45 protein-coding genes (1 of these 45 cut by a window edge) are annotated in these 57,325 nt (G+C 63.8%); 9 read left to right on the plus strand and 36 right to left on the minus strand.

Going from position 1 to position 57,325, the window contains the following annotated elements:
* Window positions 1-1,376: elongation factor G (gene fusA, locus ACHWUQ_RS15530; protein WP_394681662.1), on the minus strand; the 1,376-nt coding region annotated here is incomplete at its 3' end.
* A 283-nt stretch (window positions 1,377-1,659) separates the two neighbouring features.
* On the opposite strand from fusA, the gene ACHWUQ_RS15535 reads away from it, so the two are divergent.
* Together ACHWUQ_RS15535 and queC are read left to right on the plus strand one after the other, a co-directional pair.
* Window positions 1,660-2,004, plus strand: a complete 345-nt coding sequence (locus tag ACHWUQ_RS15535; protein ID WP_239811750.1) for a helix-turn-helix transcriptional regulator — start codon at window positions 1,660-1,662, stop codon at window positions 2,002-2,004.
* A 55-nt stretch (window positions 2,005-2,059) separates the two neighbouring features.
* Window positions 2,060-2,761: a 7-cyano-7-deazaguanine synthase QueC gene (gene queC / locus ACHWUQ_RS15540; RefSeq protein WP_394681663.1), complete on the plus strand. Its 702-nt coding sequence runs from the start codon at window positions 2,060-2,062 to the stop codon at window positions 2,759-2,761.
* Between the two features lie 15 nt (window positions 2,762-2,776).
* Here queC and ACHWUQ_RS15545 read toward each other — a convergent pair whose 3' ends face one another.
* The 21 genes from ACHWUQ_RS15545 to ACHWUQ_RS15645 all read right to left on the minus strand — a co-directional run bounded on the left by ACHWUQ_RS15545 (window position 2,777) and on the right by ACHWUQ_RS15645 (window position 31,015).
* Complete coding sequence (locus ACHWUQ_RS15545) at window positions 2,777-4,054, minus strand: glycosyltransferase (protein WP_239811752.1); 1,278 nt, start codon at window positions 4,052-4,054, stop codon at window positions 2,777-2,779.
* A gap of 26 nt (window positions 4,055-4,080) precedes the next feature.
* Entirely contained in the window at window positions 4,081-5,511 is a 1,431-nt protein-coding gene (locus ACHWUQ_RS15550; protein WP_394681664.1) for a sigma 54-interacting transcriptional regulator, read from the minus strand.
* Between the two features lie 45 nt (window positions 5,512-5,556).
* Entirely contained in the window at window positions 5,557-7,395 is a 1,839-nt protein-coding gene (locus ACHWUQ_RS15555) for a TadE/TadG family type IV pilus assembly protein (protein WP_394681665.1), read from the minus strand.
* A 14-nt stretch (window positions 7,396-7,409) separates the two neighbouring features.
* Window positions 7,410-7,916, minus strand: a complete 507-nt coding sequence (locus ACHWUQ_RS15560; RefSeq protein WP_394681666.1) for a TadE/TadG family type IV pilus assembly protein — start codon at window positions 7,914-7,916, stop codon at window positions 7,410-7,412.
* The gene (locus ACHWUQ_RS15565; protein WP_394681667.1) at window positions 7,913-8,464 is read right to left on the minus strand and encodes a TadE/TadG family type IV pilus assembly protein; all 552 of its coding nucleotides are present in this window, start codon (window positions 8,462-8,464) and stop codon (window positions 7,913-7,915) included. Before ACHWUQ_RS15565 ends, ACHWUQ_RS15560 begins: the two co-directional genes overlap by 4 nt.
* Window positions 8,465-8,485: 21 nt before the next feature.
* Window positions 8,486-8,938, minus strand: a complete 453-nt coding sequence (locus ACHWUQ_RS15570; protein WP_394681668.1) for a DUF3613 domain-containing protein — start codon at window positions 8,936-8,938, stop codon at window positions 8,486-8,488.
* Between the two features lie 24 nt (window positions 8,939-8,962).
* Window positions 8,963-9,922, minus strand: coding sequence for a tetratricopeptide repeat protein (locus ACHWUQ_RS15575; RefSeq protein WP_394681669.1), 960 nt, complete (start codon window positions 9,920-9,922; stop codon window positions 8,963-8,965).
* A 2-nt stretch (window positions 9,923-9,924) separates the two neighbouring features.
* A complete protein-coding gene (locus ACHWUQ_RS15580; RefSeq protein ID WP_394681670.1) occupies window positions 9,925-10,917 on the minus strand; it encodes a type II secretion system F family protein in 993 nt (330 codons plus the stop codon).
* 89 nt (window positions 10,918-11,006) lie between these two features.
* The gene (locus ACHWUQ_RS15585; RefSeq protein ID WP_394681671.1) at window positions 11,007-11,987 is read right to left on the minus strand and encodes a type II secretion system F family protein; all 981 of its coding nucleotides are present in this window, start codon (window positions 11,985-11,987) and stop codon (window positions 11,007-11,009) included.
* On the minus strand, window positions 11,984-13,309 hold the full coding sequence (locus tag ACHWUQ_RS15590; protein ID WP_394681672.1) for a CpaF family protein: 1,326 nt from the start codon (window positions 13,307-13,309) through the stop codon (window positions 11,984-11,986). Before ACHWUQ_RS15590 ends, ACHWUQ_RS15585 begins: the two co-directional genes overlap by 4 nt.
* Window positions 13,310-13,317: 8 nt before the next feature.
* Window positions 13,318-14,769 carry a CpaE family protein gene (locus ACHWUQ_RS15595; protein WP_394681673.1) on the minus strand — a complete coding sequence of 484 codons (1,452 nt, stop codon included), beginning with the start codon at window positions 14,767-14,769 and terminating at the stop codon, window positions 13,318-13,320.
* 4 nt (window positions 14,770-14,773) lie between these two features.
* The gene (locus tag ACHWUQ_RS15600; protein WP_394681674.1) at window positions 14,774-16,171 is read right to left on the minus strand and encodes a type II and III secretion system protein family protein; all 1,398 of its coding nucleotides are present in this window, start codon (window positions 16,169-16,171) and stop codon (window positions 14,774-14,776) included.
* 98 nt (window positions 16,172-16,269) lie between these two features.
* Window positions 16,270-17,310, minus strand: a complete 1,041-nt coding sequence (gene cpaB, locus ACHWUQ_RS15605; RefSeq protein WP_394681675.1) for a Flp pilus assembly protein CpaB — start codon at window positions 17,308-17,310, stop codon at window positions 16,270-16,272.
* Between the two features lie 125 nt (window positions 17,311-17,435).
* The gene (locus ACHWUQ_RS15610) at window positions 17,436-18,005 is read right to left on the minus strand and encodes a prepilin peptidase (protein ID WP_394681676.1); all 570 of its coding nucleotides are present in this window, start codon (window positions 18,003-18,005) and stop codon (window positions 17,436-17,438) included.
* 10 nt (window positions 18,006-18,015) lie between these two features.
* Complete coding sequence (locus ACHWUQ_RS15615; RefSeq protein ID WP_394681677.1) at window positions 18,016-18,192, minus strand: Flp family type IVb pilin; 177 nt, start codon at window positions 18,190-18,192, stop codon at window positions 18,016-18,018.
* A gap of 81 nt (window positions 18,193-18,273) precedes the next feature.
* Window positions 18,274-20,163 carry a TolC family protein gene (locus ACHWUQ_RS15620; RefSeq protein WP_394681678.1) on the minus strand — a complete coding sequence of 630 codons (1,890 nt, stop codon included), beginning with the start codon at window positions 20,161-20,163 and terminating at the stop codon, window positions 18,274-18,276.
* Between the two features lie 3 nt (window positions 20,164-20,166).
* Window positions 20,167-21,495 (minus strand): HlyD family type I secretion periplasmic adaptor subunit, encoded by a 1,329-nt coding sequence (locus tag ACHWUQ_RS15625; RefSeq protein WP_239811767.1) that lies wholly within the window; start codon window positions 21,493-21,495, stop codon window positions 20,167-20,169.
* Entirely contained in the window at window positions 21,492-23,369 is a 1,878-nt protein-coding gene (locus ACHWUQ_RS15630; RefSeq protein WP_394681679.1) for a peptidase domain-containing ABC transporter, read from the minus strand. The genes ACHWUQ_RS15625 and ACHWUQ_RS15630 overlap by 4 nt, the downstream gene beginning before the upstream one ends.
* Window positions 23,370-23,669: 300 nt before the next feature.
* Window positions 23,670-25,217 (minus strand): hypothetical protein, encoded by a 1,548-nt coding sequence (locus tag ACHWUQ_RS15635; RefSeq protein ID WP_394681680.1) that lies wholly within the window; start codon window positions 25,215-25,217, stop codon window positions 23,670-23,672.
* Between the two features lie 66 nt (window positions 25,218-25,283).
* Complete coding sequence (locus tag ACHWUQ_RS15640) at window positions 25,284-25,802, minus strand: OmpA family protein (protein ID WP_394681681.1); 519 nt, start codon at window positions 25,800-25,802, stop codon at window positions 25,284-25,286.
* Window positions 25,803-25,903: 101 nt separating this feature from the next.
* Window positions 25,904-31,015, minus strand: a complete 5,112-nt coding sequence (locus tag ACHWUQ_RS15645; protein WP_394681682.1) for a hypothetical protein — start codon at window positions 31,013-31,015, stop codon at window positions 25,904-25,906.
* A gap of 488 nt (window positions 31,016-31,503) precedes the next feature.
* On the opposite strand from ACHWUQ_RS15645, the gene ACHWUQ_RS15650 reads away from it, so the two are divergent.
* Window positions 31,504-32,688, plus strand: a complete 1,185-nt coding sequence (locus ACHWUQ_RS15650; protein WP_394681683.1) for a tetratricopeptide repeat protein — start codon at window positions 31,504-31,506, stop codon at window positions 32,686-32,688.
* 128 nt (window positions 32,689-32,816) lie between these two features.
* Here ACHWUQ_RS15650 and ACHWUQ_RS15655 read toward each other — a convergent pair whose 3' ends face one another.
* Window positions 32,817-34,274: a hypothetical protein gene (locus tag ACHWUQ_RS15655; protein ID WP_394681684.1), complete on the minus strand. Its 1,458-nt coding sequence runs from the start codon at window positions 34,272-34,274 to the stop codon at window positions 32,817-32,819.
* Window positions 34,275-34,724: 450 nt separating this feature from the next.
* Here ACHWUQ_RS15655 and ACHWUQ_RS15660 point away from each other — a divergent pair, with 450 nt between their 5' ends.
* Entirely contained in the window at window positions 34,725-35,981 is a 1,257-nt protein-coding gene (locus tag ACHWUQ_RS15660; RefSeq protein ID WP_394681685.1) for a tetratricopeptide repeat protein, read from the plus strand.
* 58 nt (window positions 35,982-36,039) lie between these two features.
* The gene (locus ACHWUQ_RS15665) at window positions 36,040-37,371 is read left to right on the plus strand and encodes a murein L,D-transpeptidase family protein (protein WP_394681686.1); all 1,332 of its coding nucleotides are present in this window, start codon (window positions 36,040-36,042) and stop codon (window positions 37,369-37,371) included.
* A 64-nt stretch (window positions 37,372-37,435) separates the two neighbouring features.
* Here ACHWUQ_RS15665 and cydX read toward each other — a convergent pair whose 3' ends face one another.
* The 6 genes from cydX to ACHWUQ_RS15695 form a co-directional block, all read right to left on the minus strand.
* Window positions 37,436-37,570, minus strand: coding sequence for a cytochrome bd-I oxidase subunit CydX (gene cydX, locus ACHWUQ_RS15670; RefSeq protein WP_021025677.1), 135 nt, complete (start codon window positions 37,568-37,570; stop codon window positions 37,436-37,438).
* 29 nt (window positions 37,571-37,599) lie between these two features.
* The gene (gene cydB, locus ACHWUQ_RS15675; RefSeq protein WP_312462754.1) at window positions 37,600-38,754 is read right to left on the minus strand and encodes a cytochrome d ubiquinol oxidase subunit II; all 1,155 of its coding nucleotides are present in this window, start codon (window positions 38,752-38,754) and stop codon (window positions 37,600-37,602) included.
* Between the two features lie 4 nt (window positions 38,755-38,758).
* Window positions 38,759-40,360, minus strand: coding sequence for a cytochrome ubiquinol oxidase subunit I (locus ACHWUQ_RS15680; RefSeq protein WP_230776577.1), 1,602 nt, complete (start codon window positions 40,358-40,360; stop codon window positions 38,759-38,761).
* Between the two features lie 94 nt (window positions 40,361-40,454).
* Window positions 40,455-42,176, minus strand: a complete 1,722-nt coding sequence (locus ACHWUQ_RS15685) for an amino acid ABC transporter ATP-binding/permease protein (protein ID WP_394681687.1) — start codon at window positions 42,174-42,176, stop codon at window positions 40,455-40,457.
* On the minus strand, window positions 42,173-43,903 hold the full coding sequence (gene cydD, locus ACHWUQ_RS15690; RefSeq protein WP_394681688.1) for a thiol reductant ABC exporter subunit CydD: 1,731 nt from the start codon (window positions 43,901-43,903) through the stop codon (window positions 42,173-42,175). Before cydD ends, ACHWUQ_RS15685 begins: the two co-directional genes overlap by 4 nt.
* A gap of 1,215 nt (window positions 43,904-45,118) precedes the next feature.
* Window positions 45,119-45,610: a hypothetical protein gene (locus ACHWUQ_RS15695; RefSeq protein ID WP_394681689.1), complete on the minus strand. Its 492-nt coding sequence runs from the start codon at window positions 45,608-45,610 to the stop codon at window positions 45,119-45,121.
* A gap of 190 nt (window positions 45,611-45,800) precedes the next feature.
* Here ACHWUQ_RS15695 and ACHWUQ_RS15700 point away from each other — a divergent pair, with 190 nt between their 5' ends.
* Window positions 45,801-47,039 carry a S1 family peptidase gene (locus tag ACHWUQ_RS15700; RefSeq protein WP_394681690.1) on the plus strand — a complete coding sequence of 413 codons (1,239 nt, stop codon included), beginning with the start codon at window positions 45,801-45,803 and terminating at the stop codon, window positions 47,037-47,039.
* Window positions 47,040-47,276: 237 nt separating this feature from the next.
* On the opposite strand, the gene ACHWUQ_RS15705 is transcribed toward ACHWUQ_RS15700, so the two are convergent.
* The 6 genes from ACHWUQ_RS15705 to kdgT form a co-directional block, all read right to left on the minus strand.
* Window positions 47,277-48,668, minus strand: a complete 1,392-nt coding sequence (locus ACHWUQ_RS15705; RefSeq protein WP_394681691.1) for a TAXI family TRAP transporter solute-binding subunit — start codon at window positions 48,666-48,668, stop codon at window positions 47,277-47,279.
* 63 nt (window positions 48,669-48,731) lie between these two features.
* A complete protein-coding gene (locus ACHWUQ_RS15710; protein ID WP_394681692.1) occupies window positions 48,732-49,754 on the minus strand; it encodes a P1 family peptidase in 1,023 nt (340 codons plus the stop codon).
* A 112-nt stretch (window positions 49,755-49,866) separates the two neighbouring features.
* Window positions 49,867-50,172 (minus strand): hypothetical protein, encoded by a 306-nt coding sequence (locus ACHWUQ_RS15715; RefSeq protein WP_239811781.1) that lies wholly within the window; start codon window positions 50,170-50,172, stop codon window positions 49,867-49,869.
* Window positions 50,173-50,360: 188 nt separating this feature from the next.
* The gene (locus ACHWUQ_RS15720; protein ID WP_394681693.1) at window positions 50,361-51,206 is read right to left on the minus strand and encodes an ureidoglycolate lyase; all 846 of its coding nucleotides are present in this window, start codon (window positions 51,204-51,206) and stop codon (window positions 50,361-50,363) included.
* Between the two features lie 98 nt (window positions 51,207-51,304).
* Window positions 51,305-52,066 (minus strand): SDR family oxidoreductase, encoded by a 762-nt coding sequence (locus tag ACHWUQ_RS15725; protein WP_239811783.1) that lies wholly within the window; start codon window positions 52,064-52,066, stop codon window positions 51,305-51,307.
* A gap of 84 nt (window positions 52,067-52,150) precedes the next feature.
* Entirely contained in the window at window positions 52,151-53,182 is a 1,032-nt protein-coding gene (gene kdgT / locus ACHWUQ_RS15730; protein ID WP_239811784.1) for a 2-keto-3-deoxygluconate transporter, read from the minus strand.
* A 256-nt stretch (window positions 53,183-53,438) separates the two neighbouring features.
* On the opposite strand from kdgT, the gene kduD reads away from it, so the two are divergent.
* Window positions 53,439-54,266 carry a 2-dehydro-3-deoxy-D-gluconate 5-dehydrogenase KduD gene (gene kduD, locus ACHWUQ_RS15735; RefSeq protein WP_394681694.1) on the plus strand — a complete coding sequence of 276 codons (828 nt, stop codon included), beginning with the start codon at window positions 53,439-53,441 and terminating at the stop codon, window positions 54,264-54,266.
* Between the two features lie 41 nt (window positions 54,267-54,307).
* Window positions 54,308-55,159, plus strand: coding sequence for a DNA-binding transcriptional regulator KdgR (gene kdgR, locus ACHWUQ_RS15740; RefSeq protein ID WP_312836031.1), 852 nt, complete (start codon window positions 54,308-54,310; stop codon window positions 55,157-55,159).
* 54 nt (window positions 55,160-55,213) lie between these two features.
* On the opposite strand, the gene ACHWUQ_RS15745 is transcribed toward kdgR, so the two are convergent.
* On the minus strand, window positions 55,214-55,888 hold the full coding sequence (locus ACHWUQ_RS15745; RefSeq protein ID WP_394681695.1) for a phytanoyl-CoA dioxygenase family protein: 675 nt from the start codon (window positions 55,886-55,888) through the stop codon (window positions 55,214-55,216).
* Between the two features lie 260 nt (window positions 55,889-56,148).
* On the opposite strand from ACHWUQ_RS15745, the gene ACHWUQ_RS15750 reads away from it, so the two are divergent.
* On the plus strand, window positions 56,149-57,325 hold the 5' portion of the coding sequence (locus ACHWUQ_RS15750; RefSeq protein ID WP_394681696.1) for an MFS transporter. It continues 47 nt past the right edge of the window; 1,177 of the gene's 1,224 nt are visible here — the first part of the coding sequence; the start codon lies at window positions 56,149-56,151; its stop codon lies beyond the right edge, outside the window.

Raw genomic sequence — 57,325 nt, forward strand, 5'->3', positions numbered from 1 at the left:
ATGATGGTCTGGCCCGATTCCTCATCGGTGCGCACGCGGAAAGAGGGGTCCTCGGCGGCCAGGCGCGACAGCGCAATGCCCATCTTTTCCTGGTCGGCCTTGGTCTTGGGCTCGATCGCTTGCGCAATGACGGGCTCAGGGAAGGACATGCGCTCCAGGATGATCGGCGCGCTCGGGTCGCTCAAGGTCTCTCCGGTCGTCACCTCTTTGAGGCCCACACAGGCGGCAATGTCGCCGGCGCGGATCTCATCGATTTCCTGGCGCTCATTGGCATGCATCTGCACGATGCGGCCAATGCGCTCCTTGCGGCCACGGATCGGGTTGTAGACCAGGTCGCCCTTGCTGAGCACGCCCGAGTAGACGCGCACAAAGGTCAGCTGGCCCACAAACGGGTCGGTCATCAGCTTGAAGGCGAGGGCAGAGAACTTCTCGCCATCGTCGGCGCGGCGCGTTAACACCGTGCTGTCGTTCTCGTCTTCGCTGTGGCCAGTCACCGCAGGCACATCCAGCGGCGACGGCATGAGCTCGACCACCGCGTCCAGCAAGCGCTGCACACCCTTGTTCTTGAAGGCCGAGCCACACAGCATGGGCTGGATCTCGGTCGCAATCGTGCGCAGGCGCAAGCCGGCAATGATGTCGGCCTCGGGCAGGTCACCGTCGTTCAGGTACTTGTCGGTCAGCGCTTCGCTGGCTTCGGCCGCGGCTTCCACCATCTTGGTACGCCATTCCTGCGCAGAGGCCTGCAGCTCGGCGGGGATGTCCCGGTATTCGAACTTCATGCCCTGCGAGGCCTCGTCCCAGATGATGGCCTTCATCTTGATCAGGTCGATCACGCCGGAGAACTCGGCCTCGGCGCCAATCGGAATCACGATGGGCACGGGGTTGGCCTTCAAGCGGTCCACCATCATCTGGCGCACGCGGAAGAAGTCCGCACCAATGCGGTCCATCTTGTTGACAAAGGCCAGGCGTGGCACCTTGTACTTGTTGGCCTGGCGCCAGACGGTTTCGGACTGCGGCTGTACGCCGCCCACCGAGTCATAGACCATCACGGCGCCGTCGAGCACGCGCATGGAGCGCTCGACCTCGATCGTGAAGTCCACGTGACCGGGGGTGTCGATGATGTTGATGCGGTGCGCCGGGAAGTTGCGTTCCATGCCCGACCAGAAGGCCGTTGTCGCTGCCGAGGTGATCGTGATGCCGCGCTCTTGCTCCTGGGCCATCCAGTCCATCGTGGCGGCGCCATCATGCACCTCGCCCAGCTTGTGGCTCACCCCGGTATAGAACAGGATGCGCTCGGTCGTCGTGGTTTTTCCGGCATCGATGTGCGCAGAGATGCCGATGTTGCGATAGCGTTCTATGGGGGTATGGCGGGCCATGTTGACCTCCTTGGGTCGGTATATCAGCTGGATTCAGCTGCGTGTTACAGCCCTGTGCGCTCCCACTTTGCGACATCCGGTGCCTTCAGGACAGCACCGGCACAGGGCAAGAAAAGAGCGATATTAATAGTACGAAGACAATCGTACTGTCGTCATGGGTATTGGCGGTTTGGGGACAATAGCGCCCATCGGGCTGTCAGCCCTGCTGACCCAGGCAGAATGACGGCCTTTTATCCGGCCCGACGGGTCGATCGATGCGCGCCTCCGTGGCGCATGGACTCCGATGATTCCTCACCACCCTGAATCTGCGCAGATTCATCTGGAAAATGTGCTCACCGCGCTGGGCAACCCCACCCGGCTGGCGGTGGTGCGCGTGCTGGCCGATGGCCAGGAGCGCAGCTGCACGGCGCTGCTGCGCGACCAGACCAAGTCCACGATGACGCACCACTGGCGCGTGCTGCGCAGCAGCGGCGTGATCTGGCAGCGCCCTGCGGGGCGCGAGAATCTGTTGTCGCTGCGGCGCGAAGACCTCGATGCACGCTTTCCCGGCCTGCTCGACGCGATACTGTCGGCCACGCGCAGCGATGCGCTGACCGATGCCAGCACGGCCTGGGGTGAGCGCAGCTGAGCCATTGCCCATACAAGCCCGGTTTTTAGATTTTTGATGGATGGAGAAGCGCAGCATGCAAGACGCCAAGGCGCTGGTACTTTTTTCGGGTGGACAGGATTCCACCGTCTGCCTGGCTTGGGCTTTAAGCCGTTATGCCCATGTGGAAACGATTGGCTTCGACTACGGCCAGAACCACCGGGTGGAGCTGGAATGCCGCAGCACGGTGCTGGCTCACTTGCGCACGCAGTTTCCGCACTGGGCGGCAAAGCTGGGGGATGACCACCTGCTGAACATCGATGTGCTCGGCCAGATCAGCGATACGGCGCTGACCAGTGATGCCGCACTGGCCTACCAGGCCGATGGCCTGCCCAATACCTTTGTGCCGGCGCGCAACCTGGTCTTTTTGACCCTGGCCTCTGCCGTGGCCTACCGCCGCCAGTGCACGGTCCTGGTGGGCGGCATGTGCGAGACCGATTTCTCCGGTTACCCCGACTGCCGCGACAACACGATGAAGGCCATGCAGGTGGCGCTGAGCCTGGGCCTGGGCCGGCAACTGGTGGTGGAGACGCCGCTGATGTGGATCGACAAGGCCGCGACCTGGCAGCTGGCGCAGGACCTGGGCGGCGACGCCTTGACCGCGCTGGTGCAGGAAGACACCCACACCTGCTACAAGGGCGACCGCAGCGAGCGCCATGACTGGGGCTATGGCTGCGGCGAATGCCCGGCCTGTGCGTTGCGCGCCCAGGGTTTCGCCCGGTGGACACAGGGCGCCTAGGTCCTCCATGCCGCCCTAGCGCGGCGCCACCAGCGGCGCCTTGCGGTTGGCCATCGCCCGCTGAAACAGCGCCATAAAGCGGGGCGCTACCTTGGCGATGTGGTAGGCCTTGCCGGTCTCCAGCGCCGCCTGGGCATAGCGCTGGCGCCGGGCCGGGTCGTTGCGCAGCTGCCGTATCGCGTCGATCCAGTCGTCGTCGTTGTCGGGCAGCAAGAGGCCGTTGACGTTGTGGGCAATCAGCTCGGGTGCAAAGCCCCAGTTGGAGCCGATCACGCAGCCGCCGCGCGCCAGGATCTCCATCAGGCCCCAGTTGGCCACGCCGTAGCGCAACGGGTAGAGGAAGAGGTCGACCTCGGCCAGCAGCGCCGAGAACTGGCCATAGGGCAGGTGGCCGGGGAACTCGATCACATCAGCCGCAGGGTAGACCTTGAGCAGATGGTCGCGAAAACTCTCCACCTTGCCGCCGTAGCGCCGCTCCACCCATTGCTGCTCATAGCCGTAGGTGGAGGCCTTGGCATCGCCGATGGCGATGAAGCGGGTGTTCTGGCCATCGCCTTCGCGCACCATGCGGTCCACCAGCCGGATATAGGTCTCCAAGCCCTTGGCACTGGACAGATCCCGCGCCGAGAAGGCGATCGTGAAAGGCTTGTCGGCACGGCCTGCCCCATCTGCTGCTTCGCTGGCCGCGCCCCAATTGCGCAGCGGCGGCTGGATGTCAAAGCCTTCGAACTGCACCGCAATGCGGTCCTGCAGCAGCGCGGGGAACATCGAGCGCGCATAGGCGCTGGGCACGATGGTCAGGTCGCTGCACAGCACCTGGTGAAAGCTCAGCATCTCGGTGTTGCGGTCGCCCAGGCGCTGCGCCTGGTCGGGCGGGTAGGCGGCATCCCAGCCATGGGCCAGGTAGCTGGGAAACTCGATGTAGCTGATGATGGCGGCGTCCAGCTCGCCATACAGCCAGTTGGGCGCGCCCCACAGCGAATGGGCCACCACCACATCGATCTTGCGGCCTTGCGCGGCCTCGAAGTCTTCCAGCGCCTTGAGCACGCCCCGGCAGATGCGCGCCGAGCGCTCGACCTTGTCCGAGTAGTAGTAGCTCTGGGGGCCGACGATCAGTCCATCGGGCTGGAAGGACAGCAGGTGGTCGCAGTGCTTCTCATGGTTGGCCTTGTGACCGGGTGTGGTCATGAACCACGCATCGGCCAGGCCCTGGGCCCGCAGGTAGCTGCACAGCAGGCTGTACTGGCTCGGGTACACCGCGCCTACAAAAACGATCAGGGGTTTGTCTGTCATGGTCGGCCAAGGCTGGGTTTGCAGGGTCACAGGGGCAGGTTGTCGTTGGCTTGCGCGGCGGCTGGTGCCAGCGGCACCAGCGGTTCACCGTCCGAGATCTGGTACTTGCGCATCTTCTCCCACAGCACCTTGCGGCTGATGCCCAGTTGCTGCGCGGTGTGCTGGCGCCGCCAGTCGTTGGCATGCAAGGCCTCGATGATGCGGTTGCGCTCCTCCAGGTCCCAGTTGCTGCGGTCGGCCAGCAGCGGTTCGGCGGCATGGGGCTCCAGCGGAAAGGTGGTGGCCGACAGGCTCTGGGCCTGCAGCAGCAGCCGCTCGGTGGCGCCACCGGCATGCCAGTCCTGGGTCTGGCGGGCGGCCACGCCAACGCGCTCGGCCAGGTTGCGCAGTTCGCGCACATTGCCGGGGAAATACATTTGCGCAATCGCGTCGAGGATGAACATCGGCGGCCCACCCAGGCGTTCCATCATCTCCTCGCCCACCACCTTGCGCAGGATGCTGTTGAAGATGGCCAGCTTGTCGGCCTCGCCACGCTCTTCCAGACTGGGCATCTGCAGCTCGATCACCGCCAGGCGAAAGAACAGATCCGCCCGGAAGCGCCCGGCATGCACCAGCTCGCGCAGCGATTTGTTGGTGGCCGCCACCAGGCGAAAATCCAGCGCCACCGGCGACGTGGCGCCCAGCCGGGTCACCGTGCGCTCTTCGAGCACGCGCAGCAGCTTGACCTGCTGGTACAGCGGCAGATCGGCGATTTCGTCGAGAAACAGGGTGCCGCCATTGGCCTGCTCGAAAAAGCCCTTGTGCGCCGTCACTGCACCGGTGAACGAGCCCTTCGCATGTCCAAAGAACAGCGACTCGAACAGGCCATCGGGGATGGCGCCGCAGTTGACGACGACAAAGGGCCCCTGGCCGTAGTGCGTATTGCGCTCATGCAGGCGCTCGGCAATGCGTTCCTTGCCGGTACCCGTCTCGCCAAAGATCAGCACGCTGTGCTCGCAGTCGGCAAAGGTGTCCACATCGCGCAGCAGCGCCAGCATGCATTCGGCCTCGGCAATGATGTCGTCGCCACGGGGCTGCTTGTGCTTGGTGCTTTGCAGCCGCCGCACAATGCGCACCAGCATCGCCCGCAGTTCCGCGCCGGTAAAGTCAAAGGGCAGCACATGGGAGTACTCGGTGGCATAGGTGCCCGGTCCTTCGCCACGCGGTTTGGCGCTGACCCACAGCACCGGCATGCCGCCAAAGTTGCCCTCGATCCCCTGGCGCGTAAATCGCGCTCCTTCCAGCACCGACACACTGACCACGGCAATGGCGTTGCCGCCCTGTGCCACCACGGGCGACAGGGTCAGGCCATCGGCGCGCACCACGTCCACATCCAAGTTGACCATGCAGCGCTCCACCCGTTCTGCAATGTCCGCTTGGCCTTCCCAGACGTAGATGACCAAATCGTTCTGATTCACGTTCTATTCCCTCGGTTCTTCATGTCGCTGCGCTCACTCCTGTCCTCATTGCACGATCTGGGCGGTGTCGCATTGGATGTTGAGAACTTCCACACTGGCGCGACCAATTTCAATGCCCAGGCCCTGTAGCACCAGATCCAGCGCACTTCCAATAATGTTCAGCAGCGGTGCCAACAAGGCGCTCACCACCGTGACGATCACATTGAGAAGTGCATTTAGACCCCCTAGCAACCCGCCCAGCAGACCACCAAGCAGACTCCCCAGTACGCCGTAGTACTCGGCGTTCTTTACATCGCCAACCAGTGCTGGCACTTGCCGCAAAAGACTGCTGACCATATCGCCTAGCAGCAGTCCATTAGGGCCACTCAGTACACCGTCCTGGTGCACATGGACGCCTACCATGCACTCGTCCAACCGAGTCGTGTTGTAGGGACATGCCTGAGGATTGGGTCCTGAAGTCAGGGTGGCGCCTTCTAGCAGCGAGGTAGACAGCTTGCTCTGCACGCGCAGGCCACCCAAGAGGTTAAGCAGGTTCAGATCCACCAATTTCGTCTTCTGGCAAATGCCGTTGGCATTCAGCTCGCCAATACAGACGTCGCCAATCGCAGAGCGCACGGATATGTTGGCAGTGCGGTCATTTCTGCTTGGGGTGCATTGGATGGCTTCGAGCGTGCCGGTACTGCGTACCAAGTCAACCTGTATGGGGATGTGCACCCGGATACCCAACAAACCGCCTAGCACTGCACTCAGCAAACTGGGGGTAGTGACATTCTTTTCTTCACCAATATCGATGGACAGCCGCACCTGTGCACTGCGTGCCTTGGTCTGCCCATTGGCGGGGCCTATGGCATAGCGGGGAGGCTCCACCACAGTGAGCTTGGCATCCAGAATTCCGGGTAACTTCAGGCCCAGTGCAATGCTATTGTCACCATTGGCCAGGACCAACTGTGTGCGTACCAGATCAGCTACCTCTACGGCCACATCCAGGCTGGCACCAATAGGTGAGGCGTTACCGCCCGCGGAGATCAAGGCAAGCAATCCCTTGTCGCCGCCCAGCGGAATCTTTACATTTGCCAGCTGGAATGCCGCCAGGTAGGCGCGCAGATCGACCAGCGCGGCGATGTCGACACCGGCATTCAGCAGGCTGTCACCACCGGCCTGTATGGCTGCATCGATGAGGTCGATCACCGAAGCGTTCACATTGGCCAGGTCGTTGGGGGTCAGCAAGGACAGGTCATTGACGCCCACGGGCAGACCTATCAGTTTCAACAGACCTGCGGGCGTGATCTTGGCATTGGCAATGCCGTCCTTGTCGAGAATGGTCAGCCGCTCGATATCCAGCCCCACCAGCGCCGTAATCTGACCTAGCAAGCCAATGTTGTTGAAGCGCAGCAGCTGCGAGCCGATCGAAAAGGAGGCGAGTGGTTCGCTGTCCTTGGCGGATATCGCAGAGGCAGTTATCACGCGAGAACCCACAAAGGGCAGCAACTGCAGTACCTCACCTCGTAGCTGCACGCGAACCGCATTCACCGGATTGCCTAATGGAACAAAACGCATCGCGTCAGCCTTGCTACTGTTCCAATTTCCACAGCGAGGTTCGGGTTCTTCAAGGTCGATGGACACGCGCAACTGGCTAGATACGCTTCGCCTGGCAGCTGTCTCGCCAAGCGAACATGTGCTGGAGTCGTTATAGGTAATCGCATTGACTGCTTCAATTGCAGCAATATCGGCCACGCGTTGCAGATCGCGCTTGGCATAGTACATATAGCCAATCTGAACGACGCCAAGCAAGGTGACCAGCACAGCGGCCACCAGTGCAAATTGAACCAGCACCGAGCCGCGTTGAGTTGCGGGGAGGCGAGTTCGAGGGGAATGGGGAGACATGATGGCAATCCTCCTCATAGCATGGATGCAAAGTGCACCACGGTCTTTTCATAGAGCTGGCTGGGCTCGGTAATCCACTGGCCGGTGCTTCCAAACAAGGGGGCCAACTGGTAGCGCAGCTCGAAGCTGGCACTACCTATGCCGCTGCTGGGGCAGGCCCCTTGCCACTGTATGGCGGTGACCGTGAGCTGGGTGGCCACTGTTCCGGGGATGTCGCTGCGTTCCAGGCTGGCGCGTACCGATTGCTCCACACGTGACTGGATGGATGCCCGGTTGGCTATGGCCTGTTGCGGGTGGCAGGGGTCACCGACGCCAGCGGCCAGCACACTGAGAATCGCCCGTCCGCCGTCACCCGCAGCCCGGGTCAGTGACTGCTGTGCCTGGAAAGCGCGCCAGTACACCGCCAGGCCAAGCAGCATGATGATCATGAATACGGCAATCAACGCGAACTCGATGGCCGCTACCCCGCGCTGCCGTGGCACAGGCACGCCGATGTGGAGACGCAGGCCAAGATGCTTCATAGCATCCTCCTGTCGGCCAGTACACTGGCCTGTGCCTGCAGGCTAGCGGGTAGTACCAGGCCTAGCCCAGGGATAGCGGGGGCAATAGCGCCCTGGCCATAGTTCGCCATTCGGTAACTGACGAGCACCAGACACGGCGTGTCGACATTGCAATCCAGACCCGGGTTGAATGCGGTGTTCTGGTTGCAGCTGCTGTCATTCAGGCGGCAGAGGGTAAAGCTGATATCACCCTCGGCAGGCCGCAGCGCTGGCGGTAGCCAGTTCAGGGCATCGGCAGTGGTGCGGCGTGCCTGCAGGCTGCGGTGGAGCCAGGTGGGTGGGCTGGAGCCGACGATGGACGAGCTGGGGTAGCGCAGCGCTGCTCTGGCGCCTTCCTCGACTGCATACTGCATTGACTGGCGCACCAGGAAGGTCAGCCCGTAGCAGACGATGCCGTAGAGCAGCACAAAAAACACCGGAAAGATGATTGCCCACTCCAGTGCATACACCCCGCGCTGCTGGCGCGTGCGCTGGCAGCGAGCTGTGGAACGGAGTTGGTGCGTACGCATGGGGGGCTCTCAGTGCGCTTGTTATTGCTTCACATCCACGCCTGCCTCAAAGCGTTCGGGGATCTTGGTCTCAAAGCTCTTGAGGTAGCGCTGGTAGCTGCGGCGGGCCTGTTCGCCATCGATGGGACGTGGATGCACGCCGGGGGATGCCACCTGCATGGCCAGCAGGCGCTCGGTAGCACGGCCCACTACCAAGACCCGTTTGCGCCTGGCCTCTGGATCTTGCAACACGGGCTTGCCATTACTGGTCTGCAGCTGCATGTAGGGCTGGGGCATAGCCGGGGCACTGACAGCAGGAGGGGCAATGGCAGGCTGCTCGCGCACCGCATCGGTTGGGGCAGGTGGTTGGACCTCGACCGCAGCCACTGTACGGCTGGCATCGGACTGGGCCTGGGCCAAAGCCGTCAGGCCAACAGAGGCGGCCAGGCCGAGCAGTACAAGGCGCCAGTGGGGAAGGGAGCGAGAGGGGGACATGGTGGACTCCTGGTTCTGGGGCGACTAGGGTGCGATCGGGCGGGCAGGGGCGGCCCCGGGGACGTCGCTGCGCAAGGTCGTGGGTACGGCGGGGGAGGGGGTGGCGGGCGCGGCTGTCGGTGCAGTCAGTGGGCTGGCGGCAAGCGCTGCGCTGTCCATCGCCGGCGCCGCAGCAGCCGGTGCGGGCGTTGGCAACTCGCCACCGTTGCGCCGGCGCATGGCGGTCTGCACCGTCTGCAACTGGGCTTGCAAAGTCTGCATCGAGTTCGCATCAATCAGCGCGGGCACATTCTTGGCGGCCGGCTGGCTCAGCCGCTGCAGCAACTGCGAGGCCTGCGCCTTCTGGTCGCTGGCCATCAGGTAGAGGGCCAAATTGAGCTGCACCCGCGCATTGCCGGGGGCGAGCTGCGCCGCTTGCAGCACCGGCAGGTGGGCGGCCTCCGTCTGGCCATCCAGCATATGGGCGTAGGCCAGGTCACTCAGCACATCGGCATCAATGGGGTTGATCTGGCGCGCCATCTCGAGCTGCGCAATGGCGTTGGGGTACTGGCCCTGGCCGGCGTACAGCAGGCCCAGGCCACGCCGTGCACGCGCCACGGTGCTGCTGTCGGGGTCGGCCAGCAAGGCCTGGTAACCCTGTTCGGCCAATTTGCCTTGGCCGGTGTTGCGCAGCGCATCGGCGCGCATCAAGCGGATCTGCGGCTGGCTGCCGTACTGGCGCTCAAAGGCCTGCGTGTGCGCGAGAGATGCATACCACTGGTTGGCCTGCTGCATCTGGCGGATCAGGTTCAGATAGGTTTGCTGCGGGTCGATCTGGGTCAGCTGCGCGGCCTTCTCCATTTGCTGCTGCGCCTGGGCGGCCGTGCTTTGCTCGGCAGCGCCATAGCCCTGCGGGCCCTTCGAGGCGCAGCCGCCCAGCAGCGCGGCCGCCAGGGCCAGCAGCGGTAGGGACCGTGTTCGGGTGTTGCGGTAGGTCTGGCGCATGCTTATCGCCCTCCAATGGATGACAGGGAGCGGATCACCGCGGTAAAGCCGGGCCCTGCGGTGATCACGATCAATGCGGGGAGCAAGGTCAGCACCATCACGCCAGTCATCTTGACCGTGATCGCGCCTATCTTTTCCTTGAAGTTGGCCTGGCGTTTTTCACGCAGGCGCAGGCTGAAGTCGCGCAGCGGCTCCTGCACGGCGCCGCCGTGCCGGTCCACCTGTACCAGCAGGTTGACCACGGCACTCATGTCGTCATCCGCCCCCAGCATGGCCAGGCGCTGCAGCGACTGCTCACGCGTGCGGCCCGAGCTATAGAGCCGGTTGGCCAGGCCCAGCTCGGCGCTCAGCACCCGCAGCACACTGCCAAACTCGGTCGCCAGAATATGCAGGCTCTGGTCAATGCTCAGGCCCACACCTTGCAGCAGGCGCAACAGATCGACAAACAGCGGCAGCTCTTCGACCACGTGCTTGCGGCGGCCATTGGCCTTGGAACGCAGAATCCACTTGGGCAGCATCAGGCCCAGGCTAAAAGCTGCAAAGGCATAGAAAATGGCCTTCATGCCCTGCGGCTGTAGCACCAGCAATACCAGTGCTGGCAACAACAGGCACAGTGCCGTACGGCTGGCCACAAAAATGAGTCCGCCTCGGCCTACCTCGATGCCAGCTTGCTCCATCAGTTTGCGGTCCTCCTGGGCAAACAAGGCCTTGGCCAGTCCCGTCTCCAGCCAGGCGGGTGGCTTGAGGCGTTCGAGCACCTGCTGGGCGGCATCCTGGTCGCTCTGAGGCGTGGTCGCGCTCAGCGGCTGCAGGCCCGGCATCGGAAAAGGCTGTATTACCGCCGCCGCCATTGCCTCGCGCTGCTGTAGCAACTGCTGCACCCGTTGCTCGGTGCGCTCGGCACGGCGCTGGCGCAGCATCAGCCTGCTGGCGAGCATCAGCAGTCCCAGCGCCGCCAGTGCCAGGCTCGCAATCCACAGTTGGTCAGCAGTCATGCGCAGCCCTCCGCTCCACCAGCCAGCGCTTGGCTGCTACCCGGCCGGCATTCGTCGTGGCGATTGGATATAGACATCTGTCGACCTCCTTACTTCAGACGTGCCAGCCGGTACAGCAGAAAGGAGCCAAACACCTCTAACCCCGCTGCGGCAAAAATCATCTTCTGACCGGTGCCGTCGTTCCACATGCGCATGAAGTAGCCCTGGTTGAGCAGCATGATCAAGGTGCCGACAACGATCGGCAGCAAGGCCAGCACCCAGGCGGAAAGGCGCACCTCGGCCGACAGCGCATGCAGCTCGCGCTCGGCCGATTGGCGGTCGCGGATATAGGCCGATACCCGCTCCAGCACCTGGTCCACCCGGCCGCCATAGCGTGTGCTCATGCGGAATACGGCAGCGAGCAGGCCAAATTCGGGCAGTTTCCAGGTGCGCTCCAGCTGCGTCATCGCCTGGCCCAGGTCGGGCGAGACGCTGAGCGAGGCATTGACATGCTGCAAGGCGCTGCCCAGCGGCTCGGGCACATTGCCGCTGGCAAACTGGAAGGCGGCATGGGGCGAGTTGCCGATGGAGATCAGGCGCACCATATTGTCCAGAAAGCCGGGCAGCAGCGAGAGCATCTTGGCGCGGCGCTTGCTCACCCGGTGCCAGATGCCAAACCAGGTCAGCAAAGCATAGACCCCCAGCACCATCATTCCCAGCAAGGCGCCTGCTTGCAGTGCAACCACAAATGCGAGTACCAGGCCCAGCCCGGCGATCATCACCAGGCCACGCGGGCTGATGCCCCAGGCGCCATAGCCCAGATGGTCATACAGCCATTGCCGTGCCGAAGCCGAAGTGCTGGCTGCGGCGGGCAAGTCCGTCGAGGCGCGCGGATCAGACACCATGCCAGGCATCGGTGCTGCCGCAACGCTGGCCATCAGGTCGCGCTGGATATCGCGGCTGCGCTGCATATGGCCGGCAATCGATTGCCGCGCCTGCTGCTGGCGCGCACGGGAGAACAGCCACAGCGCCAGGGCCAGCAGAGCGCAGGCAAGGGCGGCGATGACCAGGACGGCGGGGTGGATGTTCATCGTGGCCCTCCGCTGCTGCCAGCCTGCTGTTGACCCCGCCACCAGGCCAGCAATTTGGGGGAGTGGGGGGAGATGCCCATGGAGACCCATTGGTCCTGCTCCTGACCATCCGGACCGATCTGGGCCTCGTAGCGGTACAGCTCCTGGGTGGAGATCATGTTGTCCGTCATGCCCGTCACCTCAGTCAGCGACAACAGGCGCCGGCGGCCGTTGGAGAGGCGGCCGATCTGCACGATAAAGTCCACCGCATTGGCAATCTGGCGGCGCAGGCTCACTTCGCTGCCCTGAAAGCCGGCAAAGCCGGCCAGCATCTCTGCGCGGTAGAGGCATTCGCGGGGCGAGCTGGCATGGATGGTACCCATGGATCCATCGTGGCCGGTGTTCATCGCCTGGAGCAACTCCAGCACTTCGCCACTCCGCACTTCGCCGACGATGATGCGGTCGGGCCGCATGCGCAGGCTGTTGACCAGCAGGTCGCGGATGCTCACATGGCCCGAGCCATCAAAGCTGCCCGGCCGGCTCTCCAGCCGCACCACATGGCTGTGGTTGAGGGCCAGCTCGGCGGTGTCCTCAATGGTCACGATGCGCTCGTTGCTGGGGATAAAGCTGGCCAACGCATTGAGCAAGGAGGTCTTGCCCGAGCTGGTGCCGCCGCTCACCAGAATGTTGCAGCGGGCCTTCACCGCCATCTCCAGAATGCGGCAGATGTCTTCGCTAAAGCTCCCCAGCTGCACCAGGTCCTTGGGCGTCAGCGGATCCTTGCGGAACTTGCGGATCGAGACCGTGGGGCCGTCGATGGCCAGCGGGCCGATGATCACATTGATACGGCCACCATCGGGCAGGCGGGCATCGACCATGGGGCTGGATTCATCGAGCCGCCGGCCCAGCGGCGCCAGAATGCGCCGCACGATGCGCAGCACATGCTCGTCGTCCTTGAAATGCGAGGCCTCGCGCTCGAGCATGCCGCCGCGCGAGACATAGATGTCCCGGTAGCCATTGATGAGGATGTCCTCGACCCTCGGGTCTTCCAGCAGTGGCTGCAGCGGGCCCAGGCCGGTCAACTCGCGGCTGAGCGCCTCGGCCACCTGCCGCGCTTCCTGCTCATTGACGGGCACCGCATGCAGGCGGATAAAGCTGTCGAGTTCGAGCTTCACAAACTGCGCAATTGCCGCCTGTGACCAGCGGCCAAACTCCGCCCCCAGTTCCTCGATGCGGCTGAGCAAATGCTCGTAGGCATGGTTCTTCAGATCGGCGAGCAGCTGGGCATGCTGCAAGCTGTCGCTGGTAGCGGTGGCGGCGTTGGTGTAGTCCGGGGTGGTCATGGTCGTGTTCAGTGGCCGCGCAGGCGCTGGAGAAGGGTTTGCAAGGGGCCTGCCGCACTGCTGCGGTGGCCCGGGCGCTGTGGGTGGTGCTCGGCCAGCAGCTGATCAGCCAGCTGGGCGACGGCCTTCACATAGGGCTCGCTGCGGCGCTGCGCCTGCAGCAGCTGGCCACGGTTGACCTCCTGCATCAGCGGTCGGCGGCGCTCCGGAATGCGGCCCAGCAGTGGCAATTGCAACTGCGCCGCCATATGGGTAGCCGCCAGCTCCAGGCGGCTGTCATGGCGGTTCACAAGCAGTTCGATGCGATCGGCTGCAACGCCCATGGCCTGCAGCTGCTGCAGCAGCTCGGCCGTCCAGACCACACTGGCCACGCTCTGGTCGCAAACCAGCCACACCTCGCTGGCCTGCGGCAGCACCTCGGCCATTACCGGCACCGGAGTGTCGGCGCCCAAATCCAGCACCAGGTGCTCAAAGTACTGGCCCAGGCGCTGGACCAGCGCGTCAATCTCGCCGGCCACTGGCGGCGTGGCATGCCGGGGCATCGTCAGCAGACGCAGGCCGCTGGGGTGGCGCGCCAGCGCACTGGCCGCCATGCGCTTGTCCAGGCGGCGCTGCTGGCTGAGCGCATCGGCCAGGCTGAACTCGCCCGGGGTGTTCAGGTAGATGGCGCAGTCCCCGCCCGAGCTCCCCATGTCCAGCAACAAGGTGTGCAAGCTTTGCGCATCGGCCGCATGGCTGGCGGGCGCTGTGGCTTTGGCGCCATGGGCCGGGCTCAGGCCTTCTTGCAGTTGCCAGGCCAGGTGCGATGCGAGCAGGCTGCAGCCCAGGCCGGCGCGGGCCGAGAGCAGCGCGGTGATCGGGGCGGTGTCCGCGCGGCGGAGGTCAACGGCAGCGGGGCGTGCCAGCAACTGGCTGACCACGCGCTGGGCCGGCTCCAGCGGTGCATCCAGATCCAGAAAATCCTGTACGCCCGCGCGCAGCGCGGCCAGCAGGCATGGGGCTTCCTGCGCATGCCCGATTGCCAGGCGAGGGATATGCGGGAATGCCTGCTGCAGTTGCGCCACCAGCGCCGTAGCGGCATCGACATTGGCGCCATCAAACTGCACCAGCACGGCATGGGGCTGCAGCTGCCGCACTTGCTCGGCTACCGTGTACAGGCTTGGGGCAACATGGGGCTGGGCGCCGCCCAGCAGTCGCTGCATCCAGACCAGCGCCAGTGCGCCTTGCGGCGCGGGCGCTTGCACCAGCAGCAGTGGCACCGTGGCGGCGCTGTCGGCCGTGTGGTCGGCATGCGGGGGTACCTGTGTCAGCGAGGGAGGCACGGCGCGCAAGGCGGGGCGCTCGCTGGCATCTGCCGGCGCAGGCCGTGCCTGGCCGGGCCGGGGCGTCAGCAGGTCGGCCAGCGAGGGGCTCTCGGGCGCGGGGCCTGCGCTGTGGGGGGCGAGAGAATCCTTGTTCATGGCATCAGTACGAAAAGCCGGGCAGGGGCGAGTCGGCATAGGGCGCACCCACGGCATAGGGCGCCCATACGCGGCCAGCATTGGGCAGTTCCTGCTGCGCACCAGGCAGCAGGGCCTCCAGGTTGGTGCCCGCGGGCAAGGGCTGCACCAGGCGTGGCGTGACGATGATCACCAGCTCGGTCTCTTCCTGGGAGTAATCCAGATTCTTGAAGAAGGTGCCCAGGATGGGCAGGTCACCGAGCAGCGGCACCTTTTTGACGTTGGACAGGGTCGAGCGGCTGACCAGCCCGCCAATGACAAAGCTCTCGCCGTCGGCCAGCTCGACAAAGGTGTCGGCCCGGCGCGTGCGCAGCGCGGGAACCGAGATATCGTTGATGGTCACGCCCTGGGTGTAGTCCAGGTCGCTGGCCTCGGGCGCCACCTTCAGGGCGATGCGCTCATTCGACAGAATGGTCGGTGTCAGCTGCAGCTTGACGCCAAACTCCTTGTACTGGATGGAAATGCTGTTGCTGCCGCCGCTGGGCACCGGAATGGGGATTTCGCCACCCGCCAGAAAGCTCGCGGTCTGGCCGCTATGGGCCACCAAGGTGGGCTTGGCCAGCACGCGCGCCAGGCCATTGCCTTCCAGAAAGCCCAGCTGCGCGGTAATGCCCCGGCCGCTGAAGGCGCGGCCAAAGCCGAGCACCAGGTTCATCGCACTGGCAATGGCCGAGGTGCCGTTGTCGCCGCCGTTACCATTACCACTGCCGCCGTTGGACGAGCCACTGCTGCTGCCATTGCTGCCAGGGGTGTAGACCCCGAACTGGAAGCCATGGTCATTGGCGCCACCGCTGTTGAGCTGCACGCCCGCACGCCGCATGGCCGATTTCTTGAATTCCACCACCTGTACATCCACCTGCACGGTATTGCTGCGCACGTCCACCTTGGACAGGTCGGCCAATGGCGTGCCTTTGGGGGCCAGGGCGGCCAGTTCTGACGCGGCACGCGCGTGCTCGGGGAGGGACTGCAGGCGGCGCTCCAGCAAAAGGCGCGGGCCGCTGACCACGATGCTCCAGGTCTGCGGTTCGCCTTGCGTAGGCCAGACCATCAAGGTCGTGCTGCCAGCAGCCTTGGGGGTCAGCAGCAGTTCGGCTTGGCGGGTGGGGCGCTGGCCTGCTGCCTTGCCGGCTGCGGGCTTGCCGGTCTGGGGCAGTTCGCCCAGCACCTGCACATCCAGCACCGCAGGGTCGCCAATGGCGATGCGTGCAATGGCGATACCGGGTTTGAACAGCTGCTGCTGGCCTTGCACCAGTGCTAGGGGCTGCACGTTCATGACAGCGGGCGCCACCGGCTGGGCCTGCACGGCCAAGGTGCCGGCCAGCAGGGGCAGCCAGGCGGCGGATGCGAGTGCAGTGGTTCTCATAGTCGTTTCCCTCGTCTCTCTCGTTCTGGTTCCGGGCCTTGCGGGCCCGTGTGCGCTGTGGTGGCGCGGCCGGCCGGGGCTGACAACCCCGGTCGCCCTCAATAACGTACGGTCTGCGCGCTGGCGCCCTGGTAGACCTCTACCGTGCGCAGCGGTACGGACGGGGCAGCAGGTGCCGCAGGCGCCTTGGCCTGCGTGACGGCGGGCGGGCGGCGCACCGGTTTGCTGTCGGCGCCCGTTGCCAGGTCCTTGAAGCGCAGGCCGGCAAAGGAGCGGTCCATGTCCTGCAATTGCTCGCCCTTGGCCAGCTTGCCCGCTACCGGCTGCAGCACGGTAGGCAGCGCGGCAAACAGTGCCGGGTCGGGCACGCGGCTGTCATCGGGGTGGCGCAGCGCCAGGCTCAGCTGGCCGTATTTCTCGGCCAGGGTCAGGCGCTCCACATCCTGCAAAGGAACGGCCAGCACGGCGGTGGCTGCGTTGCGCGCCGCCTGCGCATCTTGCGTATTGCGCCGGGCGGCATTGGCACTGCTGCCGGTCTTGGCGGCCTCTTGCTCGTCCTGCTGGCGCTGGGCCGGGGTAAGCGGTGGGTTTTCCACACTGGCTGCACCATAGGCCAGCACACGGGTGCGTGCCAGCAGCAGCCGGGTCTGGCTGTCCACCTCGGCGGCATCGGTCTTGCCATCCAAGGTGAAGAACACATCGACAAAATCGCCGGGCCGCACATGGTGGCCGGCGGCCATGGCCTCACGGATACCGACGGACACCGCGCGTTGACCGGGTTCGACCTGCAATGCCAAACCGCTGATCAGCTGCTGTTCAAACAGCGGTGCATCGGGCACCAGGGCCATCGTGGTGGTGCGGCCCAGCAGTGCATCGGTCGTCGAGAAACTGGACGCTACCGCCACCGGCAACTGCGCGATCTTGATATCGTCGGCTACCAGGCGCTGGCCTGCGGCAATGGGTTTGGCTGCTACCACGACTGCGTGGGTAGGGGCAGGTGGGCTGGCGGAGGTGCCGCTGGCCTCGGTTACGGGTGCCACGGGACGGTTGGCCGTCTGGCGGCCCAGCAGCAAGGCGCCCAGGCCCAGGGCCAAGGCCAGTACCAGCAGCAGGCCGGCAAGTATCTTGGTGAGGTTCATGGTCGGAGGCTCCTGGAGGTTGAACACGGCATATGCTTTGCTGTCGCGGCAGCGCATGCGGCCCAGCGGGCGACAGCAAAGCACATGGAAAATGGATAAGGTGTGATGGCCATATCTGCTTGCCTTTATCCGGTGATGGGACCTGCATTACGCATCAGCAGCACGATGGCCACCAGGGCCATATAGCCTGCATAGGGGATGCTGCGTGCGGGGCCTGATGGGCGGTTGGATGCAGCGGCGTCGGTACCAGTTGTCGTAGCGGGTTGCAGCAGCGGTGCCCAACGCACAGGCAGCTTGGCCTGCAGCATGGCCCCTTGGGGACTGCGTACCAGGCTGCGCCATGCGAGTACCGCCATGCCGTGCAGGCCGGCCAGCAAGCTGGCTCCGAGCCAGATCGCCAGCAGGTGCGCAGACAGACCAAACCACAGACCGGCGACCGCCGCAAACTTGACATCGCCTGCACCCATCCAGCGGATGGCGTAAAGCGGCAGCAAGGCGGCAAAGGCCACCGCCATCCCTGCCAGGCCTTGCCAGGGCAACAGATCGAACGGTTGCGCACCTCCGAACAGTGCTGCCAGGCCTGTGGCCAGGCCCAGCAGCACCATCCAGTTGCGCACCTTGCGGCTGCGCAAGTCCATGACTGCTATGGCGATGAGCCATAGCAGCAGGATCCAGGTAGAGGCAGTGGTTGCCATGTCAATCAACTTATGGGGTGATTCCGTCCAGGGCCGCTCCAATACGATCAAACAGATCATTCAGATTTCCACCCAGTGCGGTGAGTGCGGTAATCAGCGCCACAGCAATCAGCCCCGCAATCAACCCATACTCAATGGCGGTCGCGCCTTCTTCATCGTTCCAGAAGTTCTTGATGATGTTGGTCATGATGCTCTCCATTTACATAGCCCAGCTGAAAAACAGTGGCAGGCGTGGGCAAGCGCCTGTCGCTGTGGAAACCCGTACCTCTTACCAGCGCAGAGCGCGTGCTGCACCGGGGCCTTGCGGCTGGCTGAGCAACTGCGCGTCCCATCGGTGGTCCAGGCGCAGCGGCAGGTGCTGTGCCGTCAAAACAGGGGGGGAGGTAGAGGGTGTGCCGGGCCGGGCAGGGGCTGCGCGGCTGCTGGCCAGCGGCGCGGGGCCAGGGCCGGCAAAGGGGCGCTGCGCAGCGGCAGGCGCGGGGGCATTCGCAGAGCGCTGGGCAAAGAGCTGGTCCAGCCAGTGCTCGGGCAAGTCGCGGGGCAGCAACTGGCCGGTGGTGCGGGTCAGGCGCAGTTCATTGATGCGCTGGTCATACATGGCGTCGGCGGCGTCCAGCATCAGGCGCTGCACATCGAGCTGGGCATCGAGCACCTGCGACAGGTTGCCCCGGCCCACTTCCAAGAGGCGCCGGTAGCCGTCAAAGGCGGCGCTGGCTTCGCGCACGGCATCGCGCAGCTGGGTTTCGCGCGCGCGGCCCGCTTGCCAGCGGCCCCAGGCCGATGAGGCAGCCTCATGCACCTGGCGGCGCACGGCTTCTTGCTGGGCCTGCTGCGCCTGCAGCTCGCTGATGGCCTTGAGGATGCGGTCGCGCAGCTCAAAGCCATTGCCAAAGTTCCAGTTCAGCTCGACGCCATAGCGCGTGCCTTCGGTATAGAGCACGCTCTTGGGATCGCGGGTGTGCGAGACGACGGCCGCGACCGTGGGCCAGCGCTGGGCCTTGCTGCGGTCCACCTCGGCCTGGGCGCGCGCGATCAGATGAGCGATCTCGCGCAGCTCGGCGCTTTGGTTTTCGGCGGCCAGCAGCGCGGCTTGCTCATTGGTCGGCACCCAGAAGCTGGGCACCTGGGGCTCGGGCAGCCAGGACAGACTGGGGATGTAGTTGAAGTAACGGGTAAAGCGGGCCTGCGCATCGATGCGCTGGGCTTCGAGGGCATTTTGCTGGGCCAGGGCGCTGGCGCGGCGCGATGCGGCCTGGCGCAGGTCATTACGGCCGACGGCACCCAACTCGGCGCGGCGCTCCTCCACCCGCGCCAGCTGGCCGATGATCTCGGCCGATTCGGCGGCAATGCGGGCCTTGGTCTGGAAGCGGTGCAGCTCCAGCAACGCGGACAATGCGTCGAGCAGCACATTCTGGCGCGTGGTGTAGAGGGCGCTGCTTTGGGCCGCTTCCATCGCCTGCGCCGATTCGATGCCGGCGCTGATGGCGCCGCCGTCGAGCAGGTTCATGCGCACTTCGGCATTCACTGCCGTGTAGGAGCTGCGGCGCCCACCCTGGGGCAGTGCCGCATTGCCGGCCGAGGTGCCGAGCTTGAACGTGGGCCAGCGTGCGCCTTCTGCGGTATGGGTGTCGTAGCCCGCCGATTCCACCGCGGCGCGCGCCTTGCGCACATCGGGGTGGTCGCTCAGCATGGCGTAGAGCGCGGCCAGCAGTTGTTGTTGGGATGCGTTGCCCGCCAGCGTGCCGGGCATCAGTTTGGGCGCCATCTGCAATGCGGCAGCCGGGCTGGAGCTGGCGGGGGAAACGGGGGCGTTTGCCGTTGGAGCAGGCCGTGCTGCAGGGGTGGTTGGCGCAGCATGGCTGGCCACCTCAGGCGCGGAAACTGGGCTTTCAAGCGCAGGCTCAGCCCTTTGCACGCGCAGCGGCATCTCCAGCACCGGCGGGGCATCGTGCAGGCTGTTGTCCTGCGCGGGCACGGTGCCATCGGAGAAGCCCTGGGCCTGCAGATCACTGCCCGCCAAGGCCATCGTGAGCGCACAGACGATTCCCCACACAGCAGAGCCCTGCGGCTCGGCACCTGCCGGGCAAGCCAGCCGGGGCTGCGCCGCCAGGTAGTGGGCCGGCTGACAGCTGGGGAGAAGGGGGGCAAAGAGGCGCATGGCTCAAGGCTCCCGGAAAGCTTCGCTCTGGATATGCAGCACGGGGCGCAGCAGGTACCAGATAAAGGGCTCGCGGCCCAGCAGCAGATCCAGCTCGGCCTGCATGCCGGTGGTGATGCGGTTGTCCTTGCGGCCGACCCAGGGCTGGGCCAGGCTGGCCTGGATCCGGAAATACGAAGGCGCATCGGGCACGTTCGGGTCGTGGTCGGCATCGGCCGATACCAGCGTGACCTTGCCAGGCACAAAGCCATAGCGCAGGTAGTCATAGGCACTGACCTTGGCCTTGGTGGCCTGGCCGGCACGCACATAGCCCCGGTCGGCCGGGTTCAGGCGCGCTTCGACGATGACCTCGTCCTTGTCGGGCACGACTTCGAGGATTGCCTCGCCAGGCTTGACCACCCAGCCCGCGCCCGAGCTGCGCAGCCCTTTGACGACGCCGTCGGTCGGGGCCAGCACCACGGTGCGGCTGCGCTGGTTGCGCGCCCGGGACAGGTCCTCGCTCAGGCTGAGCAGTTCGCGCTCGGTCTGCGCCAGCTCTTCGGAGGCACGGCGCCGGAACGCGCCCTGGGTTTCGAGAATCTTGGCCTGCGCCTGCTCGACCTTGGCACGGTTGCTGACCAGGCTTTGCGTGGCGGCCGCCAGATCGGTGCGCACCAAGGTCAGCGCGCGTTGCTTGTCCAGCACTTCAAGCTGGCCGATCAGTTGCTCGGCCGCCAGCTGCTGGGCGATGGCGGCCTCTTGCTCATGCAGCGCCAGGCTGCTGCGCAGACCGTCAATACGGGCCTGGCTTTGGGCCACATCACCTCTGGCCTGCAACAGCATGGCCTGGCTGGACGCGAGGCTGCCCTGGTATTCCAGCGCGCGCGACGAGAACGCGCCCAGCTCGGCACGCACGATCTTGTTCTCCAGCTCCTTGGGGAAGTCCGAGGCTTTGAGCGCCAGGCCCTGGCTCTCGGCCGTCAAGCGCGTGCGGCTGGCCTGCGCAGTGGCGCTGCGGGCCGTCAGCTGCTCCAGGTTCAGGCTGCTGCCGCCCAGGTCAATCTCCAGCAGCGGCTCGCCCTTGTGCACTTCCTGGCCTTCTTTCACATGCACGGTGGTGACAATGCCGCCCTCCAGGTGCTGCACGGTCTGCACGCGGTCCGACGGAATCACCTGGCCGGTGGCGACCACGACGTTCTCCACGGGGTAGAACAGGCCCACCATCACCAGCACGGCCAAGGCCGCCAATGCGATACGGCGTTGGTTGCGGCCGGGTGCGGGTGTACCGGGATCGGGTGCGCGCTCCAGGTTTTGCAGCACCTGGGGCAGGTCATGGAGGGAGCGGGCCGTCATGATGCCAACTCCTGGGCCTGGGCCGGGCCGGATGCCGGTGATGGCTTGGCGGCGGCAGCAGCGCTGCGCGATGCGGTGGCCTCATTGGCAGCAGCCGCTGGCTTGTGGCTGACGCCAAAGAGCAGCGGCAGCATCTGCTCGGGCTGGCCCTGGTCGACCTGGCCATCGCCGCGCACATGGTAGATATGCTGGGCAAGCGATGCCACACGCAGCGAATGGGTGACGATGATGACGGTGTGTTTGGTCGCAATCTGGCGCAGCGTCTGCAGCAGCGCGGTTTCGCTCTCGAAATCGAGGTCATTGCTCGGCTCGTCGAGGATCAGTACCGAAGGGTTGCGCAGAAAGAGCTGGGCGAGGCCGAGCTTGCGCAGCTCGCCGGCGGACAGGCCCGCGCCGCCTTCGCCAAGCACCGTCTGGTAGCCCTGGGGCAACCGGCTGATGAAACCGTGCGCACCGGACAGCTGGCAGGCCGCCAGAATCTGGCCGTCATCGGCATCGGGGCTGACCATGCGCAGGATATCGACGATGGGACCACTGAACCAGTAGGTCTGCTGCGCGAGGCACCCGACCCAGCGGCCCAGGTCATTGCGCGGGAACTGCGCCATGTCATATTCGTCGATGGAGATGGTGCCCTGCGTGGGCTGGTAAAGACCGGCGAGCAGCTTGGCCAGCGTGGATTTGCCGGCGCCATTGCGGCCCAGGATTGCATGGATGCCGCCGGGGCCGATCTGCAGCGACACGTTGTCCAGCGCCAGATGGCCCGATGGGTACTGGAAGCTGGCCTGTTCCAGGCGGAACACGCCGCGTGGCCGGGGCAGCGCGATGCGTTGGCTATCGGGCTCCAGCGGCTCCTCCAGCGCATCCTGCAGGCGCGCAGTGGCCTCATTGGCGCGGGCCAGCGAACGCCAGTTGCTGGCCAGCTGGGCAATCGGGCCCAAGGCCTTGCCCGACAACAGGTTCACGGCCATCAGGCTGCCGATGCTCATCCACTGCGCATTGATGGCCAAGGCACCCACAGTGATGACGGCGACCGAGAACAAGGTCAGCAGCACATGGCTGGTTTCCTTGGCGTTTTCCATCTCGCCGTTTTTCTCGAAGCTCTCGGCCAGCCAGCGGTCATAGCCGGACTGCCAGGCCTGCTGGGCTGCTGCGTCATAGCCCAGCACCTTGAGCGTGCCGCGTGCATTGCAGATCTCGGCCGTGCCACGGTCCAACTGGCGCGCCTGCTCGACTTCTTCGACCCGGCCGCTGCGCACCTCGTCGGCCCACCACCAGGCCAGCACCGCCAGGATGACCATGGCCACGACGATCACCGGCAGCACCGGCCAGGCGATGATGCCGATCACGATCAGTGCGAGCAGGGCCATCGGCAGATCCAGCACCGAGGAGGCCACGCCGCCCGAGATGCACGAGCGCATCGAGCCGACATCGCGGAACAGCTGCAACCATTGCGTGGCCGAGCGCTGCTCCAAGGTGAGCAGCGGGTGGCCCAGCATGGAGCGCATCAGGCTTTGCGAGACTTCGCGGTCAATCGTGGCGCCGGCTTCGCGCAGCGCACGGGCACGCTTGCGGCGCAGGTAAAGCTCCAGCGCCAGCATGCAGAGCACGCCGGCAACCATGGCGGTGAGGGTGGCCGTGCCGCCGCGTGAGATGACGCGGTTATAGACCTGCAGCAAGAAGATGGAAGGCAGAAGGCCGAGCAGACTGATGGGCAGGGACAGCCAGACGGCCTGGTGCAAATGGCCTTTGGCATGGGCAAACGACGTCGCCATCGCAGAGGCAAACGGGCTGGCGGTCGCCGCTTCGGCCTCCTGGGCCTGCGCCGTGGCTTCGGTGCGTGACACCAAGGCGCGGGGTAGCAGGTACTCGATCATGTAGGTCTCTCCCAATTCCTCTCAGCTATCCACTGCTGCACTGCACAAATACTCTTATCTATTTATTTGTTTTTGTTATTAAGTCGTAGAACCAACCGCTGTTTGGTTCACCCATTGCTCTAATTTACTTTGATTTTTATCAAACATATCCCGGATGGTAGGTGGTAAGAAATTGTATTTTTTTATGGCAAATGTCACCCGCCCAGATACTTAATATAGGGTTTGATTAAATATTGGCGGAACGGAGTGGTTGAAGTTTTTTTCTATGTAAATGTTCAACAAATTAATAGTGCTTGCTAATCAAAAATTGATTAATTGCGGGACAGCGATATGGTGAATCCACTGGTAGCTGCGCCAGCTGCTGGCCTGGGACGGATCGGCATGCGCAAAGGGATCGATAAACGCGGTGTACTCGCGGGTGTCGGGCGGTAGAAACATCGCTGTTTCCGGGTGAATGCGTTGCGGCAGGTTGGCGCGCAACGGCTGGCGCAGCGCTGCGAGCCAACTGCAGCTTTGCAAATGGCGGCGTGCGGCGGCCATCGCCGGTTGCAAGGCCAGCTCGGCCACGGCAATCACGGACCAATCGGGTTGTGGTGCAGAAGCACCGCCATGGGCGAGCAGATGCCACTGCAGCCAGTGCCGGGTCAGTGCTTCCAGCGCCGCCATCTCGGGCGCCACCATGCGGGTGGGGCTGGCGTCACTGTGCAGGCCGGTGTTGCTCGCCGGTACGGCAGTGCCTGCCGCAGCTAGTGGCCCAGCGGCGCCCAGGCAGCCTGCATAGGCGGTCAGTGCCACCAAGCGCCAGGCGGGTGCCAGTGCGGCCGGTTTGGGTGTGGGCAACGGGGGTTGCAAGTCGCTTTCGGGCAGCGGCTGAAGGGCTGCTATGCGCCGGGCCAACTGCGCCATTGCGGGCATCACGCTGTCCAGCGCGTCGGACTCGGCCTGCGCATAGCGGGCCAGTACCAGCAGGCACAGCGCATGGTTCAGGCGCTGCGCGCGCTCCGCCTGTTCGTCCCTGATGTATTCGCACAGCTGCAGCGCTGCGCGACCCAGCAGTTGGGACAGACCACGCTGCGGCATTGCCGGGCCGTCGCCCCCCTGCTGCTGGTAGTGGTGCTGTACCAGCAGCAGCGCATAAAGCCGTGCGCAAAAGGCGTCCAGGCGCTCGCTGCTCCAACTGTCTGAGGCGGGCTCGGGCGCGGCCAGTGCTTGCAGTATCGCCAGACTGGGATCTCCCGGCGGGGGGCCGGCTGTGGCTGCTGCGGCTTCCAGCGGCCCGCTGCTGCGCGACGGACCGGCTCCCGCGCGTGGCAACGGTGTCAGGCTGCCCTCGCTGTTGACCAACAGGCCTTGCAGATGCAGCAACCAGTGCGCGCGGGGCAGGCTGTCTGGCTGCTGGGCGCCCCCCGCCAGCCAGCTGCGGGGCGCTGACGCCGTTGCTGGCCAGTGCTGCGGTGGTAGCAGCTGGACCTGCTCCAGGCTCTCATCGGCCAGCGCCCAGGCCGACACGGCGGGCTGCGGGCCCGGTAGAACGGAGGCGGCGGCTTCCAACGCGCTGATTTGCAGGGGCCAGTCGATGCGCAACTCCAGGCAGTCAAGGCTGCGGCTCCAGGCCCATTGCCGCACCTGGGTCGAGCCTGCGCGCCACGCGGCATCCAGGGTGGCGCGGCGCACATAGAAGGTGGCCACGGGCTCACCCGGCGTGGCCACGCTCAGCAGCAGGATGCAATCACCGAAGGGCTCGGGCAGCGGGCTGGTGCGGGTTTTCAGGTAGTCCAGGCCCAGGCCCAGTTGCTGGACCAGGCTGGGCTGTGTGCTCCAGCGGTGGGATGCTTGGTGCGCCAACACGGGGCCTCCAGGGGGCTGAGACAAGAGAATCGGCATGGTGCGGTTGCGCGCCATGCCGTGCGGCGCTTAGCGGTACTCGAACTCCACCCGGCGGTTGCGCTGGTGGGCCTCTTCGCTGGTGCCGGTGTCGGCCAGCCGCTCCTTGCCGTAGCTGACGGCTTCGACGCGCGCGGGATCGACCCCCAAGGTCTGCAGGCTGCTGCGCACCGACTCGGCCCGTTTTTGGCCCAGCGCCAGGTTGTATTCAATGCCACCGCGTGCATCGGTGTGGCCTTGCAACGTCAGCGATTGGCCAGGGTTGCTGCGCATCCAGCGGGCATGGCTTTCCAGAACCGGGCGATCGGCGGGACGCACCGTGTAGGAGTCAAAGTCGAAATAGACGATATGGGCGGTATCGGCCGGGCCTTTTTTGCCGGGCTGTGCGGTGGCTACGACCGGTGCCACGCCCGATTGGGCGGGTGTTTGCGCCGGTTTGGGCAGCGCGTAAATGTGTTCCTCGCGTTTGGCGGTGGTGGAACTGGTGCCGCAGGCGGTGAGGCTCAAGGCCAGTGCGGCGGCAACGGAGAGAGGTAAATGTTTGAACATGGCAATCCTTGATCGGGCCCGGCGCTTGCCTGTTGCCAGGCAAGCGCTGCGAACCCATGGGGCACAAGCGGGTCACTGCTTAGCGCGGGGAGCGCTGTGCATCAGGCCGCCTGGTGGTGCAGAAGGTCCTGCGGCAGCACGCTGTGTGCATCGCCACTGGACACGCTGCTGATGGCCGTAGCCACCGGCTGCAGCGCACTGCCTGCGCTGCTGGCCACGAAGTGCGGCGCTGCCGTACCCCCCAGCAAGCCGCCCAGCAGGCCTTGTCCGCCGAGCAGACCGCCGACGATGCCTTGTTCACCGGTGATGCCGGACAACAGGCCGGTGTTGCCACCCAGCAGGCCGCCGACGACGCCGTTGTCGCCCAGCAGGCCGCTGACGAGGCTGCCGTCGCCGGTCAGGCCCGCCAGCACGCCGCCCGTGGTGCCATCGGCCGAGCCAAGCACACCGCCGAGCAGACCGTCAACAACACCGCCCAGGTCTGCTGCGCCGCCACCCGAGGTGGCACCGCCCAGCCCTGCCACGACTTCGTGCACGGTCGAGAGCACCGGCTCGAGCGCCTGGCCTGGCACCTGGGTCAGGCCATCGGCGACCGAGGTCACCACACCAAGCGGGCCACCGCTGGTGATGGTCAGGTCCTCGGCGACACTGGTGACCGGTGCCAAGACGCCGCTTTGCGGATCCAGCAAGGTATCAACCACGGCGTTGACCGGTGCTGCCACCGTGCCGCCTACCAGGTCGCCCACCACGTTTTGCGCGGTGGTCACCAGACCGCTGCCATCGGCGCCGCCCGAGCCGGAGCCCAGCACACCGCCCAACAGGCCACCGTCACCGGTCAGGCCGCCGAGCAGACCGCCATTGCCGCCGACAACGCCGCCGACAACGCTGCCCAGCAGGCCGCCGTCGCCACCCAGTACGCCACCAAGCAAACCGCCTTCGCCGGTCAAACCGCCCAGCAAGCCGCCGGCCGCGCCACCCGATGCGCCGCCGCTCAGACCCGCCACCACATCGTGCACCGCAGAGACGACCGGCTCCAGCGCCTGGCCAGGCACTTGCGTGAGGCCGTCGACCGCCGAGGTCACGAGGCCCAGTGGGCCGTTGCCGGTGTTGGTCAAGCCTTCGACGATGCTGGTCACCGGCGCCAGGACGCCGCTTTGCGGATCCAGCAGGGTATCGACCACCGCGTTGATGGGCGCTGCCACCGTTCCGCCGACGAGATCGCCGACCAGGTTTTGTGCCGAGGTGACCACGCCGCTGCCATCGGCACCGCCGGAGCCGTTGCCCAGCAATCCGCCGAGCAGACCGCCTTCACCGGTCAGGCCGCCGAGCAGGCCGCCATTGCCGCCGACGACGCCGCCGAGCAGACCGCCGTCACCGGTCAAGCCACCCAGCAGGCCGCCTTCACCGATCAGACCGCCGAGCAGGCCACCATTGCCGCCGACGACGCCGCCGAGCAGGCCGCCGACTGCGCCGCCTGACGTGCCTCCGCTCAGACCTGCGACAACCTCGTGCACTGCAGAGACCACCGGCTCCAGCGCCTGGCCAGGCACCTGGGTCAGGCCATTGACGGCCGAGGTGACGACGCCAAGCGGGCCGCTGCCGGTGTTGGTCAGGCTTTCCACCACGCTGGTCACAGGGGCCAACACCCCGCTTTGTGGATCCAGCAAGGTATCCACGTTGACAGGGGCTGCGGCCGTGCCGCCGACCAGGTCTCCGATCAGGTTTTGTGCCGTGGTTACGACACCGCTGCCGTCGGCACCGCCCGAGCCCGAACCCAGCAGCCCGCCAAGCAAGCCGCCGTCACCGGTCAGACCGCCCAGCAAGCCACCGTTGCCGCCGACGACGCCACCCAGCAGACCGCCTTCTCCGGTGAGGCCACCCAGCAGACCGCCTTCACCGGTCAGGCCGCCCAGCAGGCCGCCGTCACCGGTCAGGCCGCCGAGCAAGCCGCCATTGCCGCCCGTCAAACCGCCCAGCACGCCGCCAACCACGGTGCCAATCAGGCCGCCGCCACCGCCGTCGCCGATACTACCCAGGCCGGCAATCAGTTCGTTCAGCGTGCCGATCACAGGCTGCAGGCCCTGGCCTTCAACCTGGGTCAGACCGCTGACCAGCTCGGTCAGTACGCCCAGTGGGCCGCCTTCGACCGAGGTCAGGCCTTCGAGCACGTTGGTGACCGTCGCCAGGGTGCCGGTACCAGGGTTGAGCAGGCTGTCGAGCAATTGGCCTACCGGTTCAGCAACGGTGCCGCCCAGCAGGTTGTCGACAACGTCCTGGGCTGTGGTGATCAAGCCACCGTCGGTGGCACCGCCGCCCGGGACCAGACCGCCCAGCACACCGCCGACGATGGTTCCGATCAGACCACCGCCCAGGCCGCCGCCCAAACCGCCTTCGCCAAGGGTGCCCAGACCGGCAATCAGTTCGTTCAAGGTGCCAATGACCGGTTGCAGCGCCTGGCCTTCGACCTGGGTCAGGCCGCTGACCAGCTCGGTCAGCACACCCAGCGGACCGCCTTCGACCGAGGTCAGGCCTTCGAGCACCGAGGTCACCGTGGCAAGCGTGCCGCTGCCAGGGTTGAGCAGGCTGTCGAGCAGTTGGCCTACAGGCTCGGCCACCGTGCCGCCCAGCAGACCATCGACGACATCCTGTACCGTCGTGACCAAGCCGCCGTCGGTGGCGCCGCCACCGGGCACCAGGCCACCGAGCACGCCGCCAACGATGGTGCCGATCACGCCACCTCCCAGGCCACCTTCACCCACGTTGCCCAAGCCGGCAATCAGCTCGTTCAACGTGCCGATGACAGGTTGCAGCGCCTGGCCTTCGACCTGGGTCAGGCCATTGACCAGCTCGGTCAGCACGCCCAGCGGGCCACCATTGACCGAGGTCAGGCCTTCGAGCACCGACGTCACTGTGGCAAGCGTGCCGCTGCCAGGGTTGAGCAGGCTGTCGAGCAATTGACCCACAGGCTCGGCCACGGTGCCGCCCAGCAGGCCATCCACCACGTCTTGCACGCTGGTGACCACGCCGCCGTCAGTGGCGCCACCGCCTGGCACCAGGCCACCCAGGATGCTGCCGACGATCGAGCCAATGAGGCCACCGCTGATACCGCCTTCGCCAATGCTGCCCAAACCGGCAATCAGCTCGTTCAAGGTGCCGATCAGCGGCTGCAGGGCCTGGCCGTCCACTTGGGTGAGGCCATGGACCAACTCGGTCAGCACCCCCAGCGGGCCGCCTTCCACGCTGGTCAGGCCTTCGAGCAAACCGGTGACGGTGGCGAGTGTGCCATCGCTGGGGTTGAGCAGACTGTCGATCAATTGGCCCACAGGCTCGGCCACGGTGCCGCCCAGCAGCCCATCCACCACCTCTTGCACCGTGGTCACGATGCCGGGGCCATCCGTACCACCGGGAGGCGTACCGGAGCCGCCGCCCAGCAAGCCGCCCAGCAGGCCGCCAACGCCTGCCAGCAGCTCACCGAGCGGGCTGTTCTCACCCAGCAATCCGCCCAGCACCTGGTTGACCACGCCGGGAATGCCTTCGGTAGCGGTCGGGTCGCCCAGACCTGCGATCAGCTGGTTGAGCGTCGCCACCAGTGGCTCGAGCCCCTGGTCCTGGATATTGACCAGTCCATCGACCAGCTCGGTCAGCACGCCCAGAGGACCGCCATTGGTATTGGTCAGCTGCTCCAGCACGCCGGTCACCACTGCCAGGGTTCCCGTCGATGGGTTGATCAGCGAATTGACCAGATCCGTGACGGGTGCCACCAAGGTGCCACCGCCCAGCGCGCCCAGTACGTCCTCCACCGAGGTGATCAGACCATGCCCATCCGTCGGATCGGTAGGAGTCGTCGGATCCGTTGGGTTGGTCGGATTGGTCGGATTGGTTGGATCCGTGGGGTTGGTGGGGTTCGTCGGATTGGTGGGGTCCGTGGGGTTAGTTGGATTGGTAGGGTTGGTCGGATTGGTAGGGTCCGTGGGGTTGGTCGGATTGGTGGGGTTCGTAGGGTTGGTTGGATTGGTTGGATCCGTAGGATTGGTCGGGTTCGTCGGATTTGTTGGATCCGTAGGGTTGGTTGGGTTGGTCGGATTCGTAGGATTCGTCGGATTGGTGGGATCCGTAGGGTTGGTCGGGTTCGTGGGATTCGTCGGATTGGTAGGGTCCGTCGGATTCGTAGGGTTGGTGGGGTTGGTCGGATTGGTTGGATCCGTGGGGTTGGTTGGATTGGTCGGGTTTGTAGGATCCGTCGGGTTGGTCGGATTGGTGGGGTTCGTCGGGTTGGTCGGATTCGTGGGATTCGTGGGATCCGTAGGATTGGTTGGGTTAGTCGGGTTCGTAGGGTTGGTTGGATTGGTCGGGTTCGTAGGATCCGTCGGGTTGGTCGGATTCGTGGGGTTAGTCGGGTTCGTTGGATTGGTGGGGTTGGTCGGATTCGTAGGGTTCGTTGGATTGGTCGGGTTCGTCGGATTCGTGGGGTTGGTTGGATTGGTCGGGTTCGTAGGATCCGTCGGGTTGGTCGGGTTCGTTGGGTTGGTTGGGTTGGTTGGACTGGTGGGGTCCGTGGGGTTGGTCGGATCCGTAGGATTGGTGGGGTTCGTCGGATTGGTCGGATCCGTGGGGTTGGTAGGGTTGGTGGGATTCGTTGGATTGGTGGGGTTGACCGGAGGCGTGCGGTCGTCGTCATCGTCCCCACTGTCCAATGCGGCCGCAATCAGCGCGCCACCGCCAATGCCGACGAGACCCGCCAACAGAAAATCGCCCAATGTGGAGCCACCTGCCTCGGCCGTTTCCTGGGTTACCACCAGGCCCAGCGCGTCGGTGTCATCGCCGGCAGGGGCTACATCGACTTTGCCGGAGGCCAGATCCAGCGCCATGGCACCGGCCCCGTCAGACCCTGCCTGGTAGCCCAACGTCGCCTCGGTGCCACCGGCAAAGGTACCGACCAGCTTCTGGCCACCAGCGCCGGTGAACTGGGCCTGCGCACTGCCATCGGCCGGGACGATGATCTTGTCACCCACCTGCAAGGCTGTGCCTGCCGGCGCTGCCATGGTCTGGCCGTCGCGCACGATCTGTACGCCAGCAGTTGCCTGGGACAGCGTGGCAGGCGTGCCTTTGGCCGATGCGGCCATCGCCGCTCCACTGCCGGTTTGGGACGCCATGCCGTGGGTTGCCAGTGCGGCAGCTGCGGTATTGGAAGGGAGGGCGGTAGAGGTGGTCATGTTCTCTGTCCTGTTGGAGATGGAATATCAAACGCAAGGGCTCCGACTCGCCTCGCGAGGCTTATCTGGGTGGAGCCTGTGCAACATGTGTGCCATAGATTTGTTTTTTATCTGGCGTCTTTTGGTTTTTCATAAGTGATTGAAAAATATGGGATAATTTATTAATCAATGGAAAATCCGCTATTTAAAAACTATGATTCGGAAGGGTGGTCAAGCTATGTCCAATGTTGTTCCGTGGGGTGTTACGTAACGTTCCCGAGTTATGGCGGAGCAAATCTGTAAATATTTGATACTTTTGTTGGTTCATAGTATTTGCATCATGGGGCCGGATAAGCCATAAAAATTTACATAATGAATCAGGTGCCGCGCTCGCATACCATTTCCGCTGTCGTCTGCTTCTCGTCTGTTTTTCCAAATCGCTGATCCGGTGCCTGTCGGGCCGGACATTCGGCTGCGTTTTCTGACCCATGACTTTGAAAAAGCCATTTATGCGCATTGCGTCTCGCCCTGTTTCTCGTTCGATCCGGTTATTGCAGACGCGGCTGCCCCGAGTGGCCGCCGCACTATGGACAGGCAGCGCCGCCGCGTTGCTGGCGCTGCCGGTCCATGCGGCGCGAGAGGTGGATGCCGTCGCGCAGCTGCTCGAGCAGGGGCAGACCGAGCAAGCCGCCCAGCAGGCCGACCAGTTTCTGCAACTGAACCCCGCCGATGCAGAGATGCGCTTTTTGCGCGGTGTGATCGCTACGGAGCAAAAGCAGCTGCCGCAGGCCATTCAGATCTTTTCGGCATTGGCCCGCGATTACCCGGCCATGCCCGAGCCCCATAACAATCTGGCGGTGCTCTATGCCGCTCAGGGGCAGGAGCGCAAAGCTGTCGATGCGCTGGACCAGGCCATCCGCGCCCAGCCCGGCTATGCCACTGCCTACGAAAACCTCGGTGATCTGTATGCACGCATGGCCAGCCAGTCCTACGCCAAGGCGCTGGAGCTGGACAGCGGCCGCCAGGGCATTGCTCCGAAGCAGGCGCTGATTGCCCAGATGGCGTCTTTGAAGGCGGGGTCTGCGGCGCCGGCCGCTGCGTTGCCAATGGCTGCGGTGGCCGCGGACGCGCCCGTGTCTGCAGCCAAGGCCGCGCCAGCGCCAGACTTGACGCCTGTGCAGTCCGCAGCTTCACTGGGCACCACCGAGCCTGCGCCGGCGCCGTCTACCGCCGGGCGCACCCCATCGGCGTCGCCCCGGCCCCTGGCCGGCGCGCAGGCGGCCCTATCTTCTGCCCGCCCCGATCCGGCGGGAGATGCGGCGCCTGCGCAAACCGCTACGCCGAAGGCCGATGCTTCCCCTGCCGCCGTCCAGGCGGCTGTACAGGCCTGGGCAAAGGCCTGGGCACAGCAGGACATGGACGCCTACCTGGCTGCCTACAGCCCCAGCTTCACACCCGCCGATGGCAGCAGCCTGGCGGCCTGGAAGCAGTCGCGCCGCCAACGCATTGGGGGCAAGCGCGAGATCAGCGTAGTGCTCAGCGATGTGCAAGTGGTGGTGGAGGGCGAGCGTGCCAGCGCGCGGTTTCTGCAGGCCTACGCCTCCGGGGCACTCAAGAGCAACACGCGCAAGACCTTGGTGCTGCAGCCGGAGCAGGGCCAATGGCGCATTGTGAGCGAGACCGTCGGGCGCTGAGCCAGCGCGACAGGAAAGGCGCCTGCCGGGAACGGACAGGCGCCTGGCTGGGATGGGGCGCTCAACGCGGCGGGCCGGACTGCTGGCGCTGACCGCCGCGCCCCGCGCGCCTTTCGCGCCGTTCGCGTTCAGTTGCGTGCAAGGTTGGAGAAATTCACCGCCGCGCTGATCGTGATCAGCAACTGGCTGGCCACGCGGCAGTCGGTCAACGGCGCGCGGCTGCCACCGCTGGCAGGGCGCTGGCGGCCGGCCAGTGGATGCCCCGCTTTGGGCCAGACCATGCGCTGGTAGCAGGTCTTGAACAGCGACTGCATGCCCGAGAAAAACTGGCTGCGCTGCGCCGGGCTGGAGAACGCGGGTTGGCCGTGCTGCAGCGAGCATTCCATCAACGCCGTCGCCACCCAGGGCTCGGGATGCAGCTTGCTGTGCTCCTGGTCTTGTGCCAGGGCGTGCATCTGTTGCCAGGCTGCATGCAGCCATTGGCAGTCCGTGGCGGATGCGGGCTCGCCGCCGCCGGGTGCATCCCCAGCCTGCTGCCCGCTCAGTTGCAGGCTTTGCAGCGCCAACTGGGCCCAGGGTGCAGAGGCACCGGCGGCGTTGCCGGTCTTGCCATGCAACTGCTGTGACAGCAGGCCAATCAGGTCCCGCAGCGCTGCGGCACTGCCGGCGCCCGGGTAGAGATGGACATACTGCACCAGCACGATCAGCCCCATCGCCTTGAGCAGGTCGCTGCCGCATTCATGCAGGCTCCAGCGCTGCATTTGCGCGACCTGGTAGGCGATGGCGCGGTGCACAGTCATGGAGGACGCCGCTGTGGTTCCGCTTTGGCGCTGCGTCAGCAGCAGTGCGTAGGTGATGCCAAGGTGGTCGATCAAGGTGCTGGCCTCGGGCCAACTGCCGTCTTCGCTCTGGCTCAGGGCCAGCAGCTGCTGGGTAGCCTGGTAAATCGCCGGTGCCGCGTCGCCCCGGTTCTGCCGTGGTGCGGCTGGCGGGTAGTGGGGCAGGGTGCGCATTTCTCCCAGGGGGCAGAGGTGCAGGCCTTCCAGCACCAGATGCCAGCGGGCCTGGGTGTTGGGTGGCACCGCATCGCTCAACTGCTGCAGGCGCGAGAGCGCCCGCGTCGTCTGCTGGCTCAGCGCGGCGAGCATTTCGCCGCGGTACGGCGCATGGTCGGCCAGGCTCCAGGACTGGCGCAGGTCAGCCAGCGCATCCTGCGGCTCATCGCCCGCCAGCGGAAGCACCGCCGTCACCCAGTCGACACGCAGCTCCATGCTGGTGATGTTGAATGCCCAGGCCCACTGCCGGATCCGCGCTGCACCTTCGGCCCAGGCTTCATCAATGCTGGGCTGGTGGGTGCAGAAGCTGGTGATGGGCAGGTGCTGTGCGGTCACCGTGAAGAACATCAGGCAGCCATCGTAGGGCTTGGGCAGCTCGGCCGCCTGCTGGGCGACAAAGCGTGCAGCCAGTTGGAGCTGGTGGCTCAGGCCCGGGGCGCTGTGGATCTCCATGGACAGATGGCGTTCCTGGGCTGCATCGAACAAGGTATCGCAGACCTCCGGGCTGAGCAAGGGAGCGTTTTGGGTCATGTGCAGGTCTCCGGTCCGGGTGAAGGGCTGGCTGGGTGGAAAAATGTCTGGCCTGCAAGGAACTGAGCAACTGCCGTGCCAGCGTGCCCATGCTTTCCGGAAGAATGTCTGCAATCGAAAAGACGTTGTTTTATTTCGATATTTTTATGCCGGGTAGTGCGGACCTGCTTGTGAAGGCCCACGCCGCTCTCGCTGTGTTCCCCGGTTGTTACGTAACGTTTGGCCGGTGTTCCAAGAGCGCCTGGCCCGCGCAGCCCTATGCTTGGCCGCTGCAGCGGTCTGTATAATCAACCCGCTTTGCGCGCGCTCCCGGCGCCGCCTTTGCCGCCTTCAGGGGCGCGTAACCGGCAAGCAAGATTTCTGGCTGTTTTCTGCGGCTTTGGTCCACTGCAACGAGACAAATCCCCCATGCAAAGTGCTTCTCCAGCGCGCCCCTCCCTGCGATCTCTGGTGCCCGTCCTATGTCGCCAGCACTGGGCGGCGGTCTGTGTGGGTGTGCTGCTGGGGGGGACAGCGCTGCACGGGCAGGCCGCGCCGCCATCGCCAGCGGTGGCAGAAGTGAGCCAGCTGCTGCAGCAGGGCAAGGCGGCCCAGGCTGCCAAAGAGGCCGACGCCTACCTGCGCAAGCAACCCGCCGATGTGGAGATGCGCTTTTTGCGTGGCGTGATTGCGGCCGAGCAAAAGCAGAATGCGCAGGCGATCAGGATCTTCCAGGAGCTGACCCGCGATTACCCCGGCATGCCCGAGCCTTACAACAACCTGGCTGTGCTGTATGCAGCCGATGGGCAGGACCGCAAGGCGGCGCAGGCGCTGGAGCAATCGATGCGCACCCATCCGAGCTACACGACGGCGCATCAGAACCTGGGCGACCTCTATGCGCGCATGGCCAGTGATGCCTATGCGAAGGCGCTGCAACTGGAAGGCGGGCCCAAGCAAACGGGGCCCCAACTGGCGTTGATCACGCAGATTGTTCCGGCGTCGCTTGCCAATGGCAAGAATGCCTTGGTGCAAGCGCGCGCCGATGCGCCGCCCCAACCGGTTGCCCCACCGCCTCCGCCGCCGGCGCCGGCGCCCGCGCCGGCCCCAGCACCCGCACCGGTGCCAGCACCGGCCCCCGTGGCCGCGCCCAAGCCGCCTGCGCCGAGCCCTGCGCCGGCTGTAGTGGCCCAAGCGGCTCCTGCGCCTGCTCCCGCTCCCGCCAAGGCGGCAGCGGCGCCCGCTCCAGCGCCGGCCCCTACGCCTGCTCCGGCGCCCGCGCCTAAGGCGGCTCCGGCACCTGCCGAGCCCGCCCACGCCGTGGCCGCCGCGCCAGCCGCCAAACCGGCAGCACCTGTGGCCGAAACCAAGCCCAAGCCAGCGCGCGATACCGCCAAGCTGGATGTGGAGCGTGCCGTCAACACCTGGGCCACAGCCTGGGAGAAGAAGGACATGGGCGGTTATCTGGCCGCCTACAGCGACCAGTTCAGCCCGGCCGGTGGCGGCAGCCTGGCGGCCTGGAAGGAAGAGCGGCGCCAACGCATTGTCGGCAAACAGGCGATTGTGGTGAATGTGCGCAATCTGCAGGTCAGCGTCGACGGCGACCAGGCGACGGCCAAGTTCCGCCAGTACTATGCGGCCGGTTCCCTCAAGACGACCACCCGCAAGACCTTGGTGATGCGCCTGGAAAAAGGCCATTGGCGCATCATGCGCGAGACCACCGGCGGCTGATCGGGCAGCTATGATCGGCGCTGGTCCGCACGGAAGTCAGTAGAAGGAATCGCAGGCTATGCCTTTTTGCAAGCAGTTTTGGCGCTCGGGGATTGGCGCAGCCATGGTGGCCGCCGCAGGCGCGGCGCTGGCCGCAGGCACCCCGGCCACGCCGCGCGCTGCAGCACAGGCCAGGGCCGCTACTGCCAACATCCGCCAACCCGATGCCGAAGAGCGCCTGGTGCAGATCATTGCGCTGGTGCAGAACCAGCAGCTGGACCATGCCCTCAAGGCGGCAGCCAGCTTGACGGCCGATGTGCCGCATTTTCAGGCGGCGCAGCTGGTGTATGCCGATCTGCTGCGTTTTCGCTCCGGCCAGCCCGGCGCCTTGACACCGGCTGCGGTGGCCGAGCGGGCTGCGATGCTGCCGGTCAAGCATGTCCCGCTGCCGCAAGCCGGGGCAGCGCCGTTGCCCATTCCTGCCGCCAGCGTTCAGGGCGCGCAGAGTCTGGAGCAGCTCCAGGGCCTGCAGGACGAAATCCGCCGCCGCATGCATGGCGCTCAGTCCTTGCCCGCTGCTGGCCAGGTGCCTGCGGAGTTTCTGTCGCTGTCGCCCTCGGTGCGGCAGGTCATTGCGATCGATGCGAGCCAGTCGCGCCTTTATTTGCTGCGCCACGACAAGGGGCAGTTGCAGCTGGTGGACAGCTTCTATGTCTCCGTTGGCAAGCTCGGCGTGGGCAAGCTCGAAGAGGGTGACCAGCGCACGCCTGAAGGCATTTACTTTATCGGCCGTCAGATCGCAGGACAGCGCCTGCCCGAGTTTTATGGCAAGGGCGCCCTCACACTGAACTACCCCAATGACTGGGACAAGGCCATGGGCCGCTCGGGCAGCGGCATCTGGCTGCACGGCGCGCCGCCGGACCAGTTTGCGCGCCTGCCCCAGGCCAGCGATGGCTGCGTGGTGTTGGCCAACCCCGACTTGATCGCACTGATGCGCACGGTGGACAAGCTCACGCCGGTTCTGATCCGCGATCAGCTGCAGTGGGTGGCGCCAAGCGATGCCTCCCACCGCCAGAATACGGAGGCCTTCACGGCAGTGCTGCAGCAGTGGCACCAGGCCTGGATGCAGGACGGTCCCCAGGCCGCTTTGCAGCTGGCCTCGCCGCAATGGACGGCCTCGCCCGAAGGCCAGGCCTGGCAGAACCGCATGGCCGCGCTGTTCAAGGGCCGCAACGTGGAGCTGCAGGACATCTCCACCTACGGCTGGAAGGACGACAAGGGCGAGATCCGTGTTGCCAACTTGAAGCTCAAGAGCCGCGAACAGGCCCAGCCCTTGTCGCTGCGCCAGTACTGGCGCAAGGTGGGCAAGGACTGGCGCTTGTTCTCTGAAGACCTGCAAAACCAGAGCTGACCGTGGTCAGCCCATAGCAAAAGGCCCAAACCGAGGTTTGGGCCTTTGTGCTTTGTGCAGCGGCTTAGTGCTGCGAGTCCGGGTCATCCAGCAGCTGCTGGCGCAGCTTCTGGTCTTCGGTCATCTCAAACCACATGGCGTTGAGCACCGCAAAGGCGGCGGCCAGTGGCAGGCCGAGAATCCAAGAGAAATACCACATAGTTGAATCCTTTCTGTGTGCGGCGGCGCTCAGTAAGCGTGGCCGTTGCCATCGTTGATGTCCTTGGCATTGACCTTGCCCCAGAGGACGGAGTAGACCCAGCTGGTATAGGCGAGGATCAGCGGCATGAAGATGAGCGTGCAGACCAGCATGATGAACAAGGTCATGTGGCTGGACGAGGAATCCCAGACCGTCAGGCTGAAGCGCGGATCCACGGACGAGGGCAGGATCATCGGGAACATCGAGGCGCCTACGGTGAGGATGATGCCGGCAATGCCCAGGCCGCTGGTGATCATCGCCAGACCATCCTTGCGGGCGCGGATCAGCACGGCCGCCAGCAGGCAACCCAGTACGCCGAGAATGGGCGCAGCCATCGTCCAGGGGTGCTGCTGGTAGTTTTGCATCCAGGCGCCGGGGGCGTGGGCTGCGGTCTTGAACAGCGGGTTCGACGGGCCGGTGGTGTTCAGCACCGAGGTGATGCTGTAGCCGTCGACAAACTTCCACAGCACGATGCCTGCGAGCACGAACAGCACGGCGGTGACGACGGCCGAGATGCTGCCCACGGTGCGGGCCCGGGCGGCAATCGCACCTTCGGTCTTGATGCACAGCCAGGCGGCGCCATGCATCAGCAGCATGGTGACCGAGATCAGGCCAGCCAGGATCGCGAAGGGGTTGAGCAGGCCGAAGAAGCTGCCGTCGTAGTGGATATAGAGCTCAGGCGTGAGGCGGAAGGGTACGCCCTGCAGCACATTGCCCATGGCCACGCCGCAGATCAGCGCGGGGATGAAGCTGCCGGCAAACAGTGCCCAGTCCCAGCGGCTGCGCCAGGCGGGAGACTCGTTCTTGCTGCGGTACTTGAAGGCGACCGGGCGCAGGATCAGACCGATCAGGATGACGAACATGGCCAGGTAAAAGCCCGAGAAGGACACCGCATACAGCTGCGGCCAGGCGGCAAAGATGGCGCCACCGCCGAGCACCAGCCAGACCTGGTTGCCTTCCCAGGTGGGGCCCACTGCGTTGATGATGACGCGGCGCTCCAGATCGTTCTTGCCCAGGAAGGGCAGCAGCATGCCGGTGCCCAGGTCAAAGCCGTCCATCACGGCAAAGCCGATCAGCAGCACGCCCAGCAGGACCCACCAGATGACACGCAGGGTGTCGTAGTTCAAAAGTGTATGCAAGATCATGGTGTTACTTTCCCGAATAGGTAGGTTGTGCCGTGGCGATCGAGGCATAGCTCAGCGGCTGCGGGTCACGCTGCTCGGGCTCCAGCTCGGGGCCCTTCTGGATGGCCTTGAGCATCAGCTTCATCTCGATGATCAGCAGCACCGTGTACAGCGCCACAAAGCCCAAAATGGTGATCAGCAGGGTGGTCACGCCCAGGTTGGATGCGGCCACAGCGGTGGGCAGCACGCCTTCGATGATCCAGGGCTGGCGGCCGAACTCGGCCACAAACCAGCCGCACTCAATGGCGACCCAGGGCAGCGGGATCGACCAGACGGCCACCCACAGCAGCCAGCGGCGGTTTTCCAGCTGGTGGCGCGACGCAAGGTAGAAGAACACGGCGGTCAGCACGATGAAGAACATGCCCAGCGCGACCATGATGCGGAAGGTCCAGAACAGCGGAGCCACCTGCGGAACCGTGTCCCAAGCCGCCTTGGCGATCTGCGCGTCGCTGGCCTGGCGTGGGTCATCGACATAGCGCTTGAGCAGCAGCGCATAGCCCAGCGACTTGCCATTGGCCTCGAACTGCTCCTTGAGCTCGGGCGAGATCGTCGTCGTGGAGCCCGCTGCGCGGATCTTCTCCAGCGCGTCATAGGCCTTGATACCGTCGCGGATCAGCACCTCGGCATGCTTGACCAGGTCGTTGATGCCCTGCAGCTCGGTATCCAGCGAGCGGGTGCCGATCAGACCCATGGCCCATGGGATGTGGATGGCGTAATGGGTCTCGCGCGCTTCCTGGTCGGGAAAGCCGATGGCAGTGAAGGCGGCCGGTGCAGGCTCGGTCTCCCACATCGCTTCGATCGCGGCGAGCTTCATCTTCTGGTGTTCGCCCGACAGGTAGCCGGACTCGTCCCCGAGCACCACCACCGACAGCGAACCGGCCAGGCCAAAGGCGGCAGCCACGGTCATCGACCGCTTGGCCAATGCCACATGGCGGCCCTTGAGCAGGTACCAGGCCGACACGCCCAACACAAAGATGGCCGCGCAGACATAACCGGCAGAGACGGTGTGCACAAACTTGGCCTGCGCCACCGGGTTGGTGAGCACGGCCGCGAAGTCATTGACTTCCATGCGCATGGTCTGTGGGTTGAAGACGGCACCCACGGGGTTCTGCATCCAGCCGTTGGCGATCAGAATCCACAGCGCCGACAGGTTGGTGCCCAGGGCAGTGAGCCAGGTGACGATCAAGTGCTTGACCGGCGAGAGCTTGTCCCAGCCGAAGAAGAACAGACCGACAAAGGTCGCCTCCAGGAAGAAGGCCATCAGCCCTTCGATGGCCAGCGGGGCGCCAAAGATGTCGCCCACATAGTGGCTGTAGTAGCTCCAGTTCATGCCGAACTGGAACTCCATCACCAGGCCGGTGGCCACGCCGATGGCGAAGTTGATGCCAAAGAGCACACCCCAGAACTTGGTCATCTGGCGCCAGATGACGCGCCGCGTCATCACATAGACCGTCTCCATGATGGCGATCAGCATGGACAGCCCCAGGGTCAGGGGTACGAAGAGAAAGTGGTACAGGGCTGTGAGTGCAAACTGCAATCTTGATAGCCCGACGATGTCGAGATCCATGAACTGGTCCTTCCGTGTTGTAAGTGCTCGATCTGGTAGAAAAACTACGTGGGTTCCAAACTGACAAATCCTTGGCTTGCGCAGGCTGCGGGGGCTAGCCAGGCCGCAATCGCTGCAGCAGTGCTTCAAACTCCGCCGTGCCCTTGCGCGCTTGCGCCAATCCTCCTTGCAAGGGGGCGATCCAAACAATGCGGTCGGCGTGGCGCGCCTCGCGCTGCAAATGGCTGGCCATCACGATGGCGCCCTGGCCGCTGGCTGTGCGCTGGGCATGCCATTGCGCAATCGCGTTCATCACCTGGGCAGCGATCTGGCGGTCCAGCCCTTCGGTGGGTTCGTCCAGCAAGCTCAAGGGGGCTGGGTGCAGCAGCAGGCGGGCGAGGGCCAGGCGGCGTGATTCGCCCCCCGACAGGCCTGCGCCCTGGCTGCCCAAAGGCGTATTCAGTTGTTGGGGCAGCGCGCGGATGACATCAGCCAGGCCTGCTGTTTGCAGTGCGTCCCACAGCTGCGCATCGCTGGCGTCAGGGCGGCCTAGGCGCAGGTTGGCGGCCACACTGGCCTGGAACAGCTCCGTGCGCTGGGGCAGGCTGGCACAGGCCGCACGCAGCACCTGGCCGGCGCTGGGCGCCAGGTCGCCCGCTATCAGCGCCATCAGGCTGGATTTACCGGCGCCGCTGGGCCCGGCCAGCACCAGCCATTCGCCATCGGCCACCTGCAGATCGACCTGCTGCAACAAAGCGCTGGCGCTGCCCGGGTGTTGCAGGCGGACCGCTTGCATGTCCACGGCCAGGCCGGTTGCAGGTGCTTGGGCTTCGCCGGCGCGGGTGCCGGCAGCGTCATCGAGCAGCGGAGCAATGCGGCGCGCAGCGAGCAGGGTGCGGCCCGCTTCCATTGCGCCACGGCGGATGTGGACGAGGGGCTCCAGCGCTGCCAGCAGCAGCAAGGTGGCCAGCGCGGCAATGGGCGCGCCGATCTCACCCTTTTGTGCCAGCCAGGCGGCGCAGAGCAAGGCGGCTGCGGTGGCCAGATGGCCCAGCATGGCCATCGCGATGGCGATCCCCGATTCCAGCCGGTTGAGACGGATATCGGCCGCACATTGCTGGCGCTCCGCCGCCGCAATGCGGGCCATCTGGCGCGCCAGTGTGCCGGCCATCACCAGCTCGGTCTGCGCGCCGACGGCATCAATCACCTGGGCCCGCAGCTGCTCGCCGGCAAAGCTGCGGCGCAGCGCGGTCATAAAACCGTGGCGCACGCACCAGGCCACGCAGGCCAGGCCGCCGGCCAGCACCATGGCGCCGACCAGCAGGCCGCTTTGCCAGTTCAAAAAGACCGTCAACGCCAGCGCGGTGACGCAGGCACTGACCAGCAGCGAGACGGCCGGGGTCAGCAGGCGCAGGTAGACAGCGTCGAGCGCATCGATATCGGCGGTAAGGCGGTGCAGCAGGCGGGCGGGGCGCTGGCGCAGCGCCAATGCGGTATCAGCGGCGGCCAGGCGCGAGAACAGTTGCACCCGCAGGGCGGCCAGCACGCGCAAGGTGGCATCGTGGGTCACCACCCGTTCGCTGTAGCGTGCGCCGGTGCGCAGCATCGAGAAAAAGCGCACACCGGCACCGGGTGCAAACACATCAAACACCACGGCCGTGGCGGTAGAGAGACCCGCCACATAAGCAGCGGTGAGGAACCAGCCCGACAAACCCAGCAACGCCATGCCGGCGCACACGGTGATGGCAGCGAGCAGGCTGCCCAGCAGCATGCGCCGGCGGTAGGACGATTGCGCAAACAGTTTAACAATGGGGCGCAGCGCGTTCCAGGCCATCATGCGATGCTCCTCGTGGCGGCGGGCAGGCCGGTGGCAATGGGTGGCTGGCTGCCATCGAGCGACAGCACCCGGTCCATGCAGGCGGCCAGCAGCGGATCATGCGTGGCCACGACCAGAGTCGCGCCGCGTGCAGCCAAGGCCAGCAGGCCCTGGCGCACAAATTGCGCGGTCTCGGCATCCAGGTGGGCCGTCGGTTCATCGGCCAGCACCAGGCGGCAGCCAGGCGTGGCAGCCGCGCGTGCCAGGGTCAGGCGCAAGGCCTCGCCACCCGACAGGCCCAGGCCGCCATCGCCCACCACCGCATTGCCGCGCAAAGCCAGCACGGGGCCGAGCGCCGCGCGCTGCACCGCTTGCTGCAGCGCGGCGCCGTCGATATCGCGGCCCAGGCGAATGTTGTCCATCAGGCTGGCAGCCAGCACATGGGGCTTTTGCGCGACCCAGGCGATGCCGCTGCGCAGCCGGTCGGCATGGGCTGCATCCAAGGGGGCGCCATCGATATGGATACTGCCGGCGCTGGGGGCAGCCAGGCCCGCGATCAGCGCCATCACGGTGGATTTGCCGCTGCCGCTTTCACCCCACAGCGCAACGCGCTCACCCGCGGCAATCTCCGCGCTGAAGGCATGGACCACCAGCGGGCTCTGGGCGCTGTATTGAAAGCTGATGTCCTGGATTGTCAGCGCGGCAGCGGTTGTCTTGGGGGCGCTGGCGGCGCTGTCTGGGTGCCCATTGCCAGTACCCACCAGCTGCGGGCCAGGCTGCTGCAGCGCTTGCAGCGCGTCCAGCGCAGCGACACCGGCGGCCTTGTCATGCCATACCGCAGACAGCTCACGCAGCGGCTCAAAAAACGCGGGGGCCAGCAGCAGCACGAACATGGCCTGGGCGAGGCCCAAGGTACCGCCCCAGCTGCCAAACGGGATCTGGCCCAGCAAATGAAAGCCGACATAGACTGCCACCAGTGCCACGCCCAGCGCAGAGAACAGCTCCAGCACCGCAGAAGACAGGAACGCAATCTTGAGCACTGCCATGGTGTTGGCACGCAGCTGCTCTGCCGCACCGGTCAGCTGCTGCGCCACCTGGGCCACGGCGCCCAGTCCGCGAATACTGGCCAGACCCTGCAGGCGATCGAGCAAGAACTGGTTCAGGTTGCCAACATCCTGCAAATGCTTCTTGCTGGCCGCCTCGGCCCGCCAGCCCACCAGCGCCATAAAGATCGGAATCAACGGCGCTGCCACCAGCAGCACCAGGCCCGCCACCCAGGACAGGCTGAACACGCAGACCAGGATGACCAGCGGCACCACCATGACCTTGGTGCGCGCCGTGGTGTAACGGGCAAAGTACTGCGTGATGTGGTCAGCCTGCTCGTTGAGCACACTGGCCGCCAGCCCGGCCGATGGGCGCTGTGGGTGCAACGGCGAATGCAGCGCCAATGCCTGCAGTGCCTGCAGCCGCAGCTGCTGCGTGTGGGCGCGCGCCGCTGCAAAAGCCCGGCGCAGGCCATAGCCATCCACCAGGGCCCGCAGCAGGCCCAGTGCCAGGAACAGGGCGCAAGCCTTGGCCAATGCCGACCAGGCTGCTTGCTGGTGAATCGCCTCAATCCCCCAGGCAATCACCGCCGCTTGCGGCAACCACAGCAAAGCCGCGAGCACCTGCCACCACGCTCCCTTTGCAGAGGGGCGCGTTGCCACAGCAGAGCTGCTGGTGGAGGAGGTAGCGCGGGTGGATGGCATGGAGGAGTTTTTCAGTTTTCAGAAATTCTTGAAAATATTGTATATCCAAGATACTCATTAATTCAATTTATCGAATACCTGATTGGAACTACGTTGATCGAAGGCGTTGGACTTGACGGGCCGTGCTCAGGCGTCAGTTGCTACGAAATTCAGAGCATTCAACGCCCTGAAAACATAGGGAATGCAGAAATTGCCGTAAACCCCAGAGCCTTCGGTTCTGGCTGCTGCCTGGCGTTTTGAGCCCGCTTTGCCAAACGCTTGAGCCGATTGTGTTGCCTAGAGTGTGAACAGAGCTTGCTGTAAGTCAAGAACAGCGCGGGTTCTCCCTAGGGGGTGGGATGGCGTGGGGAAGGCGTTGTTCGGGGGCGACTGGGTGCTGTTCACAGGGAACAACACGCCGCATAGATGTGGGTGTGGCCTCGATGCGGAGTGAGGTCAGGGACAGAGGATTGTTAAAAAGCGCTGGTAGCTTCTTGAAACGAATAGAAACCTAAGTGCGATCGCCCAAGCCTCTCCTAAATCAGGACAGCCGCCTTGGCGTCCTGTGGGCAAGGTTAAAGCAATCCTCTCAAAAACTATGTAAAAAATGCGATTCAAAAGCACGCAACATTGTGGTCCGGCATGCTTGGGTGAATGTTAGCGATTAGTACATTAGTGCTCTAATTTATTTTTCTCTTGATTATAAAAAACCTATCTAGCAAAAATGGCCCATTCATTCCATTGCTCATTGGCTGAAGATGCTAAATATGTCTGTGCAAAAAATTTTTAATACCTCATCTGGAGCGAAATTTAAACGTCTAAGTTTCTCTATGTTTAGTTTCGAACAAGGCGCAAGGGTAAATAGCTAGTTAAATCGATACGGATATTAGTATGGCTACTTGCTTGGAGATGCGATTGCCGGAGCTAGACAAAGCGAAAAATTGCGTCAATTTTGAAAATCCAGTTGATTGAGAAATAAATATAGATGGGCGTCTCAAATTATTGTCAAGAGTTTAGTGTTTGAGGCCAACTATAGACGCCCTTTGTCGATCGACTCCCGGGTGTATTAAGTTGGCTCGTAAGTATTATTTGTGAGTTATACCGTGAGAATGAAAAGCGTCGCAGTATTTATCAATGTATTATTTATAGTTTATTCTATGCGAGCTTGAAATGAAAATTCTATATTCTTCTCTGAGATTGTTATTCGTTCGCACTACATATCGAAGGTTCAAGATTCTATCTCTCAAATCTTCCGTCATCGATTGGGTTGAACAAGTTTAAAGGCCCATCTTGATTTTCAAAAAATATTTTGTCTAAATCTATTTTCCTTTGTTTTAATAGCTTTTTAAGTTTTTCGAAATTTTCACATTTTGCTTTGATTACCACTCTGTTTTTCTTTTGATTGATATATGTTTCATATATATATATATGCTCCGGAAACTGTCGCCGTAAAACACTGTTTTGAAAACTTTCTAACTCTAACAGGCTGTATTGAACATATTTTATATGAAATTTTTTTAGAACATTTTTATCCGCATCGATGTTTGATGTTAATGCAAGAGTTATAGTTGAATTATCGTCTGAAATCCACATTCCCGCATATTTATCCCCCGCCTTCTCGATAATGTACCGGGAGTGTTCTTCCATCAGTGAGTTTGCTTGCTCTGATCTAGCTGGCAAATTAATTGCTAATAATAATGAAGTAATAACAAATAGAATTTTGATCATATGAAAATTAAATAGCATTATAGTGTGATTGATTTCTCTGAAACTTCAATTATTGACATGATTTTCTTACGCAGCGCTTACAAAATAAACATTTTTCATAATATTTCAATAAAAACTATTGATAACAAATTATCGATATTGTTAATGATTTTTAAGTTATGCTAGTTTTTCGTTAATTGAAAGGAAGAAAATGAAATTACGCGCAATAACTTTGGCATTAGCCATTCCAATCAGCGCCATTGCTGGTCTAGATGAAAGTCAATACTTATTTAATAGCAAGGATCAAGCTTTAAAAGCAGCTGGATTGGATATATATGAGTCCGAAAAAAATACCAAGGTTATAGGTGCAGTTTCAGAGAACATTAAAAATATATCTGCTGAAATTTACGCGGGAACCTGGATCGAATACGATGAGAATAACGACGCTAAACAATTTATTGGAGTCAGCTCAATACGTGACTTAAATAAAAATATAGCTCAAGATAATAATGTGAAGATTCTCTTGCATAAATATAGTTATCAGGAGTTAGAGGGTTGGAGGCAGAAGATTTGGGAGTTGACGAAAGAATATAATTTAAGTGATGAATCACTAATACTAAATATTGCCATTGATGATCAAAGAAATAAGATTTTGGTGCGCACTAGAGAGGAGAATTTGGATTTTGTTAGGAATTTTTTAAATTCGAACTTGGGGCAAAACGAATCAGTTATTGTGGAATCCCAATCTGGGCCTATTACGCTATATGGAAATATTTATGGAGGGACGAAGATTGCTTCATTTTTGCCAAATCAGCCGCGGACCCGTGGAGGCTCTTCCTGTACCGCAGGATTTAATGTGATAATTGACGGGGTGTACCAAGGCACGCTAACTGCTGCTCATTGTAAGCATCAGGGACCCTTGAGTTGGACTAGTGTTTACTTTAATCAGTCGAGCGCCGCAAACGTAGTTCAAAAAGGCGAATATATAGGTGAGTACTTGGCGGATGAATTTGATTCAGGAATTGATGCTATTCTCTTCGGCAACGTTAGCCATGTACATTCCACTTCAGGGCGCTATTGGGGCCCTTATGGATCTCTCCGAACAGTTTTGCCTTTAGCTGCTCCTGTGCAGAACTCTACAGTTTGCTCGTTTGGAGGTACCAGCGGTTGGCGTTGTGGAACTCAAATGTCCGTTAACTCGCAGCAATGGTTCAACTGGAAGATGTTTAATCTATCTGAGGCTAAGTTTTGTGGTGCGCCTGGGGATTCTGGTGGGCCGGTTGTAAATGCGAATGGCAATGCCCTTGGTTTATATACGGGTGTAATGGGTGATAGGAGTAAGGGAACATGTGGGCCATCGCTGGGTGGGTCATTGAAGCCTAATTCAGTCTATCAACCTTTAGGTCGTTATCTTTCTATTTATCGTAATGTTCAGCTTCAGTTGAGGTAGGCTTTTAATAAAAATATAATCCCAAGTTAAAGTTAAAGTTAAATTGTTAGACTTTTGAAGCCTATACTAAATTGATTGTTAACTTCAATCACCCAACTTTTAAGTTGGGTGGTTTTTTTGCTTTTTATCAGTTTAAATATTGATGATTACAAATAGTTGGTTCTTTTAGAGGGTTTAGCTGTTTTATATATTTTTCGTGTTGATAGATTTAATTCAGCTTTTGAATGGCATTTGATATTACGACGGTTTGCTAAGTCCAATGTCGTCTAGAGCACTTACATCTTCTCCCTGCTGCTCCAGCTTCTGCAACACCCAATGAATATGGCTACGCAGCGCATACAACTCATCCGCATACGACAGCGGCACGGTGATCTTCTCGACCTTGCGGCTCAGCGCCAGCAGCTCGGCTTGGACGCTCGCGCGGTCGGGGTTGGGTTGCTCCATTTCGTGCTCGATGGCGCGCAGCTGGCCGTACCACTTGAAGACGCGTGAGCGCACGCGGAACTGGTAGAGGGGTGGGACGACCCGCGACAACGGCAGCATGAAGGCCAGCAAAACGCCCAGCACCAGCCACATGCGCTCGACCAGGTTGGCGAGCCAGAAGGGCAGGTAGCGTTGCAGCAGCGGGGCGGGCTCGTTGATGGCGCGCACACCTTCGGGGGCGACGGCCAGTTCGCTGCTGCGGGTGTTGGGAAAGTCTCGCGCGCGGTTGAACCAGCCCGCCTGGCTGTGGATGCCCTGCGAGGCCTGGGCAAAGAGCTGCTTGATGGCGGGGTGGGTGTCATCGCGGGCCAGCAGCGAAGTGGTGGAGGCCAGCAGGTGCACATTCTGCGGCGGCACATTAGCGGCGAGATCGACAATGCCGCGCGGCAGGGTGACAGGGCTCAGGAACCTGAACTTGCGGCCGTAGGCCTCGTTCTGCGGAAAATCCATCAGCTGCACGCCGGGTGTTTTCAGCAGCATTTGCACCATCGGCGATTCGGGTGCGGAGACCAGCACCAGCGCGTCGAGCTTGCCGGCCAGAAACTCCACCGTTGCCGGCGTTTCAGCCAGGTGAGACACGCGCAATTGGGCGAGACTCAGGTGGTTGGCCTCCAGCAATTGGTTGAACAGATTGGGCACGCCGCTGCCGGCGGTGCCGACGTTGATGCGCCAACCCGCGAGCTGGGTCAGGCTGTTCAGGTGGGGGCGCTTGGTCAGGCGCTGGGCCGAGTCTGTGCGGTAGAACAGCCAGACGGGTTCGACAAACAGCGCGCCCAGCGAGGTGAGGCTGTCGACGTCGTCCTCGGTCAGCTCGGCGGTACCGCCTTGCACAAAGGCCAGATCGACCTTGCCCTCGCGCAGCAGCTGCAGGTTGTCGAAGGAGCCTTCGCTGCCGACCAGGTCGACGCGGATCTTGTTCCTGGCCAGCGGCGTGCGGTACTGCTCGCCAAAACTGGCGTAGGCGCTTTGGGCCGGGCCGGTGGCCAGCTTGACCTGCGAGGGCGGGTTGGGCTTGAGCCACCAGTAGGCGGCGACGATCAAGGCCACGGCCAGGATCACCAGCGGGCCGCCGGAGACCAGCGCATCGCGGATGTTGAGCACCAGGGTGATCAGGGTTTGGCGCAGCCCGTAGGCTTTTTGGCGCATGGACGTGGAGCGGTCACCCATGGTGGTTGGCGGGCTGCCGGCGCAGCGCTGTTGGAATGGCGCCTACTGTAAATCAGCCGCGCTGGGCAGGTGCAAGGCCTTGTGGTTTTCTCCGGCATCGATTTGTAAACGATTGGCATGCAGCACCGCCTGCAGGGTGGCCTGGGCGACAGCCTCGGCGGCCATCGTGGCCAGCACCATCATGCCGGGGCTGCGCCCGGTGGCACCGGTGCCCAGGCAGAACAAGGTGTCGCCATCCGACATGGTGTGCACCGGGTTGATGGCGCGGGCCAAGCCGTCGTGGCCCACCGTCGCCAGGCGGTTGGCCTGGGCCTTGGTGAGGGTTGCGTCGGTGGCAATCACGCCTATCGTGGTGTTGGTGCCAGCCAGCAGCGGTTGCGGGGGCTCGCCGCGCAGCAGCGCGCGGCGCGTGTCGATGAGCCCCAGGCCATCGCTGGTGCGCGCGCCGGCTACCACCTGCGCGGTGTCCGGGTGCAGCACATCGCCCAGCGCATTGCAGGCAATGATGGCGCCCACGGTGACGCCATCGACGGTGACGGACGCGGTGCCGATGCCGCCCTTCATCGCGCGCTGGATGCCAAAGATCTTGCCCACGGCGGCGCCGGCCCCGGCGCCCACATTGCCTTGCGCGGGCATGGCGCTGCTGGCAGCCTGGCAGGCGGCATAGCCGGCCTGGGCATCGGGGCGGATGCGCATATCGCCTACCAGCACATCAAACAGCACGGCGGCAGGCACCAGCGGAATGCGGCCCACGGAAATATCGAGGCCTACGCCTCGCTCTTCCAGCCAGCGCATCGCGCCGCTGGCTGCATCCAGCCCCCAGGCGCTACCGCCCGCCAGCATGATGGCGTGTACGCGCTCGACCAGGTTGGTGGGGTGGAGCAAGTCGGTTTCGCGCGTGCCGGGTGCAGCGCCGCGCACATCGACGCCGCCTACCGCCCCGGCCTTGGCCAGGATGGCCGTGCAGCCGGTGGGGCGGCGCGTGTCTGTGAAGTGGCCCACTTCGATGCCTTGCACCAAGGTGATGGAGCCGGCCGGAGCCATGGGGAGGGGGGAGGAGGACATGGCCCGATTGTGGGCCAACTGGGCTTGCGGCTGCAGCGGCAAAGACAGCGGGCTGTCAAACAGGTGTCTGACAGCCCGCAAACATGGATGGGCAGAAGTGCGAGTGTGCCGATCAGGGGCGGATGACGATCTGCGGGCTGATGACAATCGCATCGGGGGTGCGGGGCGCCACCAGCACCGGGGCAGCGTAGGCCGGCTGCGGCGCGTAGTAGGCGGCCGGGCGGTCGTGGCAACGGCGCTTTTCCTTGTATTCGCCATTGCGCTTCCACTTGCGCTCCACCTGGCAATTGCCGTCCCAGAACTGTTCCTTGTGTTCCTTGCGGTGGTGGTGGCGGTGGCCGCCGCCATGGGCCCAGCTGGCATCCGCTAGGCACGAGAGCGCCAACGCAGTGAGCAAAGGGGTCAACAAACGGTTCATGGCAGGGGTTGGGAGGGTGAACGATGCTGGCAGCTTAGCGGAAAATCCTGTATCAAAAGATGAGCAATGGTTGCTTTGTACATCAGCTGTTGCGGCTGTTTTGATGGTGGAAATCTATGGCGATGGGTGCTATGATTTTTCCATCTGTAAGCACCCGTTGCCGCGCTGGCGCCGGGTGCTATGCGTCATCAGGCGTTGACGGTGGTTTGCTGCTGCTCACCCAAGCCCTCAATACCCAGGCGCATGGTCTGCCCAGCTTTCAGATAGACGGGGTGGGGCTTGATGCCCAGGCCCACGCCTGGGGGCGTGCCGGTCGAGATGATGTCTCCCGGCTGCAGGCTCATGCACTGGCTGACGTAGGCGACGATCTGCGCGACGGTGAAGATCATCGTCTTCGTATTGCCATTCTGGAAGCGCTTGCCATCCACCTCCAGCCACATCGACAGGTTTTGCGGGTCCGGCACTTCATCGCGCGTCACCAGCCAGGGGCCGATGGGGCCAAAGGTGTCAAAGCCCTTGCCCTTGTCCCAGGTGCCACCGCGTTCGATCTGCCATTCGCGCTCGGATACATCATTGACCACGCAGTAGCCGGCCACATGCTCCAGCGCCTGGGCTTCAGTGATGTATTTGGCCGCTTTGCCGATGACGACGCCCAGCTCGACCTCCCAGTCGGTCTTGGTGGATCCACGGGGGATCTCGACTGCATCGTTGGGGCCGCAGATGGCGCTGGTCCATTTGTTGAAGATCACCGGCTCGGTCGGGATGGCGGCGCCCGATTCAGCGGCATGGTCGGCATAGTTGAGGCCGATGCAGATGAACTTGCCCACGCGCGCCACGCAAGGGCCGATGCGGGGCTGGCCAGGCACGGCTGGCAGGGTGCTGGGGTCGATCGCGCGCAGGCGGGCGAGGGCGGCGTCGCCCAGCTGCGCGCCTTCGATATCGCTGAGCACGTCAGAGAGGTCGCGCAAGGTGTTGCTGCTGTCGAGCAGGCCGGGCTTTTCCTGGCCCACCGGGCCATAACGCAGTAATTTCATGTCATCTCCAAAGAATCAATAGCGAGCAGGCGCCAGTCTAGGGGCCTGCCAGCCAGGGTGCTGTCGCGCAGCAAAAAAATCGAGCAGGGGTGGCAGGCTCAGTTGGACCAGCCGCCATCAATCACATGGGCCTGGCCCGTGGTGAACGCAGCCTCGTCCGAGGCCAGATAGGCGACCAGTGCCGCAATCTCCTCGGGCTTGCCGACGCGGCCCATCGGTTGGCGGGCCACAAAGGCGGCGCGCACGGCGTCAACGGAAAGCCCGTCGTGCGTGGCCTGGGTGGCGATGCGCTGGGCCAGCGAGGGCGAATCGACCGTGCCCGGGCAGATGGCATTGCAGCGCACGCCCCGGGTGCAGTAATCGGCGGCGATGGACTTGGTCATGCCGATGACCGCTGCCTTGGAGGCACTGTAGGCAAAGCGGTTGGGCACGCCCTTGATGCTGGAGGCGGCCGACGACATATTGATGATGCTGCCCTGGCCCCGCTGCAGCATGCCCGGCAAAAAGGCGCGGATGCTGCGGTACATGGCTTTGACATTCAGGTCAAACGCGAAGTCCCAGTCCTCCTCGCTGCATTCGAGCACGCTGCCGGCATGCACAAAGCCTGCGCAGTTGAAGAGGATGTCGATGGGCCCGAGCACCTCGGCCAGGGTCTGGATCTGGGCGCTGTCGCGCACGTCGAGCTGGCGCGCATCCAGGCCAGAGCCTGCGAGCGGGCCGATGTGCAAGTCGGTGGCAATCACGCGGGCGCCTTCGGCTGCCAGCCGTTCGGCGCTGGCGCGGCCAATGCCTTGCGCCGCTGCGGTCACCAGGGCCACCTTGCCTGCCAGGCGGCCGGGAGAAACGGAAGAATGGGTCATGGAGTCAGTCCTGTCAAAACTATCAAAAGGCCCGGCTGCGCCGCAGGTCAGCGCAGCAGGGCAGGGGATGAAAGCGCTGCGGGTTTAGAAGTGGCCGTCCTGGGCCAGCTTGGGCGGGCTGCCAGCCGCGCTGGTTACCGGGCTAGGTGCGGTAGCGGATACCTGTTGGCGGCGGCCATGCTTGCGCGCCCACATGGCCGTGAGGATGGGCACCAGGATCGCGGTCAGCAGGCAGGCGGTGGCGGTGATCGCCGTGGCCGAATCGGCCATGGACTTGAGCTCGGGCACCATGGTGCCGATGATTTGCGGATTGGCGACAGCCGCACCCGCCGTGGATGAGGCAGCCAGTCCGGCCGTGCCGTTGCCGCCGCCGATGAACTTGTCCGCCAGGATCAGCGGAATGCCGGTGACGATGATGACGGCCACGCCGACAAAGACGCCGGTAAAGCCGCTTTTGGCGATGACGCCCAGGTCGATCGAGCAGCCCAGCGCAAAGCCGAAAAAGGGGATCAGCGGGTGCACGCAGCGGCCAAAGAACTCACGCAAGTTCGCATCCAGGTTGCCCAGTGCAAAGCCGATCAGAAACGGCAGCACGGCGCCGGCAAACAAGCGCGGCTCAAACACCGCCACGCCGGTGGCGCCCAGGATCAGCATGCTGACCAGCGGGCCCGACTCGATGGAGGTGAGCACAAAGGCGCCTGCCTCCTCTTGCGTGCCGTACTGCTGCATCAGTGCGGCATACAGGCCGCCATTGGTCATGTCCATCGCGGTGACCAGGGCCAGCACCGACAGGCCGGTGAACAGCCCCGTCTGGATGCCGCCTGGCGGCAAGAAGCGTGTTGCCACCATGGCCACGACCCAGGCCACCAGGATCTTCGTGACGACCAGGGTGCCGGATTTTTTCAGCACCACGCCCGTCGCCTTGAGGTTGATCGTCGCCCCCATGCAAAAGAACCAGACCGCCAGAATGGGCACGGTGCCGGTCATCAGCCCGTTCGTGAACGAGCCGAAGTACTTGCCGGCATCCGGTGCAAAGGTGTGCACGCAGGCGCCCAGCAGCAGCGGAATCAGCATGAGCCCGCCGGGCACACGCTCAATGGTTTTCTGGATTTCCATGTCTCGCTCCTCACACTTTGGTGGTGAATTTGTTATCGCTTGTAGAGGTGTTGTCCGATGACTACCGAATCAAACGGGACAGTGTTCCATAAATTTAAAACTGGAAAATAGCTGGTAAACCCTTTGTCCAATTCCATTCATAGAAATTTACGGAACATTGTTCTGAAAAATGAAGAGTGTGTTCCAATAGTTGCCATATCTCTTGGCTGGCCGGTCCTAGCGCTGGCTGTTTTTGATCCCGCCCCTCCCACAGTCCATGTCCCATTCCTCCATCTCCCATGCGCCCGCCCTGGCCCCGTCCATCCCCCGTCATCCGTTTGATCTGCAGGGAAGGGTGGCGCTGGTGACCGGCTGCAATACCGGCATTGGCGCGGGCATTGCGGTGGCGCTGGCGCAGGCGGGGGCGGATATCGTCGGGCTCAACCGCAGCGATGCCAGCCAGACGGCCGCGCAGGTGCAGGCGCTGGGGCGCCGGTTTGTGCCGGTTCAGGCCGACCTGTCGCGCACGGAGGCGATGGCCGATGTCCTGGCCCAGGTGCTGGCAGCGGCTGGCCAGGTCGATATCCTGGTGAACAATGCCGGCATCATTCGCCGTGCCGATGCGCTGGACTTCAGCGAAGAGGACTGGGATGCGGTGATGAACACCAACCTCAAGAGCCTGTTCTTTCTGTCGCAGGCCGTGGCGCGCCATATGCTGGACTGCGCCGCGCAGCAGGGCGCGCAGTGGCGCGGCGGCAAGATCATCCATATCGCATCGCTGCTGTCGTTCCAGGGAGGGGTGCGGGTGCCTTCCTATACGGCAGCCAAGAGCGGCGTGCTGGGCCTTACGCGCCTGATGGCCAATGAATGGGCCGCCAAGGGCATCAATGTGAATGCGATTGCGCCCGGCTATATCGAGACCAACAACACCGAGGCGCTGCGCCAGGACGCAGGCCGCGCGGGCGAGATCCTGCAGCGCATACCGGCCGGGCGCTGGGGGCAGCCGGCGGACCTGGGGGGCGCGGCGGTGTTTCTCGCCTCCAGTGCGGCCGATTACGTGCATGGCCATACCTTGGCCGTCGATGGCGGCTGGCTGGCCCGATAATCAAGGCCATCCACCACAGCCCAACACAGAAGGACGGACCGATGAGCGAGAGCCCCGCAGCCCTGGACAAGACCGACACCGTCGCCGCGGTGGAAAAAGCCTTTGCCATTCTGGAATGCCTGGGCAATCAGCGTGATGTCAGCGTGACCGCGCTGGCCCAGCAGCTGTCGCTGTCCAAGTCATCGGTGCACCGCCTGCTGCAAACCCTCAAGACCCTGGGCTATGTGGCGCAGGATGGCGAATCGGAGCTGTACCGCGCCACCTTGCGGCTGTTTGAGCTGGGCGGCAAGGCGCTGGAGAACACCGACCTCGTGCGCGAGGCCGACGAGGAAATGCGCCGCCTGGGCGCGCTGACCCGCGAGACCATCCACCTGGGTGCGCTCGATGAAGACGCGATCATCTACATCCACAAGATCGAATCGGATTTTGGGCTGCGCATGCAGTCGCGCATTGGCCGGCGCAAGCCCTTGCACAGCACCGCCATTGGCAAGGTGCTGCTGGCCTTCATGCCTGCCGAGCAGGCGCACAGTCTGCTGTCGTCGCAGCCGCTCAAGCTGTTCACACCCCGTACCTTGAGCTCCGTCGATGCCGTGATGGACATCCTGCCCCGCGTGCGTGCCCAGGAGGTGGCCGAGGACGATGAAGAGGCCGAACCCGGTCTGCGCTGTATCGCGGTGCCTGTGTTTGACCGCTTTGGCCACGTGATTGCCGCGCTGTCGGTGTCCTTTCCGATCATGCGCTGCGGCGCGGACACGCCGCACTACTACCGCAGCTTGCTGAAAACCGCCAGTGCGGCGATCTCGCAAAAGATGGGCTGGCATGCGCCGCACATTGCCAAAGATGCGAAAGATGCAGAAGGCGAGCCGGGCAGCACAGGCGGCGCGCCACTGTAACGCTGCTGGCGCTGTTTGGGTCCCGCCGGGCATCCAGCGGGCATCAAGCTGGCATCAGCCAGTTGCCGGAACAAAATCGCCGGGCTCAAAACGGGCGCTGGTATCCATGCGCACCTGGCGCAGCGCTGCCGTTTGCTGGTGCGCGTCATACAGCACCTCGGCGGCATAGTTGATCAGCAGGCTGCGGCGGCGTGCGCCGCTGGGGTTGAGGCTGGCGGCATGCAGCAAGTCGACATCAAACACCAGAATGTCGCCGGCCTGGCCAGAGATCTGAATGGCCAGCGATTCATCATGCTCGATGCGCGCAGCTTCTTCGGCGTTGGGACGGTGGCTGGCGGGCACCAGGCGCGTGGCGCCGTTCTCAGGCCCAAAGTCATCCAAAAACGCCAGTGCGCCGACGGTATCGCCGGGCCGCTGGTTGGAAAGGTCACGGTGCAGGCGTTGGTAGCCGCCGCCGCCCACGGGCTCGCGCCCTTCCACTTGCGACAGAAAAAAGCGCTCACCGATCAGCACGCCCGCAGCGGCCAGCAGTTGCGGCAGCCGGCACACCGCCAGCATCTGGGCGTTGTCGTCTACCAGCGCATGGCGCCAATCCCAGCCCCGGGGCACCGGCCATCGGCTGGTGATGCCCGCATCAAAGGCCTCGCGCAGACCGGGCAGCCAGTCAGCCGGGATGGCCTGGCGCAGCAGCAGATAGCCGTCGTGCTGGAGCTGTTCGCGGGGGCCCATGGTTGGCCTTTCAAGCTGTGGTTTGGGGGCGCAGCGGGCAGTATAGCCAGCGGGGACGGAGGGAGCGGCATACATCAGCCGCCTGCATGTCCGCGGTAGCTGCTGGAGGCTGCCGGATTGCGGACATTTTCGTCCGATATGTTCAGAATATCGGCCTGATTGTCTTAAGGCCGCAATCGCTGCACCATGGCGGCTGATGTTTTTCACCCGCCAGCGGCCCCTGGCCTGCGCGGGTTTGTACAGGACTTTCGCTTAGCGCCATGGCAGATTCTTCTTCGCTTTCCTCCCACCCATCCCCCTCTCTTGAACCCAGCTGCACCCCCCAAAGCGGCGGCCTGCCGCTGGCATCGCTGCTGGCGCTGGCGCTGGCGGGCTTCGTCACCATCCTGACGGAAGCCTTGCCGGCCGGATTGCTGCCGCAGATCAGCGCCGGTCTGGGGGTGTCGCAGGCCATGGCCGGCCAGCTGGTCAGCCTGTATGCGATCGGCTCCTTGGTGGCAGCGATTCCGCTGACGGCGGCCACCCAGCGCATGCGCCGCAAGCCCTTGCTGCTGGCGGCATTGGCGGGTTTTGTGCTGGCCAACAGCATCACCACGGTGTCGGGCAGCTATGCGCTCACGTTGCTGGCGCGCTTTGTGGCCGGGGTGGCGGCAGGCCTGCTTTGGGCGTTGCTGGCGGGCTATGCCACGCGCATGGTGGCGCCGCACCAAAGCGGGCGCGCCATTGCGATTGCGATGCTGGGTGCGCCGCTGGCGCTTTCGCTGGGCCTGCCGCTGGGCACCTGGATGGGCCAGCACCTGGGCTGGCGCCTGTGCTTTGCCAGCATGAGCGTGCTGGCGCTGCTGCTGATGGCCTGGGTGCAGCTGCGCCTGCCCGATTTTGCCGGCCAACCCGCTGGCCAGGCCTTTGGGTTGGGCCAGGTCTTCCGCCTGCCTGGGGTGCGGCCGGTGCTGCTGGTGGTGCTGGCTTATGTGCTGGCGCACAACCTGCTCTACACCTATATCGCGCCTCTGCTGGCGCCTGCCGATCTGGGCGCGCAGATCGACCGGGTGCTGCTGGTGTTCGGGCTGATGTCGGTGCTCAGCATCTGGATCACCGGCCTGCTGATCGACCGCCATCTGCGTGCGCTGAGCCTGGCGAGCACGGGACTGTTCCTGTTGGGCGCCGTGTTGCTGGCGCTGGCGATGCAGTTGCCCGCTGCCGTCTATCTGGCTGTGGCCGTTTGGGGCCTGGGTTTTGGCGGGCTGCCGCCGTTGCTGCAGACGGCCTTGGCCAAGAGCGCGGGGCCGGCGGCCGATGTGGCGCAGTCGATGCTGGTGACCTCATGGAACCTGGCCATTGCTGGTGGCGGCATGGCCGGCGGCGTATTGCTGGCGCAGTGGGGCGTGGCGGCTTTCTCGCCAGCGGTGCTGCTGCTGATGCTGCTGAGCCTGGCGG

This window comes from uncultured Comamonas sp. (genome assembly GCF_964277875.1).
In the GTDB taxonomy this organism is placed as follows: Bacteria; Pseudomonadota; Gammaproteobacteria; order Burkholderiales; family Burkholderiaceae_C; genus Comamonas; species Comamonas sediminis.

What these genes read in the sequence shown, in the direction of transcription:
- ACHWUQ_RS15535 (WP_239811750.1), top strand. Translation starts at nt 1,660, where the DNA reads ATGATTCCTCACCACCCTGAATCTGCGCAGATTCATCTGGAAAATGTG.
- queC (WP_394681663.1), top strand. Translation starts at nt 2,060, where the DNA reads ATGCAAGACGCCAAGGCGCTGGTACTTTTTTCGGGTGGACAGGATTCC.
- ACHWUQ_RS15545 (WP_239811752.1), bottom strand. Translation starts at nt 4,054, where the DNA reads ATGACAGACAAACCCCTGATCGTTTTTGTAGGCGCGGTGTACCCGAGC.
- ACHWUQ_RS15555 (WP_394681665.1), bottom strand. Translation starts at nt 7,395, where the DNA reads ATGTCTCCCCATTCCCCTCGAACTCGCCTCCCCGCAACTCAACGCGGC.
- ACHWUQ_RS15560 (WP_394681666.1), bottom strand. Translation starts at nt 7,916, where the DNA reads ATGAAGCATCTTGGCCTGCGTCTCCACATCGGCGTGCCTGTGCCACGG.
- ACHWUQ_RS15565 (WP_394681667.1), bottom strand. Translation starts at nt 8,464, where the DNA reads ATGCGTACGCACCAACTCCGTTCCACAGCTCGCTGCCAGCGCACGCGC.
- ACHWUQ_RS15570 (WP_394681668.1), bottom strand. Translation starts at nt 8,938, where the DNA reads ATGTCCCCCTCTCGCTCCCTTCCCCACTGGCGCCTTGTACTGCTCGGC.
- ACHWUQ_RS15575 (WP_394681669.1), bottom strand. Translation starts at nt 9,922, where the DNA reads ATGCGCCAGACCTACCGCAACACCCGAACACGGTCCCTACCGCTGCTG.
- ACHWUQ_RS15580 (WP_394681670.1), bottom strand. Translation starts at nt 10,917, where the DNA reads ATGACTGCTGACCAACTGTGGATTGCGAGCCTGGCACTGGCGGCGCTG.
- ACHWUQ_RS15585 (WP_394681671.1), bottom strand. Translation starts at nt 11,987, where the DNA reads ATGAACATCCACCCCGCCGTCCTGGTCATCGCCGCCCTTGCCTGCGCT.
- ACHWUQ_RS15590 (WP_394681672.1), bottom strand. Translation starts at nt 13,309, where the DNA reads ATGACCACCCCGGACTACACCAACGCCGCCACCGCTACCAGCGACAGC.
- ACHWUQ_RS15595 (WP_394681673.1), bottom strand. Translation starts at nt 14,769, where the DNA reads ATGAACAAGGATTCTCTCGCCCCCCACAGCGCAGGCCCCGCGCCCGAG.
- ACHWUQ_RS15600 (WP_394681674.1), bottom strand. Translation starts at nt 16,171, where the DNA reads ATGAGAACCACTGCACTCGCATCCGCCGCCTGGCTGCCCCTGCTGGCC.
- cpaB (WP_394681675.1), bottom strand. Translation starts at nt 17,310, where the DNA reads ATGAACCTCACCAAGATACTTGCCGGCCTGCTGCTGGTACTGGCCTTG.
- ACHWUQ_RS15610 (WP_394681676.1), bottom strand. Translation starts at nt 18,005, where the DNA reads ATGGCAACCACTGCCTCTACCTGGATCCTGCTGCTATGGCTCATCGCC.
- ACHWUQ_RS15615 (WP_394681677.1), bottom strand. Translation starts at nt 18,192, where the DNA reads ATGACCAACATCATCAAGAACTTCTGGAACGATGAAGAAGGCGCGACC.
- ACHWUQ_RS15620 (WP_394681678.1), bottom strand. Translation starts at nt 20,163, where the DNA reads ATGCGCCTCTTTGCCCCCCTTCTCCCCAGCTGTCAGCCGGCCCACTAC.
- ACHWUQ_RS15625 (WP_239811767.1), bottom strand. Translation starts at nt 21,495, where the DNA reads ATGACGGCCCGCTCCCTCCATGACCTGCCCCAGGTGCTGCAAAACCTG.
- ACHWUQ_RS15630 (WP_394681679.1), bottom strand. Translation starts at nt 23,369, where the DNA reads ATGATCGAGTACCTGCTACCCCGCGCCTTGGTGTCACGCACCGAAGCC.
- ACHWUQ_RS15640 (WP_394681681.1), bottom strand. Translation starts at nt 25,802, where the DNA reads ATGTTCAAACATTTACCTCTCTCCGTTGCCGCCGCACTGGCCTTGAGC.
- ACHWUQ_RS15645 (WP_394681682.1), bottom strand. Translation starts at nt 31,015, where the DNA reads ATGACCACCTCTACCGCCCTCCCTTCCAATACCGCAGCTGCCGCACTG.
- ACHWUQ_RS15650 (WP_394681683.1), top strand. Translation starts at nt 31,504, where the DNA reads ATGCGCATTGCGTCTCGCCCTGTTTCTCGTTCGATCCGGTTATTGCAG.
- ACHWUQ_RS15655 (WP_394681684.1), bottom strand. Translation starts at nt 34,274, where the DNA reads ATGACCCAAAACGCTCCCTTGCTCAGCCCGGAGGTCTGCGATACCTTG.
- ACHWUQ_RS15665 (WP_394681686.1), top strand. Translation starts at nt 36,040, where the DNA reads ATGCCTTTTTGCAAGCAGTTTTGGCGCTCGGGGATTGGCGCAGCCATG.
- cydX (WP_021025677.1), bottom strand. Translation starts at nt 37,570, where the DNA reads ATGTGGTATTTCTCTTGGATTCTCGGCCTGCCACTGGCCGCCGCCTTT.
- cydB (WP_312462754.1), bottom strand. Translation starts at nt 38,754, where the DNA reads ATGATCTTGCATACACTTTTGAACTACGACACCCTGCGTGTCATCTGG.
- ACHWUQ_RS15680 (WP_230776577.1), bottom strand. Translation starts at nt 40,360, where the DNA reads ATGGATCTCGACATCGTCGGGCTATCAAGATTGCAGTTTGCACTCACA.
- ACHWUQ_RS15685 (WP_394681687.1), bottom strand. Translation starts at nt 42,176, where the DNA reads ATGATGGCCTGGAACGCGCTGCGCCCCATTGTTAAACTGTTTGCGCAA.
- cydD (WP_394681688.1), bottom strand. Translation starts at nt 43,903, where the DNA reads ATGCCATCCACCCGCGCTACCTCCTCCACCAGCAGCTCTGCTGTGGCA.
- ACHWUQ_RS15695 (WP_394681689.1), bottom strand. Translation starts at nt 45,610, where the DNA reads ATGATCAAAATTCTATTTGTTATTACTTCATTATTATTAGCAATTAAT.
- ACHWUQ_RS15700 (WP_394681690.1), top strand. Translation starts at nt 45,801, where the DNA reads ATGAAATTACGCGCAATAACTTTGGCATTAGCCATTCCAATCAGCGCC.
- ACHWUQ_RS15705 (WP_394681691.1), bottom strand. Translation starts at nt 48,668, where the DNA reads ATGCGCCAAAAAGCCTACGGGCTGCGCCAAACCCTGATCACCCTGGTG.
- ACHWUQ_RS15710 (WP_394681692.1), bottom strand. Translation starts at nt 49,754, where the DNA reads ATGTCCTCCTCCCCCCTCCCCATGGCTCCGGCCGGCTCCATCACCTTG.
- ACHWUQ_RS15715 (WP_239811781.1), bottom strand. Translation starts at nt 50,172, where the DNA reads ATGAACCGTTTGTTGACCCCTTTGCTCACTGCGTTGGCGCTCTCGTGC.
- ACHWUQ_RS15720 (WP_394681693.1), bottom strand. Translation starts at nt 51,206, where the DNA reads ATGAAATTACTGCGTTATGGCCCGGTGGGCCAGGAAAAGCCCGGCCTG.
- ACHWUQ_RS15725 (WP_239811783.1), bottom strand. Translation starts at nt 52,066, where the DNA reads ATGACCCATTCTTCCGTTTCTCCCGGCCGCCTGGCAGGCAAGGTGGCC.
- kdgT (WP_239811784.1), bottom strand. Translation starts at nt 53,182, where the DNA reads ATGGAAATCCAGAAAACCATTGAGCGTGTGCCCGGCGGGCTCATGCTG.
- kduD (WP_394681694.1), top strand. Translation starts at nt 53,439, where the DNA reads ATGTCCCATTCCTCCATCTCCCATGCGCCCGCCCTGGCCCCGTCCATC.
- kdgR (WP_312836031.1), top strand. Translation starts at nt 54,308, where the DNA reads ATGAGCGAGAGCCCCGCAGCCCTGGACAAGACCGACACCGTCGCCGCG.
- ACHWUQ_RS15745 (WP_394681695.1), bottom strand. Translation starts at nt 55,888, where the DNA reads ATGGGCCCCCGCGAACAGCTCCAGCACGACGGCTATCTGCTGCTGCGC.